Source organism: Pseudescherichia vulneris NBRC 102420 (assembly GCF_000759795.1).
Taxonomy (GTDB): domain Bacteria; phylum Pseudomonadota; class Gammaproteobacteria; order Enterobacterales; family Enterobacteriaceae; genus Pseudescherichia; species Pseudescherichia vulneris.
This window is the reverse complement of record NZ_BBMZ01000022.1, coordinates 1-57671: the sequence shown is the minus strand read 5'-3', so window position 1 is coordinate 57671 and position 57671 is coordinate 1. Positions and strand designations below refer to the sequence as shown.

Here is a 57671-nt window from a genome sequence, read left to right as displayed (position 1 = left end):
GATCGCCAGGCCCAGGCTGAGCAGACCAAAGGAAAAGGCGACCTGGCTTACCGGCTCATCGAGCTTGTCTGCCAGGGCGCTGTTAAACAGGCTCCATGTGTAGACCGATCCTAAAGCAAACTGGGTGATGATGGTGCCGACCAGGGTTAGCCAGCGGGTGCGATTTGCGGTTGATGTGTTCATGGCAGTCTTCCTGCATAAGGAAATTAAGAAACTCTCTGCCGTCAACGATAGCGAAGCGCATTTCATGCCGGGTGAAAAAAGGCATGAAATGCAGCAAGGAGGGAATGAAATGCCTTGGAGAGGGAATGAATAGCAGCGCCATTTTCAGTCGCTGCGTTTTTTAGCGCATAAGTTAGTGCGTACTATCGCGGCCAGGCGCGCCAGCCGTGTAGTTTAAATGTTAATCAGTTGTTTGAAACAGGTATTAAAAACGGGCGCTCACGCCCATGCTGTAGAGATAGTTCTGCCCAGTCACGTCGTTCTCTGACTGCGACATAGAGGCGTAGGCTGCCATATGCGGATTAAGCAGCATATCCGCACCAAAGGTGACGTCCATCCAGTTGCCATACTGGCTGGAAGCAGAGAGACGATTGAGGCCCGACTGGCTCTTCCACTGATTTTCGCCAAACTGCTGGTTATAGCTAACCTGTGCCCACGAACGGAGATCGCCAAAGTGGCTGTCTACCCGCCAGCCCACGGAGCTGACGCTGGCATGCCACAGCGGATCGCTAAACTGCAAATTGGCTGGGCTATCGCCAAACTCATTGAACATCGTTGAGGTTGAACTGTCGTAATGCCAGACCGCTACCGGCCCGGTGGTGACGCTGTGAGCCAGTGGAAAATTCCACCCCATGCTCATCGTACTTGTGGCGTCGAGTGGGTTATCATCGGGCAGGTTAAAGGCTGCACCAGGCAGGTTCTGTCCCGACCGGATACGCTCCTCCAGAATATCGTCATAGCGTGGTTGGTGATCGCTATCCCATGTATAGCGATCGGCCGTATTACTTTCCGGGTCGATCACGATATATTCCTGCTGCCAGGCATTCGCCGTGTGGCAGAAAAACACGCAAACAGACGCTAACGCCAGGCGGCGGCCACTGAATTTTTTAGTGTTCATCAATGCGACTCCAGAAGAGAGCCGAATTCGGCATTATTGTTATCGTTCTTGGTGGGCTTAAGACCCTGTATTAAATATTGTCTCTTTACCAGGCACGTCAAGCCAGCGGCAGTGATTTCTTTTGTGATTCACAGCAACAAAGGGAGCGGAATATGCAACGTTGTGGCTGGGTCAGTCAGGACCCGTTGTACATCGACTATCACGACAGGGAGTGGGGCGTTGCGCAAACCGACGACCAAAAGCTGTTTGAGATGATCTGCCTTGAAGGCCAGCAGGCCGGACTCTCATGGATCACGGTGCTGAAAAAGCGGGAAAACTACCGCCGCTGCTTCCATCATTTCGATCCGCAGCGGGTGGCGGCGATGCAGGAGGCGGACGTCGAGCGCCTGATGCAGGATGCAGGCATTATTCGGCATCGGGGGAAAATCCAGGCCATTATCGGCAATGCCCGCGCTTATCTGGCGATGGCGGAGGGCGGCGAGTCCTTTAGCGAGTTTGTCTGGTCCTTTGCCGGGCACCCACCGCGCGTGACCCAGGCGGCCACCCTCAGCGAAATCCCCACCTCTACCCCGGAATCGGATGCCCTCTCAAAGGCGCTGAAAAAACGCGGCTTTAAGTTTGTCGGCACTACCATCTGCTACTCGTTTATGCAGGCCTGCGGCCTGGTCAACGATCACATTACCGGCTGTTTCTGCCATCCAGGAGGCGAGGATGATCCACGAATGGCATCGTAAAGATAGCGCTCCGCTGCTGCGGCTGTGGCTGGAGAGCACCACCTTTGCCCACCCCTTTATCCGGAAGAGCTACTGGCAGGAGAGCATCCCCATGGTGCGGGATGTCTACCTCGCCAACGCTACTACCTGGGTATGGGAGGACAGCGCGGGGCTACAGGGGTTTGTTAGCGTGATGGATGCGCGCTTTGTCGGCGCGCTCTTTGTCCGCCCCGCCGCCATCGGCAGGGGCATTGGCCGGGGGCTGCTGGAGCATGTCATGCAGCGCCACCCCCAGCTCAGCCTGGAGGTGTACCAGAAGAACACCCGGGCGGTGCACTTCTACCATGCCTGCGGGTTCCGGATTGAGGATTGCGCATGGCAGGATGAAACGCAGCACCCGACGTGGATCATGAGCTGGCAGGCGGATCAAACGCCGTAAGCGTCAGCGCCGGACCGGTATACTTCTCTACCCATGCCAGGGCGGTATTGCCCGCGCAGCCGTTGCCCAGCCGCGAGGTGGGAAGATCCCTGGTCAGCACGTTGACCGCGCCGTTTTTACAGATGCCTCCCGCCGCCGGGTCGAGATCCGGCCAGCCACCTTCATGAATGCAGATCACCCCAGGGCGAATGCCCTCGGTCACGACCGCGCCCGCCAGCACCTGCCCGCGTCCGTTCCACACGCGCACCACGTCGCCGGCAACAATCCCGCGCGCCTGCGCATCCTGTGGATGCAGGGTGATGGGTTCACGCCCGGCCACCGCGTACCGCTCGCGCAGTTCGCTGTAGCTCAGCTGACTGTGCAGACGGTGCGCCGGATGCGCCGACAGCACCTGCAATTGCCCGTGTTCCGCGTTGCCGTGCCACTCCACCGGCGCAAGCCACATCGGGTGTGGCGGGCAGTCGGCGTAGCCGTATCCAGCAATGCGCTTCGAGTAGATCTCGATCTTACCGCTGTCGGTTTTCAACGGATTCGCCTGCGGATCGCGGCGGAAGTCGGCAAAACGGATGAAGCGCGCGTTCTGCTCGTTCTCCGGCATCTCAATCAGCTGGTTGGCTTCCCAGAACTCAGCAAACGGCGGCAGGGTCACGCCTTGGCTCGCGCCGCGTTGGCTAGCGATCTCATAGAAAGTTTCCAGCCATTGCAGATCGGTTTTGCCCTCGGTAAAGCGCGCCCGGCCCCCCTCTTCCCAGCGCTCGCTCAGGTCGGCGAAGATCGCCAGATCGTCCCGGGCTTCGTCCTGCGGGGCCACGACCTGCTTCATCGGCACCAGATGCTGGTTGCTGTAGTCGCCGGTCATGGTGAGATCGTTACGCTCAAAGGAGGTCGTCGCGGGCAGGACAATATCCGCATGTTTCGCGGCGGCGGTCCAGTAGCACTCGGAGATCACCACCAGCTCCGGCTTCTGCCAGGCGCGGATTAGCCGGTTGGTGTCCTGGTGATGGGTAAAGTTTGCCCCGCCCGCCCACCAGATAAAACGAATGTCCGGGAAGTGCCTGTCCATGCCGTTGTGCTGGTACGCCCCGCCGGGGTTCTCTAGCGCCTCGACGATGCGCGCCACCGGGATCTTGTCGACTGCATCTACGCCGCCCTGCACGCTGCCCTGCATCGAGGCCAGTACCGCCGCCCGCCGCGTCGGGTTTCCGCCGTTCGCAAAGTGGTAGGAGAGGCCAAAGCCGCCGCCAGGGGTGCCGATCTGCCCCAGCATCGCCGCGAGGGTGACCAGCATCCAGTGCTTCTGCTCGCCATACTGCTGACGCTGCATCCCCCAGCCGGACATCAGCATGGTGGTGTTTTCATGGAACAGCTGCGCGAGCTCGCGGATTTTCTCCGCCTCAATGCCGCAAATTGCTGCCGCCCACTCGGCGCTTTTCGCTACGCCGTCGCTCTCGCCGCTCAGGTAAGCGGCAAAGACCTCATAGCCCTCGGTGCAGCGCGCCAGGAAGTCGCTGTCCTGCCAGCCGTTCTCCAACAGGGTATGAGCGATGCCGAGCATCAGCGCCACGTCGGTCCCCATATGCGGGGCGATCCACTCCATGCTTTCGCCGAAGAAGTCGACCGTCTCCGATCGCATAGGATCGATGCAGATCAGCCGCTTGCCGCTGCGCCGCAGCCGATCAAAGAAGGCGATGCCCTGCTCATCCGAGGCGTTCCAGGCAATTTTAAGGGTATTGAGCGGGTTAGCGCTCCACAGCACCACTACTTCACTGTGCTCCAGCACCAGCGGCCAGCTGGTCTGCTGCTGATAGACCTCGTTGCCGCCGACGACGTAGGGCATGATCGCCTGCGCCGCGCCGGTGGAGTAATCCCCCAGGTGACCGGTATAGCCGCCAGCAAGACTCATATAACGCTGCAGCAGCGTCGCCGCCTTATGCAGCACGCCGTTGGAGCGCCAGCCGTAGGAGCCAGCAAAGATAGATGACGGACCGTAGCTGTCGCGAATGCGCTTGTGCTGGGTGTGGATCAGATCCAGCGCTTCGTCCCAGCTGACGCGCACAAACTCATCCTGGCCGCGAACGCCCTGCGGGCTGTCTGGCGAGGCGAGAAAGCCTTTGCGTACCATGGGAAAACGCACCCGGGTCTTACTGTGAACCTGGTCGCGCACCGCCGTCTGGAGCGAGTTCGGATGGGCGGTCGGCAGCGCGCCACGTGAGTTCAGAACCTGTACGCCATCGGTTTCAACCAGCATCGGCCCCCAGTGGGCCGCGGTCAAAATCGTTTTAATCGTTGTGTTTGCCAAAGCGCGTGCTCTCCGGTCATAGATGCAGGTGTGATGACCCTTTATACAGGCCATTCAATGTTATTTACAAAATTCGGATTCTTTCCGGAAATTTTCACCCTATTCAGGCGTCATAATCAACCACCACCTTGCAGTGGCTTAGAACGAAAACGTATTTAAGGATAAACAATGAAAAAACGCGTCATTATGATTGCCGCTGCGGTATGCGGTGCCATGGCAATTTCTGGCTGTACGACTAACCCCTACACCGGCGAACGTGAAGCAGGCAAATCTGGCATCGGCGCGGGCATCGGCTCGCTGGTCGGTGCAGGCGTAGGCGTCCTCTCCTCCTCGAAGAAAGATCGCGGTAAAGGTGCGCTGATTGGCGCAGCGGCAGGCGCGGCCCTCGGCGGCGGGGCAGGCTACTATATGGACGTGCAGGAAGCCAAACTGCGCGAGAAAATGCAGGGAACTGGCGTGAGCGTGACGCGAAATGGCGACAACATCGTACTTAACATGCCGAACAACGTTACCTTCGACAGCAGCAGCGCGACCCTGAAACCGGCGGGTGCTAACACCCTGACCGGCGTGGCGATGGTACTGAAAGAGTATCCGAAAACGGCGGTGAACGTGGTGGGCTACACCGACAGCACCGGTGGCAAGGATCTCAACATGCGTCTGTCACAGCAGCGCGCCGACTCAGTTGCCAGCTCGCTGATTACCCAGGGCGTAGACGCGACCCGCCTGCGTACCAGCGGCATGGGCCCGGCGAACCCGATCGCCAGCAACAGCACCGAAGAGGGCAAGGCGCAGAACCGCCGCGTCGAGATCACCCTCAGCCCAACGTCCTAACGTTTATATTTCTCTTCCATGCCCGGTAAGCGCTAGCGCCACCGGGCAAATAACTTGCTTAGGCCGATTTTCTCGCTAAGGTGTTCTCACTAAAGCCAGGGAAATCAGCGATGAGCAAATTACCACGCCCCACCATCAGCGATGTCGCAAAAGCGGCGAAAACCGGTAAAACCAGCGTGTCGCGCTATCTGAACGGCGAGCAAAACCTGCTCTCTGAGGATCTGCGCCTGCGCATAGAGCACGCCATTGCCGCCCTCGACTACCGTCCCAGCCTGATGGCGCAGGGTCTCAAACGCGGCCGCACCCGCCTGATTGGCCTGATCATCGCCGACATCACCAACCCCTACTCCGTTAACGTGCTCAGCGGCATCGAGGCCGCCTGCCGGGAGAAGGGCTTTACGCCGCTGGTCTGTAATACCAACAACGAGCTGGACCGGGAGCAGCACTACCTGGATCTGCTCCGCAGCTATCAGGTAGAGGGGATCGTGGTCAATGCCGTCGGGATGCGGGAGGAGGCACTAAACCGCCTGCAGCAGTCGGCGCTGCCGATGGTGCTTATCGATCGCAAAATCCCTGATTTCGCCTGCGATGTGGTGGGGCTGGATAATACCCAGGCCGCCACCACCGCCACCGAGCACCTGATCCAGCAGGGCTTTGAGGCGCTGCTGTTTCTCAGCGAGCCGCTGGGCACGGTCAATACCCGCCGCGAGCGCCTGAGCGCCTTCCGCGCGACGCTGGCCCGCTATCCCGGCGTGGTGGCCGAGAGCGCCGAGACGGTGCTGCACGAGGCGGCGCAGATCGATAACACCCTGCGGCAGTTCCACGCCCGCCATCGCGGGATGCGTAAAGCGGTGATCTCTGCCAACGGCGCGTTAACCCTTCAGGTGGCCCGCTCGCTCAAGCGCATCGGCCTGCACTGGGGCAGCGACATTGGTCTGCTTGGCTTTGACGAGCTGGAGTGGGCCGAGCTGGCGGGCGTCGGCATTACCACCCTCAAGCAGCCCACCTGGCAGATTGGCTACGCTGCCGTTGAGCAGGTGGTGCGCCGCATCGACGGCAGTGATAATACCGTGCGCGAGCAGCTCTTCTCAGGCGAGCTGATTGTGCGCGGCTCAACGTCTCTTTAACAACCTTCGTGACGACGATCATGCTTTAGCGACAGCGAACTTTTCTTTGGAACCGGTTCCATCTAGCGTTAAGACAAGAGTTAACGCTGGAGTGCCAGATGGAAAGAAAAATTATCGTTGTCACCGCCGCCTACGGCCATGACCGCCTGAACCAGTTGGGCGGCCAGGCGGCGGTGCTTCCCTTTATCGCTAACGGCGGTGCAGACGGAGTCGAGATCCGCCGGGAGCTGTTTAGCCCGCAGGAGCTGGAGAGCCTACCCACGCTGGCTGCAACTATTGCGAAACACGGTCTGCTGGCCTGCTACTCCGCGCCGGAGCCGCTCTGCCTGCCCGACGGCACGCTGAACCCGCTGCTGCCAGCGCTGTTGCAGGAGGCCCACGCCCTTAACGCCCTGTGGCTGAAAGTCTCCCTCGGCCATTTCCAGCGCAAATCGACCCTTGAACCGCTGCGCGCCCTGCTGGCCGAAAGCGGTATGGCGCTGGTGGTTGAGAACGATCAGACCGAGTGCGGGAAAATCGCCCCGATGCAGCGCTTCAGCGCCGCCTGCAAGGTGCTCAATCTCCCCGTGACGCTGACCTTTGATATGGGCAACTGGCTGTGGGTAGACGAGTCCCCGGAAGAGGCCGCGCGCCTGCTGGCCCCTGCCGTGAGCTATGTGCATGTGAAGGCTGCCCAGGCCCATCATTTCCACTGGCGCGCCGTGCCGCCAGACCATGACGATCCGCGCTGGCAGGCGCTGCTTGACGCCCTGCCCGCCGACGCACCGCGCGGTATTGAATTCCCTCTTGAAGGGCGCGATCTGACCGCCGTCACGCGCCGCTACGTCACCTGGTTACGCGAGGAGTTTCATCATGCATAACGCCCTGGATGTCATCACCATTGGCGAAGCGATGGCGATGTTTGTGGCCACCGAGCCGGGCGAACTGGCCGAGGCCGATGCCTTTATCAAACGCATTGCAGGCGCGGAGCTTAACGTCGCCACCGGCCTCGCCCGCCTGGGGCTTAACGTCAGCTGGGTTAGCCGCGTCGGATCCGACAGCTTTGGCCGCTTCGTGCTGAGCTCGCTAAAAAAAGAGAATATCAATAGCGAAAGCGTCACCGTGGATGCGCGCTATCCCACTGGTTTTCAGCTGAAATCGCGGGCGGAAAATGGAACCGATCCCATTGTGGAGTACTTCCGCAAAGGCTCTGCCGCCAGCCATCTCTCCTGCGATGACTTCGATGCAGCCACCTTTACTCGCGCCCGCCATCTGCATTTGAGCGGCGTGGCGGCGGCGCTGTCAGCCAGCGCTTACGATCTTCTGGATCATGCGGCAAGCACCATGAAGGCGCAGGGAAAAACGATCTCTTTCGATCCGAACCTGCGTCCGGTGCTGTGGAAAAGCGAAGCGGAGATGGTTGAAAAGCTAAACCGCCTCGCCTTCCAGGCCGACTGGGTTCTGCCAGGCTTGAAGGAGGCTGCCATCCTTACAGGTCAAAGCACGCCGGAGGCGATGGCGGACTTTTATCTGGAGCGAGGCGTTAAAGCGGTTGTGATTAAAACCGGTGCCGACGGGGCATGGTTCAAAACCGCCGCCGGTGAGCAGGGCGCGGTTGCCGCCGTCAGAGTAGATAACGTTGTCGATACCGTTGGCGCAGGAGATGGCTTCGCCGTTGGGGTGATCAGCGCCCTGCTGGAGGGAAAAAGCTTCCCGCAGGCGGTGGCACGCGGGAATAAGATTGGCTCGCTGGCGATTCAGGTTCCCGGCGACAGCGAAGGCTTACCGACGCGGGCGCAGCTCGCAGAAACGTTCTAATTACAGATCCTCTGTACCCTACAAACAGAGGCAGCATAAACCTCAACATTCGAGGCAAGCCTATGAAAAGTTCGACCAATGCAGCTAAACGCTGGCTGTACATTATGCCGATTATATTTATCACCTACAGCCTGGCCTACCTTGACCGAGCCAACTTCAGCTTCGCGTCCGCTGCGGGTATTAACGAGGATCTGGGCATTACCAAAGGCATCTCATCGCTGCTTGGTGCGCTCTTCTTCCTCGGCTACTTCTTCTTCCAGATCCCCGGTGCGCTGTATGCCGAACGCCGCAGCGTTCGTAAGCTGATCTTTATCTGCCTGATCCTGTGGGGGGCGTGCGCCTCGCTGACCGGCGTGGTCAATAATATCCCGATGCTGGCCGCCATTCGCTTTATTCTGGGCGTGGTGGAGGCGGCGGTAATGCCAGCGATGCTGATCTACATCAGCAACTGGTTTACCAAATCCGAGCGCTCGCGGGCCAACACCTTCCTGATCCTCGGCAACCCGGTTACGGTGCTGTGGATGTCGGTGGTTTCCGGCTATCTGATCCAGTCCTTCGGCTGGCGTGAAATGTTCATTATTGAAGGCGTTCCGGCCATCATCTGGGCCTTCTGCTGGTGGGTGCTGGTAAAAGACAAGCCGGAGCAGGTGAAGTGGCTGGCGGACGATGAAAAGGCCGCGTTAAAAGCACAGCTGGAGAAAGAGCAGGAGGGCATCAAGGCGGTACGTAACTATGGCGAAGCCTTCCGCTCGCGCAACGTTATCCTGCTCTGCATGCAGTACTTCGCCTGGAGCATTGGCGTGTACGGTTTCGTGCTGTGGCTGCCGTCGATTATCCGCAGCGGCGGCGCAAACTTAGGCATGGTAGAAGTGGGCTGGCTCTCCTCTGTTCCTTACCTGGCCGCAACTATCGCGATGATCCTCGCCTCGTGGGCCTCCGATAAGCTGCAAAACCGCAAGCTGTTCGTCTGGCCGCTGCTGCTGATCGCTGCCTTCGCCTTTATTGGCTCCTGGGCAGTGGGCGCAAACCACTTCTGGATCTCCTATACCCTGCTGGTGATCGCCGGTGCGGCGATGTACGCCCCCTACGGCCCGTTCTTTGCCATCATCCCAGAGATGCTGCCGCGTAACGTAGCGGGCGGCGCAATGGCGTTAATTAATAGCATGGGCGCGCTCGGCTCCTTCTTTGGCTCGTGGTTTGTGGGCTACCTCAACGGCTCCACCGGCAGCCCATCCGCATCGTACATTTTTATGGGGGTAGCACTTTTTGTTTCGGTATGGCTTACTTTAATTGTTAAGCCTGCGAATAATCAACAGGCTCCAGCCCGCATGATGCGCGCCGGACGCCCCTCAACCCATTGATTACGGAGATACGCATGAAGCCGTCCATCATCCTGTACAAAGCACTGCCTGACGATCTGCATAAGCGTCTGGAAGACCACTTTACCGTCACCCAGGTCGACAACCTCGACCCGGAGACGGTACAAAAAAACGCGGAGGCGTTTGCAAATGCAGAGGGCATGCTGGGTTCGAGTGAGAAAGTGGACGCGGCGCTGCTGGAAAAGATGCCGAAGCTGCGTGCCACCTCCACCGTATCGGTTGGCTACGATCAGTTCGACGTTGATGCCCTTAACGAACGGGGCATTTTCCTGATGCACACGCCTACCGTGCTGACGGAGACGGTTGCCGATACCATGATGGCGCTGGTTCTCAGCACCGCTCGCCGCGTAGTAGAAGTAGCGGAGCGGGTGAAAGCAGGCGAATGGAAACAGGGCATTGGCCCAGACTGGTTCGGCATTGACGTGCATCACAAAACGCTGGGCATCATTGGCATGGGCCGCATCGGCCTGGCGCTGGCGCAGCGGGCACACTTTGGTTTCGGCATGCCGATCCTCTATAACGCCCGCCGCCATCACGCTGAGGCGGAAGAGCGTTTCCAGGCCCGCTACTGCGATATCGACACCCTGTTACAGGAGTCGGACTACGTCTGCGTGGTGCTGCCGCTGACCGACGAGACGCACCATATGATTGGCGCGGAGCAGTTTAAGAAGATGAAGTCGTCAGCCATCTTTATCAACGCGGGCCGTGGTCCGGTGGTGGATGAGCAGGCATTGATTGAGGCGCTGAAAAGCGGTGAGATCCACGCCGCCGGGCTGGACGTCTTCGAGCAGGAGCCGCTGCCGGTGGATTCGCCGCTGCTGAGCCTGCCGAACGTCGTCGCCCTGCCCCATATCGGCTCGGCAACGCACGAGACGCGCTACAACATGGCCGCCTGCGCCGTCGATAACCTGATCGACGCCCTTAACGGCAAGGTAGAGAAGAACTGCGTAAATCCACAGATAGCGAAGTAAAAGGATCGGCTTACAATTATAAGCCTCATCAATATTATGATGGGGCTTTTTTACGCATTTTATACAGCAACCTTTTATTATGATTATATTTGCTGGAAGAATAATTACCGTTTAATTATTTATGCATTAAATACTGGTTAATAAATAAGCATACTTTATTACATTATATCTAATGGATTAGATGTACTGTCCTTTTAACTCCCTAACGAAAGGACAGTTCTAAATGGCGATCCCAGCTTATCTATGGCTTAAAGATGATGGTGGTGCAGATATTAAAGGTTCTGTTGATGTTAGAGACAGAGAAGGAAGTATTGAGGTTGTAGGATTTGGTCATTCGCTTCGCATTCCAACAGATGATAATACAGGAAAATTAAAAGGAACCCGCATCCATGGGACGATGAACTTTGAAAAAATCTTTGACTCATCCAGCCCATATCTTTACAAAGCTGTAGCTACAGGGCAACGCTTGCAATCAGCGGAGGTACGCTGGTACAACATAAATGATGCCGGACAAGAGCAGCAATACTTCAATATGTTACTTGAAGGCGTAAGAGTTGTATCCATATCGCCATGTATGATTAATCAAGAGAAAATCAATCATATCGAATATGTTTCCCTTCGTTATGAAAGAATCACATGGAAATACTGTGATGGCAATGTGCAGTTTACCGATGCATGGAACGAAAGAGGGACTGCGTCATGACAGATGTGACAGCTGATATTTTATGGGATGTAGCAAGGCATTATATACATAAAGAAAGTCTGTTAAATTCTCAAAAAAGAAATATGCACGCAATTGCTCCCCATTTCAATCATTGGTTTACTGTTTATGAGATAAATACTAAATTACGCATCGCCCATTTTCTCGCACAAGCTTGTGTTGAAACCGCAAACTTTTCTACAATGACAGAAGTCCCTAAGCATGGCGGTAGAGAATATGACTCAGGCACACGCGTTGGTAATAGTTTAGGTAACACACAACCGGGAGATGGCCCAAGATTTATCGGCCGTGGATTATTAGATCTTACGGGCCGGAGTAACTATGATAACTTCGGAAAAGCATTCAAAAAAGATTACGTTAGTCATCCTGAAAGCGTAGCGGGAAACCCTTACGTAGCCGTAAAGTCAGCTTGCTATTACTGGAATTTAAGAAATGTAAACGTTGCTGCTGACAAAGATGATATAAAAAAAGTCACTCTTCTCGTTAACGGTGGATATAATGGTCTCGAAGATAGAAAAACAGCGCTTCACAGAGCAAAGCTGGCTTTAGGGGTGCGCTAAATGCGCTACATACAACTCTTATCACTTATCTCCCTTTTAGTCACAAGCAGTACCTACGCCGCTATGGAAAGCTCATCGCCGATTTGCAAAACCGAGGCAGTAAAGGAGGCTCACAAACTTCTCGCTTTCTATCGCGATAATGACGATCGTATAGTCATTGATGACAAGGTTACGCCGCTAGCGAAGATAAAAAATCCTGCTAACGAAAAGCAGCTTCTTGATGTGCTGGAAACGTGGGGATACATCTACAAGGGGCGATACAGAATGCGGCTGATCTTCTCTTCCGACTGCACCCTGATGGGAGAGGAAATTTTAGAGTACGCCAACCTGTGAAAAGCAGAACAGAGCAGACAACAAAAAACCCGCCGAGGCGGGTTTTTTTAACATCGAGCTTTAAACGTTAAGCTTACAGGCTTACAACGTTACCAGCAGACGGGCCTTTAGCGCCGCTTTCGATGGTGAAGGATACTTTCTGGCCTTCATCAAGAGATTTGTAGCCATCGTTCTGGATAGCAGAGAAGTGTACGAACACGTCTTTAGAGCCATCGTCAGGAGTGATGAAGCCGAAACCTTTGTCAGCGTTAAACCATTTTACTAAACCAGTCATTTTGTTAGACATAGATATTACCTTTTTAATTAAGTTTGCCTTCCGGCGCTATGGCGTGCTTTACAGATTTTTTAAGCGATAAAGGAGAGCTCACTACGAGGAGTATCTATGATAACTCTTGAAGGGGACTGCTTTACTAAACTGCTTTAAGGTCTGTATATCAAACCGATGACGCATTAACTCATTTTACAGCCGTCATGGCAAGCACTAATTGTTTTACTTACGATTCATTACAATGCCCCCGCCCACAGACGGGGACACCAAGATGCACACGGGTTACTGCGTCGCGTTCACTGCCGCGCTCCAGGCCTGCGTAAACGCCTGATGCTGGGAGGCCAGCGGCCCAATCAGCGAATTGTACTGGCTGGCCTGCTGAGAGGTCGGGAACTGAATGCCGTTGGCAACAAAGCTCACCTGCGCCTCCTGCTGGGCAATAAAATCACCCACCTGTACCAGCTGCTGGGTAAAGACCTGCGCCGCCGGGATCAGCGGCTGTAACGCATTCGCCGGCTGGGTCACGACTTTCTCATACACTTGATCATAGACCGGTTTCAGATCATCGTTCAGTTTTAATGCAGAGCGAGAGGCATCGGCCTGCACTTTGGCATTCTGTAGCTGCTGGCTCAACACGCCCAGGGAGCCGTTAGCCTGACGCAGCGGCTCGCGCTGGGTCATATAGTCCTGTGGGACGCGGATGGCGTTCACGCTATCTACCACGGGACGCAGACCGGCATCCATCGCCTGATTAACCTGCTGGGCGTAGCCATACAGAATGGCGTAGTCCGACACGAAGGGGCCGAACTGCTTTTTCTGATCGGCAGTCAGCGTCGGGAGTCGCTCACCGCTACGCATCGCTGTATTTTGCAGAAAATCGATAAACGCCTTGCGCTGATCGCCCTCTTTATCAAAACACCCACTCAGGCTAACTACCATTAATAACGCCGCAAGAGGCGCGAACCAGCGAGAGCAGGACTTTCCTGTCGCCATTTTATTACTCCTTTCACCCAAAAAAAGCGCACACCGGCACACGTGTGCCTGACGCTGACAAGGATAGTCCAGGTGGGCCGCGCAAGATACCCCTTTCGTTGCAATCTTGTGGGGAAAATCAGCGTCGAAAGAAAAGACGCGGCGGGGCGGTTAGCGTTTTTTTTGCAAAGCATTGACGAAAATTTTCGTCTGGAAATGCAGGCAGAGAAATCAATCTGTTAGGTCGCGAAAAGTGACATAACTATGCACGTCAGGTGCGTAAAATTGATTTGTATGGCAAATAATTATCTCATCCAACCACCGGGTTATTTTTTAGCGACTATTCTTAAATCTCTCTGTGCTGTTCACGGCCTCGCGGTGTGTTTTATGAGGAGTATTCGATGGAATACAAAGATCCAATGATTGAGCTGCTTAGCAGCCTGGAACAAATTGTTTTTAAAGATGAATCTCGGAAAGTAAGTCAGATCCAAAAACCGAATCCGTTTAGCGAATTCGAGAAACTGCGTAAGGGCACGGGCCTGAAAATTGATGATTTTGCCCGGGTGATGGGCGTTAGCGTAGCAATGGTGCATGAGTGGGAATCTAAACGAGTAAAACCCTCCTCCACCGAGTTAAAACTGATGCGATTGATTCAGGCAAACCCACGTCTCAGCCGTCAGCTGATGGAGTGATTTTTTGCCCGCTTTACCTGTTTGATAAAAAAATAAACCCGCCAGAGGCGGGTTTTTGGTTTCTATGGCCAGGCGAAACTACTGCAGCAGCGAAATATCCGCTACCTGCAGGAACAGCTCCCGCAGCTTCGACAGCAGCGTCAGGCGGTTGATACGTACGTCTTTATCATCCGCGTTAACCATCACCTGCTCGAAGAACTCATCCACCGGCTCACGCAGTGACGCCAGCTCGATCAGCGCTTCCTGATAGCGCCCTTCCGCGAAGAACGGCTGAAGCCTATCGCGCAGCACCACCAGATGGCCTGCCAGACGGATCTCCGCCGCCTCTTTCAGAACCGACGCGTGAACAATGTCGTTCAGCGGCTCGCTGGACTTGGCCAGGATATTGGAGACGCGCTTGTTCGCCGCCGCCAGCGCCGCAGCTTCTGGCAGGGAGCGGAAGTGCGAGACCGCCTTCATGCGGGCGTCAAAGTCTGCCGGACGGGTCGGACGACGTGCCAGCACCGCCTGGATAGTATCCACGGTGTAGCCTTCGTCCTGATACCAGGCGCGGAAGCGGCCCAGCATAAAGTCGATGACGTCATCCACGACCCTGGCGTTGGTCAGCTTGTCGCCATACAGGCGCACCGCTTCCTCGGTGAGGGTTTGCAGATCGAGGTTGAGGTTCTTCTCAACAATGATACGCAGCACGCCCAGCGCGGCACGACGCAGCGCAAACGGATCTTTGTCGCCTTTCGGATGCTGGCCGATGCCAAAGATGCCCGCCAGGGTATCCATCTTATCGGCGATGGCGACAGCACAGGCCACCAGATTAGAAGGCAGCGCGTCACCGGCAAAGCGCGGCTGGTACTGCTCGTTCAGCGCAACGGCCACCTCTTCGGCTTCGCCGTCGTGACGGGCATAGTGCATCCCCATCACGCCCTGGGTGTCGGTAAACTCAAACACCATGTTAGTCATCAGGTCGCACTTGGAGAGCAGGCCCGCACGCTCGGCGTGAGTCACGTCGGCACCAATCTGGGCAGCAATCCAGCCGGAGAGGGCCATGATGCGATCGGTCTTGTCGCGCAGGGTACCCAGCTGCTGCTGGAACAGCACGGTTTGCAGGCGCGGCAGATGGTCTTCAAGACGTTTCTTGCGGTCGGTATTGAAGAAGAACTCGGCGTCAGCCAGACGCGGGCGCACCACCTTCTCGTTACCGGAGATGATCTGCTGCGGATCTTTCGACTCAATGTTGGAGACGAAGATAAAGTTCGGCAGCAGCTTGCCGTCGTTGGCGTAGACCGGGAAGTACTTCTGGTCGCCCTTCATGGTGTAGACCAGCGCCTCAGCCGGCACGGCGAGGAACTTCTCTTCGAAGGTCGCGGTCAGCACCACCGGCCACTCTACCAGTGAGGCAACCTCTTCCAGCAGGCTTTCGCTCAGGTCAGCGTTGCCGCCAATCTGGCGCGCCGCCGCTTCGGCATCCGCTTTAATTTTGGCTTTGCGCTGCTCGTAGTCAGCCATCACCTTGCCGCGCTCCAGCAGGATCTGCGGATACTGGTCGGCATTGTCGATGGTGAACTCCGGCTCGCCCATAAAGCGATGGCCGCGGATCACGCGATCGGAGTCGATGCCCAGAATAGTGGCCGGAATAACGTCGCTGCCCAGCAGCAGGGTCACAGTGTGCACCGGACGGACAAACTGCACGTCGCTTGCGCCCCAGCGCATCAGTTTTGGGATCGGCAGCTTGGTCAGTGCGGTGGCGATCATGTTGGGCAGCAGCGCCTGCGCGCTTTCGCCTTTCACATGGGCGCGATAGAGCAGCCACTCGCCTTTATCCGTGGTCAGACGCTCGGCCTGGTCTACGGTGATACCGCAGCCACGCGCCCAGCCCTCTGCCGCTTTGCTCGGTTTACCCTCGGCGTCAAACGCCTGGGAGATCGCCGGGCCGCGTTTTTCAACTTCGCGATCCGGCTGAGCCGCCGCAAGGCTAGCTACTTTCAACGCCAGACGACGCGGAGCGGCAAACCACTCTACGCTGCCGTGGGTGAGACCGGCTGCATCCAGCTCGGCAGTAACGTTTGCAGCAAAGGACTCTGCCAGGCTGCGCAGGGCTTTTGGTGGCAGCTCTTCAGTGCCAATCTCCACCAGAAAAGTTTTCTCAGACATGGCCGCCTCTTATTTGTTTCGGTTGCACATCGGGAAGCCAAGGGCTTCACGGGACGCGTAGTAAGCCTCGGCAACGGCCTTGGTCAGCGTGCGAATGCGCAGAATATAGCGCTGACGCTCCGTCACGGAGATGGCCTTACGCGCGTCCAGCAGGTTGAAGCTGTGGGCGGCCTTCAGAATACGTTCGTAAGCAGGCAGCGGGAGCGGATTTTCCAGCGCCAGCAGCTGCTGAGCTTCTTTCTCATACTGCTCGAAGCAGGTGAAGAGGAAGTCGACGTCGGCGTGTTCGAAGTTATAGGTGGACTGCTCCACTTCGTTCTGGTGGAACACGTCGCCGTAGGTGGTTTTCCCCAGCGGGCCGTCGCTCCACACCAGGTCGTAAACGCTATCTACGCCCTGAATGTACATCGCCAGGCGCTCAAGACCGTAGGTGATCTCACCGGTTACCGGCTTACACTCCAGGCCGCCAACCTGCTGGAAGTAGGTGAACTGCGTCACTTCCATGCCGTTCAGCCACACTTCCCAGCCGAGACCCCAGGCACCCAGGGTCGGGTTTTCCCAGTTATCTTCGACGAAGCGAATGTCATGAATGGTCGGATCCATACCCAGCTCTTTCAGCGATCCGAGGTACAGCTCCTGAATGTTGTCCGGCGACGGCTTGATAACCACCTGGAACTGATAGTAGTGCTGTAAGCGGTTCGGGTTTTCACCATAGCGGCCATCGGTCGGACGGCGTGACGGCTGCACGTAGGCAGCGGCCATCGGCTCCGGGCCGAGCGCACGCAGGCAGGTCATAGGATGGGAGGTGCCTGCGCCAACTTCCATGTCCAACGGTTGAACAATGGTGCAGCCCTGGCGAGCCCAGTAATCCTGTAAGGTCAGGATCAGGCCCTGGAAGGTCCGGGTATCAAACTTTTGCATATTATTTCGTGCTGGATACGTGTGGATTTAAAGGAAGCAGCCAGTATACCCATTGACCGCAAGATATACAGTACGAAACGGGGTTGTTTGGGAAAATTGGCCTGCTAACGCATGGAAAGGTGTAAAAATTGCCCATCAGGATCGAACGCGCAGACGAAACGCTCTTCCCGCGGCGTCAGGCCGCGCATCTCGTAGCTAGCCTGAAACTGCACCATTCCGGTGACCGCAATGCTCTGCTCGCGGGTATTATAACGCTGCGCCGCGGTCTCCCGGCAGAGCTGCTCCATGCTCAGGGTGGTGGCCGGGCTCACCTTCGACTGATGAACAGGTTGCACGGCAGCCTGCTGCGTCGAGCCGCAGCCAACAAGCAGAAAAATCAGCGCCGTTATGCAACACTTTGTCATCATTTTAATCCCCGTCGGATGAGCTGGCTGTTATGTTATCTATTAGATAACACATGGTTATCGCTCTGTCATTGCTAGCAGGAGAAAGAGAGTCGGATGGCGTCAAAAATTAGCTGGATTGATAACCTACGCGGGATCGCCTGCTTAATGGTGGTGATGATCCACACCACCAGCGGATACATTACGGATGCGCAGAGCATTAGCCTGCTCAACTGGGATATCGCCAACGTCCTCAATTCGGCCTCGCGGGTCAGCGTCCCGCTCTTCTTTATGATCTCCGGCTACCTCTTCTTTGGTGAACGCAGCGCCCAGCCGCGCCATTTTCTGCGTATCGCGCTCTGCCTGCTCTTCTACAGCGCCGTCGCCCTGCTCTACATCACGCTGTTTACCTCGATCAACGTCGAACTGAGCCTGCGCAATGTGCTGCAGAAGCCGGTGTTCTACCACCTGTGGTTTTTCTTCGCCATCGTGGTGATCTACCTGGTTTCGCCACTGATTCAGGTCAAAACCGTCAGCGGCAAGATGCTGCTGGCGCTGATGGTGGTGCTGGGGATTGTGGCGAACCCCAATACCGTGCCGCTGAAAGCGGGCGGCGTGGAGTGGCTGCCGGTTAATCTCTATATCGCCGGGGATACCTTCTACTACGTGCTCTACGGCCTGCTCGGCCGCGCGATCGGCATGATGGACACCGATAAAAAGTATCTTAGCTGGATCTGCGGGGCGCTGTTTGTCATCGCGGTGGCGATCATCTCGCGCGGCACTCTCTATGAGCTACAGTGGCGCGGCGACTTCGCCGATACCTGGTACGTCTACTGCGGCCCGATGGTGTTTATCTGCGCGGTCTCGCTGCTGACGCTGGTGAAAAACAGGCTCAACACGCGCCCGCTGCCGGGGCTGGGACTGATTTCCCGCCATTCGCTGGGGATCTACGGCTTTCACGCGCTGGTGATCCACGCCCTGCGCACCCGTGGCGTCGAGCTGCCCTGGCCAGTGCCGGATATCATGTGGATTTTCAGCGTGACGGTGGTAATTAGCCTGCTGCTGTCGATGGCCTTACAACGCGTTGATACGCGTCGGTTTGTGAGTTAATAACGCCCGGCAGCGCGTGCGCTTGCCGGGCCTACGGATCACGACATCAACGGTAACAACTGCTGATAAATTTTGCGGAAGGTCTCGCGCCGGAGGGCATACGCCTGATGGCGCTCTGCGTCCGGACGATGGGCCTGCTCCAGCGGCAGCTGCGGGAGGAGATCCGCCAGCGGCGTCTCGGGGTTAACGGCAATCTGCGCCAGCCGCGCTGCGCCTAACGCTGGACCGACGTCGCCGCCGGTGCGGTAGTCGAGCTGCTGACCGCTGATATCCGCCAGCATCTGCCGCCAGTATGCGCTGCGCGCCCCGCCGCCGATCAGGGTAATACTCTTCGGCGTGACGCCGCAGGCGTGTACCGCATCCATCCCGTCAGCCAGCGCGTAACCGACGCCTTCCAGCACCGCCCGAGCCAGCTCGCGCTGTCCGTGCTGATGCGTCAGGCCAAAGAACACGCCCTTCGCCTGCGGGTTGTTGTGCGGAGTACGTTCCCCGGAGAGATAGGGCAAGAACCAAAGGTCGCCCGCCTGCTCGTCCGCCTGCTCCGCCGCGGCAATCAGCTCAGAGACCGAACCCAGCCCGGTGAGCGAAGCCGCCCAGTCGAGACAGGAGGCAGCGCTGAGCATCACTGACATCAGGTGCCAGCGGTTGGGTAGCGCATGGCAGAAGCTGTGCACGGCGCTTTCGGGCCGGCTAAGAAAGCCGTTGCTGACCGCGAAGTAGACCCCTGAGGTGCCCAGGGAGAGCATCGCCTGCCCGGCGTCCGCCATGCCAACGCCGACCGCACCCGCTGCGTTATCTCCGCCTCCGGCCACCACCGGCACGGCAGGCATTCCCCATCCGGCAGCGACCTCCGGCAGCAGGGTGCCGGTGATCTCACTGCCCTCAAACAGGGCGGGCATGTTATCCCGAGAGAGGTCGCAGGCGGCCAGCATCTCATCGCTCCAGTCGCGTTTGGCAACGTCCAGCCATAGGGTTCCCGCCGCGTCGGACATATCGCTGGCGTACTCCCCGGTCATGCGCAGACGCAGATAATCTTTCGGCAGCAGCACCTTCGCGACCTGGGCAAACACCTCTGGCTCGTGGCGCTTGACCCACAGCAGCTTGGGGGCGGTAAAGCCGGGCATCATCAGGTTGCCAGTAATCTGCCGCGAGTCAGGCACCGCCGCTTCCAGCAGGGCGCACTCCTCTGCACAGCGACCGTCGTTCCACAGAATGGCCGGACGCAGAATGCGGTCGTCGCGGTCCAGCAGCGTTGCGCCGTGCATCTGCCCGGCAATGCCGATAGCCTTGACGCCGGACAGCGGCTGCTGCTGTGCCAGCGCCGTTAACGCGCGATCCGTCGCCAGCCACCACTGCTCGGGATCCTGTTCTGACCAGAGCGGATGCGGACGTGAGACAGAAAGCTTCTCGGTGTGCGAAGCCAGCATCTCGCCCTGCTCGTTCAGCAGGATGGCTTTTACACCCGACGTGCCCAGATCGATGCCGATATACATAGCCGTGACTCCCTTAAAAACGCCGGGCGGCACTGCGTTTGCCCGGCCTACAGGATCGTAGGCCCGGTAAGCGCAGCGCCACCGGGCATTGCAGACTATTTATCAAAAATATAGTGGTTAACCAGGTTCTCCAGCAGCTCCTGATGACCGCTCTGGTGCTGCGGAGCCAGGTTTTGCTGTTCAGCGTACTTCGCCAGCTCGGTCAGCGTAAGCTGCCCTTTCAGGATCTGCTGGCCTAGCTCACCATTCCAGCCCGCATAGCGCTTCGCCACGCGCTTATCCAGCTCGCCATCTTCAATCATGCGGGCCGCCACCTTCAGCGCCAGCGCCATGGTGTCCATCGCGCCAATGTGGCCATAGAACAGATCGTATTTGTCGGTGCTCTGGCGACGTACTTTGGCATCAAAGTTGAGGCCACCGGTGATAAAGCCCCCCGCTTTCACGATCTCATACATCACCAGGGCGTTCTCTTCGACGCTGTTCGGGAACTGGTCCGTATCCCAGCCCAGCTGCATGTCGCCGCGGTTGGCATCGACAGAGCCGAAAATGCCCAGCGCAATGGCGGAGGCGATCTCATGATGGAAGGAGTGCCCGGCCAGCGTGGCGTGGTTGGCCTCGATATTGACCTTGATCTCTTTCTCAAGGCCAAACTGCTTGAGGAAGCCGTAAACCGTAGCCACGTCGTAGTCGTACTGGTGTTTGGTCGGCTCCTGCGGCTTCGGCTCGATCAGCAGCGTGCCCTGGAAACCGATTTTGTGTTTGTGCTCGACCACCATCTGCATAAAGCGGCCGATCTGTTCACGCTCCTGGCGCAGATCGGTATTGAGCAGCGTTTCGTACCCTTCCCGGCCGCCCCACAGCACGTAGTTCTCGCCGCCCAGCTTATGGGTGGCGTTCATGGCAGTAACCACCTGGGTTGCTGCCCAGCTAAAGACCTCTGGGTCCGGGTTGGTCGCAGCGCCCGCGCCGTAGCGTGGGTGGGTGAAGCAGTTCGCCGTGCCCCACAGCAGCTTCACGCCGCTCTGCTGCTGCTTCTCGGCCAGAATGTCGGTCATGGTGGCAAAGTTATTAAGATACTCCTTCAGCGATGCGCCCTCCGGAGAGACATCGACATCATGGAAGCAGTAGTAGGGAACGTTAAGCTTGTGGAAAAATTCAAAGGCCACGTCGGCTTTGCGTTTTGCCAACGCCAGCGCATCGCCAGCCTGCTGCCACGGGCGCTCGAACGCGCCGACGCCAAACATATCCGCCCCGGTCCAGCAGAAGGTGTGCCAGTAGCAGGCGGCAAAACGCAGATGATCTTCCATGCGCTTGCCCAGCACGAGTTCGTCCGGGTTGTAGTGGCGAAAGGCCAACGGATTGGCAGTTTTCGGGCCTTCATAGCGAACGCGGTCAAGTTGGTCGAAATAGGCTTGCATATTCAGCTCCATAATCAATGTCTGCGGCAGGGGGTATCAGTGGCATTAATAGTGGATATTCGCCGGGCGTTGCTCAATTACGTTATTTCACACTGCTATTGAGAGAATGCACAAACGTGCGCTGGCTCTCAAATATTGATTTAGCGGCTTAAAATAAGATCGCGGTCATAAATTAGAAAATAAACCAAAAAACGTAATCGGAAGATAAAAATCAGTAATTGCCAGCCCGCAATAAGATGTTAAAAATTTGCTACGTCTGTCGCTGTGCATGTTTCTTTTATCTCAAGCCCGATAACCCTACAAAAGGTATTAATATTATGAAGATAAAGAACCTTTGCCTTACGCTTTGCGCCTCGCTGCTGCTTGCCAGCGTCGCGAGCCATGCTAAAGAGGTCAAGATTGGGATGGCCATTGACGATCTGCGTCTCGAACGCTGGCAAAAAGATCGCGATATCTTTGTTAAAAAGGCCGAATCGCTGGGGGCAGAGGTGTTTGTCCAGTCGGCCAACGGTAACGAAGAGACCCAGATGTCGCAAATTGAAAATATGATCAACCGTGGCGTTGACGTGCTGGTGATTATTCCCTACAACGGCCAGGTTTTAAGTAATGTCGTAAAAGAGGCCAAGCAAGAGGGTATTAAAGTATTAGCCTACGATCGCATGATCAATAATGCTGATATCGATTTTTATATCTCTTTCGATAATGAAAAAGTAGGAGAAATGCAGGCGCAGAGCCTGGTGAAAAAGGTGCCTGAAGGCAACTATTTCCTGATGGGTGGCTCACCGGTGGATAATAACGCCAAGCTGTTCCGGGCGGGTCAGATGAAAGTCTTAAAACCCTATATCGACAGCGGCAAAATTAAAGTAGTAGGCGACCAGTGGGCCGACGGCTGGCTGCCGGAAAACGCGTTGAAAATTATGGAAAACGCCCTGACCGCCAACAATAACAAAATCGATGCGGTTGTCGCCTCGAACGACGCCACCGCAGGCGGCGCAATCCAGGCTCTCAGCGCCCAGGGGCTGGCGGGCAAAGTCGCGATCTCCGGTCAGGATGCCGACCTTGCCGGTATCAAACGAATTATGAATGGTAGCCAGACCATGACCGTCTATAAGCCCATCACCGAGCTGGCGAATACCGCCGCTGAAATCGCCGTCGAGCTGGGAAATGGCCAGCAGCCAAAAGCCGACACCTCGTTAAATAACGGCCTGAAGGATGTCCCTGCCCGCCTGCTGACGCCTATCGAAGTAAATAAAGAGAATATCGACGCCACCGTAGTGAAAGACGGATTCCACAAGAAAAGCGAGCTGTAAGCATCACATCCTCCCCCGGCACACCGGGGGAGCGCCCTCAGGCACTGTTATTCCAACGATCCACGCGGAGCAGGTATGCCTTATTTACTGGAAATGAAAAACATCACCAAAGCGTTCGGAACGGTAAAAGCCGTCGATAACGTGAGCCTGGCGCTCAACGCCGGCGAGGTGCTGGCCCTGTGCGGTGAAAACGGCTCGGGCAAATCTACCTTAATGAAGGTGCTGTGCGGCATCTACCCGCACGGCAGCTACGATGGCGAGATCCTCTTTGCCGGTGAGCCGCTCATCGCCAGCCATATCCGCGATACCGAACGCCGGGGTATTGCCATCATTCACCAGGAGCTGGCGCTGGTTAAGCACCTGACGGTGCTAGAGAACATCTTTCTTGGCGCAGAGCTGACCCACCACGGGGTGATGGACTACGACGCCATGACGCTGCGCTGCGACAAGCTGCTCAAGCAGGTCAGCCTCGCCATCTCGCCAGATACCCGGGTAGGCGATCTGGGCTTAGGCCAGCAGCAGCTGGTTGAGATCGCCAAGGCGCTCAACAAGCAGGTACGGCTGCTGATCCTCGACGAGCCTACCGCCTCCCTGACCGAGCAGGAGACGGCGGTGCTGCTGGATATCATCCGCGACCTACAAAATCACGACATCGCCTGTATCTACATTTCACACAAGCTGAACGAGGTGAAGGCCATTGCCGACGTTATCTGCGTGATCCGCGACGGCAAGCCGGTAGGAATGCGCGACGCCGCAGGCATGAACGAAGATGCCATTATCACCATGATGGTGGGCCGCGAGCTGACCGCGCTCTATCCAAGCGAGCCGCATACGGCGGGAGATGAGATCCTGCGCGTGGAGCACCTCACCGCCTGGCATCCGGTTAACCGCCACATCAAGCGGGTCAACGACGTCTCCTTCTCCCTGCGGCGCGGGGAGATTTTAGGCATTGCCGGATTAGTCGGCGCCGGGCGCACCGAGGCCGTGCAGTGTCTGTTTGGCGTCTGGCCAGGCCGCTATGAGGGCAGCGTGTTTATCGACGGCCAGCCGGTGAAGATAAGCAACTGTCAGCAGGCCATCGCCCATGGGATCGCCATGGTGCCAGAGGATCGGAAAAAAGATGGCATCGTGCCGGTGATGGCCGTCGGCAAGAACATTACCCTCGCGGCGCTGGATCAGTTTTCCGGCACGCTCAGCACCCTTGACGATGCCGCCGAGCAGCAGTGCATTCTCAATTCACTGCAACGGTTAAAAGTCAAAACCTCCTCGCCGGAGCTGGCGATTGGCCGTCTTAGCGGCGGCAACCAGCAGAAGGCGATTCTGGCCCGCTGCCTGCTGCTCAATCCGCGCATTCTGATCCTCGACGAACCTACGCGCGGGATCGATATCGGCGCGAAGTATGAAATCTACAAGCTAATTAACCAGCTGGTACAGCAGGGCATTGCCGTCATCGTGATCTCATCCGAGCTGCCGGAGGTGCTGGGGCTGAGCGATCGGGTGCTGGTGATGCATGAAGGCCGGCTCAAGGCCAATCTCATCAATCACCATCTGACCCAGGAACAGGTTATGGAAGCGGCGCTGAGGAGCGAACATCATGTCGAAAAGCAATCCGTCTGAACTTAAGCTCGCCTCCCCGGCTCCCGGGGCCTTTAGCGGGTTAAAATCTCTCAATCTCCAGGTCTTTGTCATGATTGCCGCCATCGTGGCAATCATGCTCTTCTTTACCTGGATGACCGACGGCTCGTACCTGAGCGCGCGTAACATCTCTAACCTGCTGCGCCAGACCGCCATCACCGGCATCCTGGCCGTGGGGATGGTGTTTGTCATCATCTCCGCCGAGATTGACCTCTCCGTGGGTTCAATGATGGGCCTGCTGGGCGGTGCGGCGGCGATCTTTGACGTCTGGCTCGGCTGGCCGCTGCCGCTGACCATCGCGGTAACGCTGGTGCTGGGGCTGCTGCTGGGCACCTGGAACGGCTGGTGGGTAGCGTACCGCAAAGTACCGTCGTTTATCGTTACCCTCGCGGGGATGCTGGCGTTTCGCGGCGTGCTGATTGGCATTACCAACGGCACCACCGTCTCGCCCACCAGCGCGGCAATGTCGCAGATTGGTCAGAGCTACCTGCCGGATGGGTTTGGCTTTGGCGTCGGTGCGCTGGGGCTGGTGCTGTTTGTGCTCTGGCAGTGGCGCGGGCGGCTGCGCCGTCAGTCGCTGGGGCTGGCAACGTCGGCCTCCACGATGGTGGTTGGCAGGCAGGCGCTGACAGCGGTGGTGGTACTGGGTGCGATCTGGCTGCTCAACGACTACCGTGGCGTACCGACGCCGGTGCTGCTGCTGGTCTTCCTGTTGCTGGCGGGGATGTTTATGGCAACGCGTACTGCCTTCGGGCGACGGATCTACGCCATCGGCGGCAACATTGAGGCGGCGCGCCTGTCAGGTATTAACGTTGAGCGCACCAAGCTGGCGGTATTTGCTATCAACGGCCTGATGGTGGCCATCGCCGGGCTGATCCTCAGCTCGCGCCTCGGCGCAGGCTCTCCGTCGGCGGGGAACATTGCCGAGCTGGACGCCATCGCCGCCTGCGTGATCGGCGGTACCAGCCTCGCGGGCGGGGTCGGCAGCGTGGCGGGCGCGGTGATGGGGGCCTTTATTATGGCCTCGCTGGATAACGGCATGAGCATGATGGACGTCCCCACATTCTGGCAGTACATCGTCAAGGGAGCCATTCTGCTGCTGGCGGTGTGGATGGACTCTGCCACAAAACGCCGCACATAGCGGACAAATTCCATGGATGATCACACTGCCGGGGAAAATCTCTCCGGCTTTGTGCTGAATGTGATAATCAGAAACGGTGATTTATCAGGAAGAGATCAACATGTTTGCCAAGCGCCATCGTATCACCCTGCTGTTTAACGCCAATAAAGCCTACGATCGCCAGGTCGTTGAAGGCGTGGGCGAATATCTTCAGGCTTCCCAGTCGGAGTGGGACATCTTCATTGAGGAGGATTTCCGCATCCGCCTCGACAATATCAAAGAGTGGCTAGGGGACGGGGTCATCGCCGACTTCGACGACGGCGAGATCGAACGCGTGCTGGCCGACGTAGACGTTCCCATCGTCGGCGTGGGCGGCTCCTACCATCGCCCGGAGGACTACCCGGCGGTGCACTACATCGCCACCGATAACTACGCCCTGGTCGAGAGCGCCTTTCTGCATTTGAAAGAGAAAGGAGTGCACCGCTTCGCCTTCTATGGCCTGCCTAACTCCAGCGGCAAAGGCTGGGCGGCGGAACGGGAGTACGCTTTTTGCCAGCTGGTCGCGCAGGAGAAGTATCGCGGCGTAGTCTATCAGGGTCTGGAGACGGCCCCAGAGAACTGGCAGCACGCCCAGAACCGTCTCGCTGACTGGCTGCAAACCCTGCCGCCGCAGACCGGAATTATTGCCGTGACCGACGCCCGTGCTCGCCACGTGCTGCAGGTGTGCGAGCATCTGCATATTCCGGTCCCGGAGAAGCTGTGCGTCATTGGCATCGATAACGAGGAGCTCACTCGCTACCTGTCGCGGGTGGCGCTCTCGTCGGTGGCACAAGGCACGCGGCAGATGGGCTACCAGGCGGCGAAGCTGCTGCACCGCCTGCTGGATAACGAAGCGATGCCGCTCCAGCGGCTGCTGGTACCGCCGCTGCGGGTGGTGGCCCGGCGCTCGACAGACTATCGATCGCTCAACGATCCGGCGGTGATCCAGGCCATGCACTACATTCGCAATCACGCCTGCAAAGGGATTAAGGTCGATCAGGTGCTGGATGCGGTAGGGATCTCCCGCTCGAACCTGGAGAAGCGTTTTAAGGAGGAGGTAGGAGAGACCATTCATGCGATGATCCACGCAGAGAAGCTGGAGAAGGCCCGCAGCCTGCTGATCTCAACCTCGCTGTCGATTAACGAGATTTCGCAGATGTGCGGCTACCCATCGCTGCAATACTTCTACTCGGTGTTTAAGAAGGAGTACGGCAGCACGCCGAAGGATTACCGGGATCGCTATAGCGAGATAGTAATGTAGAGAAGGTAAGTCACGTAGGCCGGGTAAGCAAAGCGCCACCCGGCATAACGAAGACAAAATTACATATGCGCCGCGATCAACCGCTGGTTGTCCTGGTACATAGCAAACAGATAGTTGTTATAGCGCTGGCCCTGCGTCGAATAGCCGCTGAGCTTGTGGATCATGGTGCTGGCAGTCACTTCCTGATCCGCTTTGCGCAGCTGCGCACGGGATTTACGGAACGACGCGTACGCCGGGTTGGTGTTGAGATTAGCCGCGTAGGCGCTCACTGACTCTTTAACCGAGTCAAACTGAGAGTACCCTTTCACCGTGCCCGGGCCGTTGTTACAGCGGCCTTTCGCACACTTCATGCCGAACAGGTTGTTGTTACTGCGCGCCAGCTTCGACGTACCCCAGCCGCTTTCGGCTGCCGCCATGGTGGCAACCATGCTGTCAGGGATAATGTCGACGCGATCCAGCAGCGTATTCCATGGGATGCGGCGGGTATTACCCGACCAGCTCACCTTGTAACGCTTAGCGATGTCTTTCAGACGCGCACGCTCGGTCGGCGACCAGCGATTGTCGTACTGTTTAGACACCAGCCAGTTGCGCTCAGCGGTAATCGCAGCATTTTGGCTAGTGATGTAGGGCATAACCGTCCGGAGAAACGCCTTTTTCCTTGGTGTTCCGGAAGGGTATTTTCGCAAATCAGGAAGTGAACTGCTCTTTGCACTATTGCGAGAATACTCTTGTTTACTGCTTGCCAGCGTACTACTAACTTTTTTACTGCTAACCTTTTTACTGCTAATCGTTTTACTGCTAACCTTTTTACTACTGCTTAACGTTTTACTGTGCTTATGGCTGCTTGTGTGGGCTGTATAACTCGTTGTCTGTGCGTGCGTTTTCGCAATCACCTCACCTGAAAATGCCGTGGTGAGTAACATGAGTATCGCAGCCCCATATCGTCGAATGGGAGTCGATATCATTAGGTCTCCTGGTCGGATTGATGCATTCCAACACCTTATTTTTACAAGATTTTGAGAGCGGAATCTCAAATTGTATCAAAAATACCCCTCGGGAGCACTCTAAGAAATAGTCCATTTCCTAATTGGTGTCATCAACCGAATGGATCTACAGCATGCAAAATAGTCAAAAATTGCGTGGCCTATCACAAACTTCCCTCTAAATGTGGCGCAGATCGCTCAGCCTTTGACCTCCACCCTGGCAAACGCCCGGCAGGGATGAGTTTACCCGGCGCAACGGGTGGCACACTGATGGAAACTCTGGAGAGGATGCCATCATGCAACGCTGTGCCCTTGCGCTTTTACTGCTTCCCATCACCGCCTGGTCCGAATGGACTGCGCCCGGCTTTCCCGCGTTCAGCGCGACCGGCAGCGGGGTTTACCACAGTGAGGCTACGTTCAAAAAGGGTACCACTCCTCTTACCTTAAAAAGTGACAATGCGTGCTGGCAGCCTGCCACTGCCCCTAAGCTCAACCAGATGCTATCGCTTCAGCCCTGCACCGGTGACGCGCCGCAGTGGCGTATCTTTCGCGACGGCGACTACGCGCTACAGATAGATACCCGCTCGGGTACGCCAACGCTGATGCTGACGGTAGCCGCCCCGCCTGCAGCGGAGGCCAACACCGCCGCCCTGCGCCAGTGTCCGGTATGGGATGGCAAGCCGCTAACGGTCGATGTAAGTAAAACCTTTGCCGAAGGTAGTCAGGTACGTGACTTCTATAGCCAGCAGGTTGCCACGGTGAGCGGAGGGAAAATCACGCTCCAGCCCGATGCTAACAGCGGTGGCCTGCTGCTGCTTGAGCAGGCCGATGCGCCTGCGGTTGCGCCCTTTAGCTGGCACAACGCCACCGTCTACTTCGTCCTTACCGACCGCTTCGTCAACGGCGACCCAGCCAACGACAATAGCTATGGCCGTCATAAAGACGGTATGCAGGAGATTGCCACCTTTCACGGCGGCGACCTGAAGGGGCTCACCAGCAAGCTGGACTATCTCGCTGGGCTGGGGGTTAACGCGCTGTGGGTTAGCGCGCCCTTTGAGCAGATCCACGGCTGGGTAGGCGGCGGCACCAAAGGCGACTTCCCGCACTATGCCTACCACGGCTACTACACTCTGGACTGGACGAAATTGGATGCCAACATGGGCAGCGAGGCGGATCTCCGCGCGCTGGTCGACGGCGCGCACCAGCGCGGCATTCGCGTGCTGCTGGACGTGGTAATGAACCACACCGGTTACGCCACGCTGGCGGATATGCAGACCTACCAGTTCGGCGCGCTCTATTTGCAGGGCGAGGAGCGACAGAAGCTCCTCGGCGAAAGGTGGACGGACTGGAAACCCGCTGCCGGACAAAACTGGCACAGCTTTAATGACTACATCAACTTTAGCGATAAAGCGGCGTGGGAGCAGTGGTGGGGCAAAAACTGGATCCGCACCGACATCGGCGACTACGACAGCCCCGGCTTTGACGATCTCACTATGTCCCTCGCGTTCCTGCCGGATATCAAAACCGAATCCACTACCCCGTCTGGCCTGCCGGTTTTCTATCAGCATAAGCCCGACACGCGGGCCAAAGAGATCTCCGGCTATACGCCGCGTGACTACCTGACCCACTGGCTCAGCCAGTGGGTGGGCGAATACGGCATCGACGGTTTCCGGGTGGATACCGCTAAGCATGTGGAGATGGCCGCGTGGCAGCAGCTCAAGACCCAGGCAACGGCGGCCCTGACAGAGTGGAAGCAGGCGAACCCGGATAAAAAACGCGACGATAACCCGTTCTGGATGACCGGCGAGGCCTGGGGCCACGGCGTGATGCAGAGCGAATACTATCGCCATGGTTTCGATGCGATGATCAACTTTGATTACCAGGAGCAGGCGGCCAAAGCCACTGACTGTCTCGCAAATATGGTACCGATCTGGCAGCAGATGGCGGACAAGCTGCAGGATTTTAACGTCCTGAGCTACCTCTCCTCTCACGATACCCGCCTGTTCCGCGAAGGTGGTCAGCGGGCCGCCGAGCTGCTGCTGCTGGCTCCTGGTGCGGTGCAGATCTTCTATGGCGATGAGTCGGCGAGACCTTTCGGCCCTACCGGCTCCGATCCGTTGCAGGGCACGCGCTCGGACATGAACTGGCAGGATGTGAGCGGTCAGTCAGCGGCTACTGTGGCGCACTGGCAGAAGCTCGGGCAGTTCCGCGCTCGTCACCCCGCCGTGGGGGCAGGTAAACAGTCAACGCTGGAGCTGGCCCAGGGCAGCGGATTTATGCGTGAAAACGGCACAGATAAAATTATGGTAGTGTGGGCAGGGAAACAGAATTAACGTCTGACGGTAAGACTGTCTTTAGCATAAAAACACGAAGCGCAGGCAGGCCAGCGATTTGCACCGCGCCTGCGCTAGCGTTAAGGTGTGCCAATTTTAAAATCAGACCGACAGAACACCTGCTATGACATTTTCACTTTTCGGCGACAAATTCACCCGCCACTCAGGCATCACGCGCCTGATGGAGGATCTCAACGACGGCCTGCGCACGCCCGGCGCGATTATGTTAGGCGGCGGTAACCCGGCGCAGATCCCGGAGATGACCGACTACTTCCAGAAGCTGCTGGCGGAGATGCTTGCCTCCGGCAAAGCCACTGATGCGCTGTGCAATTATGACGGTCCACAGGGGAAATCCGAGCTGCTGGTCGCGCTGGCGGATATGCTGCGCACCACGCTAGGTTGGGATATTGCGCCACAGAATATTGCACTGACTAACGGCAGCCAGAGCGCGTTTTTCTACTTGTTCAATCTGTTTGCTGGTCGCCGTGCCGATGGAACCACCAGAAAGGTGCTGTTCCCGCTGGCTCCGGAGTATATCGGCTATGCGGATTCCGGGCTGGAGGAGGATCTCTTCGTCTCTGCGCGTCCGAATATTGAGCTGCTGCCGGGCGGCCAGTTTAAGTATCACGTCGACTTTGAGCATCTGCACATTGGCGAAGAGACGGGCATGATCTGCGTCTCCCGGCCAACCAATCCGACCGGCAACGTCATTACCGACGAGGAGCTGATCAAGCTGGACGCCCTGGCGAACCAGCACGGCATCCCACTGGTGATCGATAACGCCTACGGCGTGCCCTTCCCGGGCATCATCTTCAGCGAGGCGCGCCCGCTGTGGAACCCGAACACCATTCTCTGCATGAGCCTCTCCAAGCTCGGCCTGCCCGGCAGCCGCTGCGGCATTATCATCGCCAATGAGCAGACTATTTCGGCGATCCGCAACATGAACGGCATCATCAGCCTTGCCCCCGGCGGCATTGGCCCGGCGATGATGTGCGAGATGATCAAACGCAACGACCTGCTGCGCCTGTCGGAAACGGTGATCAAACCGTTCTACTACCAGCGCGTGCAGGAGACGATGGCCACGCTGCGCCGCTATCTGCCGGAAGAGCGCTGTCTTATTCACAAGCCTGAGGGAGCCATCTTCCTCTGGCTGTGGTTTAAAGACCTGCCGATCACCACCGAACTGCTCTATCAGCGCCTGAAGAAACGCGGCGTGCTGATGGTGCCCGGCGACTACTTCTTCCCAGGCCTCGACAAGCCCTGGCCGCACACCCACCAGTGCATGCGCATGAACTACGTGCCGGATCCGGAGAAGATCGAAGCTGGGGTGAAAATTCTCGCCGAAGAGGTGGAGATTGCCTGGCAGGAACGAGCTAATTAACACTGTTGTAGGCCGGGTAAGCGCAGCGCCACCCGGCGTCTTAGCGTTCAGGAGTTAATATGCTCCTTACAGTATCGCCGCTTCCAGATGGCGGGCGTCAGGCCAGTATGCTTGCGGAAGATTTGCCGGAAATAACCTACGTCGCTAAAGCCGCACAGGCCAGCCACCTCTCTAAGAGAGCGCGCATCGCTAATAAGGAGCTTCTCTGCTGCCCGCACGCGCTGGCGATGAATGGCTTCGGTGAGCGTCAGGTGAAAAACGCGGCGATAGATCCGTCCCAGGTAATCTGCGTTGCAGTGAAGCTCTCTGGCGAGCATGCTGGTGGAGAGGGGGAGATGAAAGCGGGTACGGATAAGCTGCTGTGCTTTCCACGCGAGAGCAGCACCGCTGTCGTTGCTCTCCTCTCTGATCTGTTCGCCTGGGGTCATCTGCTGCAAAATCATCAGCAGGATAAATTCAAGCGCTGCCGTTCGCTCTAGCTTCTCCTGCTCGCTTAGAAACTGCCGAAAAAGAGAGATCATATATTGTGGATCGCGGATCCGCATATGCTGCGGAATGGAGAGCATACTCACCCACGGTGACCGACCTACCTCTGCTTCTACCTCAAAATGCAGCCAATAAAATTTTAGATCCGCCGGGAAATCATCAACGCCAACGTGTCTGCGTCGCGGCCAAAGCAGCAGGCTCTCTCCGGCATTAACCTGAAACAGCATCTCCTCTTCACGGATCGCCAGCGTCCCCTTTTCGACAAAAATAATCTCCCAGGAGTCAAGCCTGCGTGAAGGGTGCCTGCCAACGCCCCGAGAGATAAATAGCCCGCCGTTTTGCACCTTGACCGGAAGTGCTATGGATAATTCGAGCATAAATATATCAATTCTCGCTTTTCAGACCGATCATTAACATCTTTGCTATTGATTATTAATAAATTAATACGAATTTGCCCGATCGGCTTCACATTTTCAAAATCAAGTCGGAATCGTCATCTTTTTATACTTTTTTATTGCCTTGTTGCCCGATATTTAAAAGGCAGAATTAATCAGGTCATTTCCAATAACAGCGCTGCCCTTGCGGGCGGATAGCTAATAAAAGAGATCTCCACCCTACGAGGAGTTATCTATGACCTCTACACCGATTACCCATACAGGCATTGCTCAGGGTGCGGTTGACGATAAACTGTCAATTCGCGAAAAGATAGGCTACGGCCTGGGCGACGCAGGCGGCACGGTTATTACCTGCCTGATCATGAATTTTCTTACCTTTTTCTATACCGACGTTTTTGGCCTCACCCCGGCGCTGGTGGGCACGCTTTTTATTGCCCTGCGCGTTTTTGACGCCATTTCCGATCCGATCATGGGTGTCATCGCTGACCGCACGCAGAGCCGCTGGGGACGCTTTCGTCCCTGGCAGTTGTGGGTGGCGATCCCCATCGGCATCATTGGTGTACTGACCTTTACCGTGCCGGACGCTGGCATGGGGGTAAAAATCGCTTGGGCGTTTGGTACTTATTTGCTGCTCTCTGTCGGCTACACCGCGATTAACGTCCCCTACTGCGCGCTAATTAATACCATGACCACACGCCATAGCGAGGTAATCTCCTGTCAGTCATGGCGCTTCGTGCTGTGCGGCGTAGCGGGTTTTCTGGTTTCGGTCGGCCTGCCGTGGATGGTCGATCTCTTCGGCCAGGGGAGAGTCGCCAAAGGCTACCAGCTGGGCGTCGGCGTGCTGTGTGCAATTGCGGTTGTGATGTTCCTGTGCTGCTTCTTCTGGGTCCGCGAGCGGGTGCCGCTGGCGCTGATGGGCAGATTTACCCTGCGTGAACACCTGGCCGGGCTGCGTAAAAACGATCAGTTGCTTTTAATGCTGGTGATGTCCTTCCTGTTGATTAACGTCTTCAACATTCGCGGCGGGGGCTATATGTACTTCATCACCTATGTGCTGGAGGGCAGTACGGCCTACACCTCGCTGTTCTTTACGATGGTGACCTTCGCCTCGATCCTCGGTTCCGTTATCGTCAACCCGCTCACCCGCCGTATCGATGCCGTTAAGCTCTACTACTATACCAACCTGGTGCTGGCCGCGCTGGCCGTCGGCATGTGGTTTTTGCCGGGCGGCCCGCAGTATCAGACGCTGTGGCTGGCAATCATCCTGGGTAACGGCATTATCCTTGGCTTTACGTTACCGCTGCACTTCTCGCTGATGGCTTTCTCCGATGACTACGGCGAGTGGAAAACTGGCGTACGCTCGTCAGGCATGAACTTCGCGTTCAACCTGTTCTTTATCAAGCTCGCCTGGGCCTCAAGCGCGGGAATTATCAGCCTGGTATTTATTGTCGTGGCCTACCAGCCCGGCACTGGCAATCAGACCACCGCCTCGCTACAGGGGATCACCGCGATGGAAACCCTGCTGCCTGCCCTGTTCCACTTACTGCTGGCACTAGCCGTTCGCGTCTGCAAGCTCAATAACCCAATGATGGCGCGTATTTCAACCGACCTGCGCCAGCGTCATGCCCAGTCCTGAGGAGAAGATGATGACTATCATGGAAACCGACCTGCATAAGCTTAACGTCACCGATCCGTTTTTAGGCCAGTACCAGCGACTGGTGCGCGAAGTGGTGATCCCCTATCAGTGGGATGCACTGAACGACCGTATTCCCGAAGCCGATCCCAGCCATGCAATTGAAAACTTCCGCATTGCCGCTGGTCTCTCTGAGGGTGAGTTCTATGGCATGGTTTTTCAGGACAGCGACGTCGCGAAGTGGCTGGAAGCTGTGGCCTGGTCGCTGTGCCAGAAACCCGATGCCGAACTTGAGAAAACGGCTGATGAAGTAATTGCGCTCGTTGCGGCAGCACAGTGTGACGATGGCTACCTGAACACCTACTTTACGATAAAAGCGCCTGCCGAACGCTGGACTAACCTCGCCGAATGCCATGAGCTATACAGCGCCGGACACATGATCGAGGCTGCGGTGGCGTACTTTCAAGCCACCGGCAAGCGCAGCCTGCTGGAGGTAGCCTGCCGTCTGGCGGACTACATCGACAACGTGTTTGGTCCTGGCGTTAATCAACTTCAGGGTTATGACGGCCATCCGGAAATTGAGCTAGCCCTGATGCGCCTGTTTGAGGTGACCCAGGAGACCCGCTATCGCGATCTGGTGAATTTCTTCGTTGAGCAGCGTGGCACGCAGCCGCACTTTTACGATAAGGAGTTTGCACAGCGCGGCGGCACTTGGTTCTGGCCTAACCATGGCACGGCGTGGATGGTGAACGATAAAGCATATAGCCAGGCGCACCTGCCGCTTTCAGAGCAGCAGAGCGCAATTGGCCATGCGGTGCGTTTTGTCTATCTGATGACCGGCGTTGCCCACCTGGCGCGGCTCTCCGGCAATGAGCGCCTGCGCCAGGACTGCCTGCGGCTGTGGCAAAACATGGCCCAGCGCCAGCTCTATATCACTGGCGGCATTGGCTCACAAAGCCGGGGAGAGGCGTTCAGCAGCGATTACGACCTGCCGAACGATACCGTCTATGCCGAGAGCTGCGCCTCGATCGGGCTAATGATGTTTGCCCGCCGGATGCTGGAGCTGGAAGGCGACAGCCAGTATGCCGACGTGATGGAGCGTGCGCTCTATAACACCGTGCTGGGCGGTATGGCGCTCGACGGTAAACATTTTTTCTATGTAAATCCGCTGGAGATCACCCCGAAATACTTGAAGTTTAATCACATTTACGACCATATCCAGCCGGTTCGCCAGCGTTGGTTTGGCTGCGCCTGCTGTCCGCCCAATATTGCTCGCCTGCTGACCTCTATCGGCCATTACATCTATACCCCGCGCCCCGATGCGCTGTTTATCAATCTCTATATAGGCAATAACGTAGAGATCCCGGTGGGGGATAAGCCGCTGCGGGTGCGTATTAGCGGCAACTATCCGTGGCAGGAGAGCGTTGAGGTTCGCATCGACTCACCCCAGCCAGTGCAGCATACGCTGGCCCTGCGCCTGCCTGAGTGGTGCTGCGATCCGCAAATTTTGCTCAACGGCGAAGCGGTACAGGGTGAGGTACGCAAGGGCTATATGCATCTCAGTCGGCTCTGGCGTGAAGGCGACACGCTATCGCTAACGCTGCCCATGCCGGTCCATCGCGTCTATGGCAACCCGCTGGTGCGCAGCGTCGCTGGCAAGGTAGCGATTCAGCGCGGCCCGCTGGTCTACTGCCTTGAAGAGGCTGATAACGGCGAGGCGCTGCATAACGTCTGGCTACCGAAAGAGAGTGAATTCAGGCTTGTGGAAGGGAAAGGGCTCTTTGCCCATAAGGTGCTTATCCAGGCCGAAGGCGCGAAGCAGATCGCTGCGCAGCCGGAGCAGCAGCAGCTGTGGCACTTCGATACTGCCCCCGTCACACCAGAGCCACACACGCTGACCTTTATTCCGTGGTTTAGCTGGGCCAATCGCGGCGAGGGTGAAATGCGAATTTGGGTGAATGAGGGATAATGTTCAGCCATGGTAATGCCCGGCGGCGCTACGCTTGCCGGGCCTACACTGTGCACGGACCGTAGGCCGGGCAAGCTTGCGCCGCCCGGCGATAGGGACTCAGAACAGACCGAGCGGTTTATCCGAATAGCTCACCAGCAGGCACTTGGTCTGCTGGTAGTGATCCAGCATCATCTTATGGGTTTCGCGCCCGATGCCGGACTGCTTGTAGCCGCCGAATGCCGCATGGGCGGGATAGGCGTGGTAGCAGTTGGTCCAGACGCGTCCGGCCTGAATACCGCGCCCCATCTTATAGGCCAGGCTGCCGTTGCGGCTCCAGACGCCCGCGCCCAATCCGTACTGGGTATCGTTGGCTAGCTCCAGCGCCTCTTCCACGGTTTTAAAGGTGGTGACGGCGAGCACCGGGCCAAAGATCTCCTCCTGGAAAACGCGCATGTTGTTCTGCCCAAAAAGAATGGTCGGCTCCAGGTAATAGCCCTCTTTCAGCTCGCCCTCCAGCAGCTTGCGCCGCCCGCCGGTGAGTACGTCCGCCCCCTCGTTTTTACCGATGTCGATGTAGTTCAGGATGGTCTCCATCTGCCCCTGTGAGACCTGCGCGCCCATCTGGGTGACGCTATCCAGCGGGTTGCCGCTGCGGATGCTCTCTACCCGGCGGATAGCGCGCTCCATAAAGCGCTCGTAGATCGACTCCTGCACCAGCGCCCGGCTTGGACAGGTACAGACTTCGCCTTGGTTAAAGGCGAACAGGGCAAAGCCCTCCAGCGCCTTATCGAAGAAGGCATCCTCCTCGTCCATCACGTCGGCGAAGAAGATGTTCGGCGACTTGCCGCCCAGCTCCAGAGTGACCGGAATAATGTTCTGGGTCGCATACTGCATGATCTGCTGGCCCACTTCGGTGGAGCCGGTAAAGGCCACCTTGCTGATGCGTTTCGAGGTAGCAAGGTACTCACCAATCTCGCCTCCCGCGCCGTTGACCACGTTCACCACGCCCGGCGGCAGTAGATCGCCCACAATCTCCATCAGTAGCAGCACGGAGAGCGGCGTCAGGCGCGCGGGTTTTAAGACGATGCAGTTCCCGGCGGCAAGCGCAGGTGCCATCTTCCAGCTTGCCATCAGCAGCGGGAAGTTCCACGGGATGATCTGCCCAACTACGCCCAGCGGCTCGCGGAAGTGGTAGGCCACCGTCTCGCTGTCTACCTCGCTGATGCCGCCCTCCTGGGCGCGAATACAGGAGGCAAAATAGCGGAAATGGTCAATCGCCAGCGGCACGTCGGCTCCGCTGGTTTCACGGATCGGCTTGCCGTTATCCCAGGTTTCAGCGGTCGCCAGCAGCTCCAGGTTCTGCTCCATGCGATCGGCTATCTTCAGCAAAATGGCTGCCCGATCCTGCACGGAGGTATGCGCCCACTTATCTTTCGCCTTGTGGGCCGCGTCCAGCGCCAGATCGATATCACGCTTGCCTGAGCTGGCAATTTCACACAGCGGCTGGCCGGTGACCGGGGTCAGGTTCTGGTAGTACTCGCCGTCGGCCGGGGGAACCCAGTCGCCGCCGATAAAGTTTTCATAACGCGCTTTTAAGGTAAGAGGATAACCGTATTCGCCAGGCTGGATGCGGTTGGCGGGAGGATTGTTTGTCATGGCCGTCTCCTTGCAGGGGTGTCCTTCAAGGGTAGCCGGGGTGGATAAAAAAGAAGCAATCAGATTGCCGCTTTTCGACGCTGTTCACGTATTACCTTACTTTACATTCTCCCGTCTGGCCTGAGCCATAATTAAGCGTAAGGAACCGGAAAAGGGAAATACCTATGCACTACTTTATTGGTTTTGATGTCGGGGGAACCCACATCAAGCATGGCCTGATTGACGAGCATGGCGAAGAGCTCTCTTCGGATGAGTTTGATACGCCTGAAGATGAAGCGTCGTTTAAAAAAGCGTGGAAAGAAGTCGTTGAAACTTACCAAAAAGATCATGAAATCGCTGGCATCGGCGTCAGCTTTCCTGGCCATATCAACGTGCATACCGGCAAAGCGGCAAAAGCGGGCGCACTGGACTTTATGGATGGCGCAAACCTGCACGATCTCTTCTCGACCCTCACCGATCTGCCGGTAGTGGTGGAGAACGATGCCAACTGTGCGGCGCTCGGCGAGCGCTGGCGCGGGGCCGGACAGGAGTTTGAGAACTTTGTCTGCATCACCGTAGGAACGGGCATTGGCGGCGGAATTATCGTCAACGGTGAGCTGTTCCGGGGCGTGCACTTCCACGCTGGTGAGTTTGGCGTGATCCCCGTAGGCAACAACGGTGAGTGCATGCACGAGGTCGCCTCCGGCAGCGGCCTGATGAAAGCCTGCCGCCAGGCGCTGGCGGTCTCCGCCGACGAGCTGCCGCACGGTAAAGAGCTCTTCGAGCGTATGGACAGCGACGTCCATCTGCGCGAAGCCATTAATGAGTGGGCGCTGTTCCTGGCGCGCGGAGTCTATAGCGTGATCTCCATGTTCGACCCTGAGGCGGTGCTGATTGGCGGCGGGCTGAGCGAACAGGAGAAAGTTTACCAGCTGCTCGATCGTCACCTGGAAACCTTTGAGATGTGGGAGGCGTTGCGCGTGCCAATCCACCCCTGCAAGCTGGGTAACCAGGCGGGCAGACTGGGGGCGGTGTGGCTGGCGAAGCAGAAGATCGCGCCCGGTGAATAGGGCGCGACAAAGTTACGCCTGCGGATTGGCCGGGAACAGCAGAGCGTCGCGCAGCAGGTGATCGTTGCCGCGTCGGCGGGTAAAGCCGATGCGGTCGAAATATTCGAGGATCTGAATGGCCAGCTTGCGTCCGACGTTGAGCTGGTCGCGGAAGTCGGCGGCACAGGTTGATCCACGCTCACCGTCCAGGGCGCGGATCAGGTTCGCAAAGGCCACAATGCGATCGTTGCGGTAGTAGCGATCTTTTACGATCGCCGTGATCAGCCCCTGCTGTGCCGCCTGGTGCAGAACGCTGCGCATGATCTGCTCGTCTGCCCCCACCTCACGCGCCAGGTCGCGCACCCACCAGGGTTCATCCGCAAACAGCATGGCGACTTTCTGCCAGATCGTGTCCTGCTCGGCAGTAAAGCCTGCTTTATGATCCGGCAGATGTAACCAGCCGTGATGGCTGTGGATATCTCCGCTCTCCCGCATCCGCTCGATGAGCGTCAGCACCAGCGCCTCGTTCTCCATCGGCAGGGCCATGCGGCGCAGACGCTCGCGCCCTGGCCCTGGCTCATCCCGATGCTGGGCATGGTAGGTAGCGAGGGTATCAAGGATCTTGCGCTGCCAGCGGGCGGCGACCGCGGCGCTAATCAGGCTGTCTCCGGCCTGGATCAGCGCCGGGCTCTCGGTCAACGCCGCCAGCCCCTGAGCGTTAAGCTGTCTCTCCCACGCGAACGATGGCAGATGTACCGCGCCGCGCGTCAGGTGTACCGCCAGCGCGCCAGCATCGTCACTCGCTTCAGTCAGCGCAGCGATCCACGCCAGGTACTCTGGCTTACGTTTGCCCCGGCGCGGCGGATTAAGCGTGACTACCCTCGCTCCGGCCAGCGTGGTACGGGCAGCGATATCGCGCAGCACCAGCCGATCGTTATCCGCCAGCCACAGCGGCGTATCCAATACCAGCTCGGCCAGATTATCTTCGAGCAGCGAGACGCGGCCCGTCACGTGGCTGGCGGCATGGTGAATGTGCAGCGGCTGCCACTGACCCAGCGGCGCGTGGGTGTGCAGCGCCACGATCAACCGTGTCACAGGCTCAGGCGGCGCCTCGGCCAGCAGCCAGTCGCCGCGACTGATAGCCTCTTTTTCCGCGTCGCCCGCAATGTTCAGGGCAATACGCTGCCCGGCGTGGGCTTGCTCTACCGGCTGGTTTTGCGCATGCAGGCCGCGCACGCGCATCGGCCTGTTCACGCCGGTAAGCCACAGGGTATCGCCCACCTTTACGCTGCCGGAGAGCGCCGTGCCGGTCACCACCAGCCCCGCGCCCTTGACGCTAAACGCGCGATCGATGGCAAGGCGGAAGCGGCGCTCGTCGGTCTGCTCGCGTTCGGGCAGCGCCAACAGATGCGCGCGCAACGCCTCAATGCCCATCCCCTGCGTCGCAGCGGTAGTAAACAGCGTTGCCTGCGGGTAGCCATACTCTGCCAGCACGCTACGCACCTCGGCCTCGACCTCGGCTATCCGCGCCTCGTCCACGCGATCGGCCTTGGTCAACGCCACGGTCAGCGCCGGGTTGCCGGTGAGCTGTAAAATCGCCAGGTGCTCCCGGGTTTGCGCCATCACGCCGTCGTCGCAGGCCACCACCAGCAGTGCGCCGTCGATACCGCCAACGCCCGCCAGCATATTGGCAAGAAACTTCTCATGGCCCGGCACATCAATAAACCCTGGCACGCGGCCATCCGGCTGGGGCCAGTAGGCGTAGCCGAGATCGATAGTCATGCCACGCTTCTTCTCTTCCGGCAGCCTGTCGGCATTGATACCGGTAAGCGCCTCCAGCAGCGTTGTTTTGCCATGGTCAACGTGCCCGGCCGTTGCAATAATCATTTCAGTAACCTGTTCAAAAAGCGGGATTCATCGTCAAGGCAGCGCAGATCGAGCCATAGACGACCGTCGGAGATGCGGCCAATCACCGGCTGCGGCAGTGCGCGCCACTGCGCCGCCAGTGCTTCAAGGCGGCTACCGCGTCCGTCGCGAGGAGTAAAGGTCAGCGCCGCGCTGGGCAGCCTGTCCACCGGCAGCGATCCGCTGCCGATTTGCGACTGGCAGTCTTCAACCTGCATCAAAAACTCAGCGTAGCGGCTCTCCAATGCGGGCAGAAGCCGCTCGGCCTGCTGGCGAATGTCGTCCGCGCTGCGGGTCAGCAGGCGCAGCGTCGGCAGCCGTTCGGCCAGCTTCTCCGGATGCAGATAGAGCCTGAGCGTTGCCTCCAGCGCGGCGAGGGTCATCTTATCCACCCGCAGAGCGCGCTTAAGCGGGTGCTGCTGGAGCCTGGCAATCAGCTCACGCTTGCCGATGATGATCCCCGCCTGCGGACCGCCGGGCAGCTTATCGCCAGAGAAGCTCACGAGGCTGACGCCTGCGGCAATCATCTCCTGCGGCATCGGCTCTTTCGGCAGACCGTACTGGCTGAGATCGATCAGCGAGCCGCTGCCTAAGTCGGCCACCACCGGCACGTTCAGCGGCAGGCCAATTTGCACCAGCTCCGCCTCCTCCACCGCCTTGGTGAAGCCGGTGACGGCATAGTTGCTGGTGTGGACCTTCATCAGCAGCGCCGTATTCTCGTTCACTGCCTCACGATAGTCTTTGGCATGGGTGCGGTTGGTGGTGCCCACCTCGTGCAGCACGCAGCCCGCCTGGCGCATCACGTCCGGAATGCGAAACGCGCCGCCAATCTCTACCAGCTCGCCGCGCGACACCACCACCTCTTTACCGTTCGCCAGCGCGGCCAGCATCAGCAGCACCGCCGCCGCGTTGTTATTCACAATGCAGGCATCCTCTGCGCCGGTCAGGCGGCAGAGCAGATCCGCCACGCCGCGATCGCGATGACCGCGTCCGGCCTCGTCGAGGGCGTACTCCAGCGTCACCGGCGTGCGCATCGCCTCGGCAACCGCCTCGATGGCGGCCTCCGCCTGTAGCGCGCGTCCGAGGTTGGTGTGCAGCACCGTGCCGGTGAGGTTAAATACCGGCCGCAGGGCGCGGGTTTCATGCTGCGTCAGCCGGCTCTCGGTTGCCGCCGCCCAGTCCGCGCACCAGGCGGGCAGCGCCTGGGTTTCGCGCACCGCAAGACGGGCCTCGTCCTGAAGCTGGCGCAGGGTATCCACGACGCGGCGGTGACCGAAGGTATCGACTAAAACAGCAAAGGCGTCGGCGTGCAGCAGACGATCGGTTGCCGGGATCTGGCTGAAAAGCGAACGTGATTCAAGGGTCATGACAAAGCCTGCAGTAGATTACCCCTCCCGCCGGAGGGGATTCGACGTGAAGGGAGATTGTACAGCGTACCGGCGCAGGCTGTCAGTATGCTGGGGCTAGGACTTTGGCGGTTCGGTACGGGCAAAGCTCTCCCGCTGGAACAGCGTTTCCACCAGCTTCACCAGCTGCGGCCTGTCCACGCACCAGCCGGGCGAGACGCGGCGGAAGTTGATGTAGCCGATGGCGCAGGCCACGGCGATAGTAGCAACGTTGAGGCTATCCGGCTGAATATCGCCCTCGCTGACGTGCTTTTCCAACATGTCCAACGCCCGGCTGATTTTCTCCCGCTGGCGCAGCAGCTCGGTCTCCGACTGCTGGGCCGCCGGTCGGGCCTGCTCGCGCACCGAGACCAGTCCGGCATCCATCACCCCATCGGCCAGGGCTTCTATCTGGCGCAGCTTCAGCGCCGCCTTTGGATCCTGCGGCAGCATCGCGGGCGCGATGTCCAGCAGCTCCAGGTAGGCAGCAATGATAGGCGAGTCGTACCAGATGTCGCCCTCATCGGTAACCAGCGCTGGAACTTTGCCCAGCGGATTGTAGTGCGCAACGCCGTTTTCGCCGTTGTAAGGGAACTCATTTACAAACTCAAAGGTGATCCCCTTCTCCAGCAGGATAACGGAGATTTTACGTACAAACGGGCTGGTATAGCTGCCGATAAGTTTCATTGCCTGATCCTGTCTACCCCGAAAAAAGTAATTATGGATCAGCGATGAAAAAAAGGCAGGTGATGCCCATCGCATTCCTGCCTTTTGAGATTAATGGTCAAGATAGAGGTAGTGCATCCAGCTGGTCATTCGCAGCAGCACCTTGCGCATCACCGAGACGTGGTGGAAGTGATCGGAGTAGACCGCGACCTGGGCATAGATGCCGTCCGGCAGGGCATCCACCTCGGCGTTCGGCTCCAGCTCAATGGTTCCCAGCACGCCATCAGTGCCGGGCACCACCGTCAGCGACTGTAAGGCACCCTGCGCCTGATAGGAGCCGCCCGGCACTACCGGCAGAATAGTGGTCAGCTTGCCCTTAAACACCTGTCCAGGTAGGGCGTTGAACACCACTTCTGCTTCATCGCCAGGCTCAAGTCGCAGCAGGGAGTTCTGCCGGAACTGGGCCACGATCTGCCGCTTCTGCTGGGGAATAAAGACCATCACCGGACGCAGGGGCAGCGCGGCGGCGTAGGTCCCTGGGCGGATCAGCACCTGGGTCACGTAGCCATCACTCGGGGCACGGATCACCGTCTGCTCAAGGTTATATTTTGCCTCCGTCAGCTGTGCCCGCAGGCTAACGATCTGCGACTGTTCGCCGTTGACCATGCTGTCCAGCTGGCTCTGGATCTGCACCTGGTCGGCCACGGAGGTCTTTACCATCGCATCCTGAGCGAGATAGTTCTGCCGGGCGTTGTCGATATCGCTTTCAGAGAACGGATTCACCCTCGCCCGGCTGCCGCGCACGTAGCGCTGGTAGTCTTTATAGAGGCGGTCGCGTTCGGCCGAGACACGCAGGGTATTGGCCTGGGCACCCGCCAGCTGCGCCTTGAGCACGTGGATGTTGTGGGTGGCCGTCACCAGGTCGGCGTTAAGCCTGTCGACCCTGGCCTGATACCGCACCGGATCGAGTTTAAAGAGCACGTCGCCCTTTTTAATCAGCTGGTTTGATTTGTCCGTTACCTCACTCACAACGCCAGTAACCTGCGGCGTAATCGGAATCGAGATCACCGCCTTCTGCGCCGTGAAGGTATAGGGGTGGTTGTAGTTCATGAGCAGGATCAGGGCGCTGACGAGAAATATGCCCCCCAGCGCCGCCGTGGAGAGCGTCCACTGGTTAACCGGAATGCGGAATATTTTAAAGATGGCCCAGGCCAGAGCGACGTAGGTTAAGACGATCAGCAGATCCATACGCTACTCCCCCGCTCGGGTTTGCATTCGCTTCAGCTCTCTTTCAAGGGCCTCAACGCGCTGTTGCAGCTGTAGCTCGCCGCCGCCGCTGTTGAAGTGGGACTGCATCCCCCACCCGCGTTCCGGGCGATAGAGCGTGGCCCAGATCCAGAGAAACGGCCACAGCACGTGTAGGGTAAAGAGGCTCACCCAGCCTGCAATATGAATTGCATCGGCATGGGGATGGTTACGGGCTTTGGCAATCCGGTAGGGAATGTCATGAATAATGATGATGCCGTAGAACAGCACCAGGAAGACGAAAATCAGGATGCCGAGCGCAAAGTAATTCAGGAACATAATGTTGACCTCGAATTTACGCTGAGAAGATGTTGCTGACTTACAGTATTGCCGAGTCCCGTAATAAGAAGTTGCTGCCGCTCACGTTAAGAAAAGTCCAGGTGAAAATTTCTTGTGATCTAAATCACAAACCGCAAACAAAGTAACGAGATAGAAATGTGATTAACATCACATTAACAGTCCCATACCGTCTTTTTTTTACCCGCTGTTCTTTTTTTACACCTATGATTTGTGACCGCCATCACACCTAAACCGGGCGTGATCCCTATATTAGTGTGATCTGAATCACACTAAATCGTGCCATCTGGACAGTTTCTCGATTCGGTGCCAGATTCGCCACACAGAACATGGGTTCGGCTACCTCTGCCGCCTCGTTAACAAAAAAAGTTGGGCTTCCGCCCTGCGCGACAGCAAACATTAGAAGGGGTGTTTTATGTCATCCGATATCAAGATCAAGGTGCAAAGCTTTGGTCGTTTTCTCAGCAATATGGTAATGCCCAACATCGGCGCATTTATCGCCTGGGGTATTATCACCGCGTTGTTTATTCCAACAGGGTGGTTGCCTAACGAAACGCTGGCAAAACTTGTCGGCCCAATGATTACCTATTTGCTGCCGCTGCTGATCGGTTATACCGGTGGTCGCCTGGTGGGCGGCGATCGTGGCGGCGTGGTCGGTGCGATCACCACCATGGGCGTGATCGTCGGTGCGGATATGCCGATGTTCCTCGGCGCAATGATTGCCGGTCCGCTGGGCGGCTGGGCGATCAAACGCTTTGACGTCTGGGTTGATGGCAAGATCAAATCCGGCTTCGAAATGCTGGTGAACAACTTCTCCGCGGGCATCATCGGTATGATCCTCGCGATTCTGGCGTTCCTCGGCATTGGCCCGGCGGTAGAGGTGCTCTCTAAAGCCCTGGCCGCTGGCGTTAACTTCATGGTTGTCCATGACATGCTGCCGCTGGCCTCTATCTTTGTTGAACCGGCGAAAATCCTGTTCCTCAATAACGCCATCAACCACGGTATTTTCTCACCGCTGGGTATTCAGCAGTCCCATGATATCGGCAAGTCTATCTTCTTCCTGATCGAAGCGAACCCGGGTCCGGGGATGGGCGTCCTGCTGGCGTACATGTTCTTCGGTCGCGGCAGTGCGAAACAGTCTGCGGGCGGTGCGGCTATCATCCACTTCCTGGGCGGTATCCACGAAATTTACTTCCCGTACGTGCTGATGAACCCGCGTCTGCTGATCGCCGTTATCCTCGGCGGGATGACCGGCGTGTTTACCCTGAGCGTGCTGAACGGCGGCCTGGTCTCCCCGGCTTCCCCTGGCTCTATCCTTGCCGTGCTGGCGATGACGCCGAAAGGTGCCTACTTCGCTAACATCGCTGCTATCGTCGCTGCGATGGCGGTTTCGTTCGTGATCTCCGCCATCCTGCTGAAGACCAGCAAGGTGAAAGAAGAGGACGATATCGAAGCGGCAACCCGCCGTATGCATGACATGAAAGCGGAATCCAAAGGCGTAACCACTGCCGCTGCTGGCACGCCGCTGGCGGCAGGCGCGGTCTCTAACGACCTGAGCCACGTTCGCAAAATCATCGTAGCCTGCGACGCCGGGATGGGTTCAAGCGCCATGGGTGCAGGCGTGCTGCGTAAAAAAGTACAGGATGCTGGCCTGACCAACATCTCCGTGACCAACAGCGCGATCAACAACCTGCCGGCAGACGTGGACGTGGTTATTACCCACCGCGACCTGACCGAGCGTGCGATGCGCCAGGTGCCACAGGCGCAGCACATTTCGCTGACTAACTTCCTCGACAGCGGCCTCTATACCAACCTGACCGAGCGTCTGGTTGCGGCCCAGCGCCATACGGACAACGAAGCGAAAGTGCGCACCAGCCTGCAGGACAGCATTGACCAGAGCAACAGCCATCTGTTCAAGCTGGGTGCGGAGAACATCTTCCTGGGCCGCACCGCGAGCCATAAAGAAGAGGCGATTCGCTTTGCCGGTGAGCAGCTGGTGAAAGGCGGCTACGTGCAGCCAGAGTATATCGACGCCATGCTGGAGCGTGAAAAACTGACCCCGACCTACCTGGGTGAGTCCATCGCGGTTCCGCACGGTACGGTTGAAGCGAAAGATCGCGTGCTGAAAACCGGCGTCGTGTTCTGCCAGTACCCGCAGGGCGTGCGCTTTGGCGAAGAGGAAGATGACATTGCCCGTCTGGTCATCGGTATCGCTGCACGTAATAATGAGCACATTCAGGTGATTACCAGCCTGACCAATGCCCTGGACGATGAGTCCATTATCGAGCGCCTGGCGCATACCGATAGCGTTGAAGAAGTGCTGGCGCTGCTGAACAAGTAAGCCCTCCTCCCCTCTCCCTTTGCGGAGAGGGTTTGGGTGAGGTCAGAGCCTCACCCCAGCCCTCTCGGGTAAAAACATTAATGAAGGTTAATACTATGAAAGCATTACATTTTGGCGCAGGTAATATCGGACGTGGCTTCATCGGCAAACTGCTGGCGGACGCTGGGATTACGCTGACGTTCGCCGATGTGAATGAGACGGTGCTCGACGCCCTGAATGCCCGTCATAGCTATCAGGTTCATGTGGTGGGTGAAAACGAGCAGGTTGATACCGTCTCCGGCGTCAACGCGGTGAGCAGCATCGGTGATGAGGTGGTCGATCTGATCGCCGACGTGGATCTGGTGACCACGGCGGTCGGCCCGGTGGTGCTGGAGCGCATTGCACCCGCGATTGCCAAAGGGCTGACGAAGCGTAAAGCGCAGGGCGTAGAGACCCCGCTGAACATCATCGCCTGTGAGAACATGGTGCGCGGTACGACTCAGTTAAAAGGCCACGTTCTCAATGCGCTGGCAGATGAGGACAAAGCCTGGGTTGAAGCGCACGTTGGCTTTGTCGACTCGGCCGTAGACCGCATCGTTCCGCCGTCGGCCTCTGCCACCCACGATCCGCTGGAAGTGACCGTTGAGACCTTTAGCGAGTGGATTGTCGACAAGACCCAGTTCAAAGGCGCGCTGCCGAACATTGCGGGCATGGAACCGACCGACAATTTAATGGCCTTTGTGGAGCGTAAGCTCTTCACCCTGAACACCGGCCATGCTATAACCGCGTACCTTGGCCGCCAGGCGGGCCATCAGACCATTCGCGACGCCATTCTCGATGAGAAGATCCGCGCGGTGGTGAAAGGGGCGATGGAGGAGAGCGGCGCGGTGCTGATCAAGCGCTACGGCTTTGATGAAGCGAAGCATGCTGCCTATATCGAGAAGATCCTCGGCCGCTTTGAGAACCCGTACCTGAAGGATGACGTTGAGCGCGTAGGCCGTCAGCCGCTGCGTAAGCTGAGCATCGGTGACCGTCTGATCAAGCCGCTGCTCGGCACCCTGGAGTATCGCCTGCCGCACGAGAACCTGGTCAAAGGGATCGCTGCTGCCATGCACTACCGCAGCGAGCAGGATCCGCAGGCGCTTGAGCTGGCGGCGCTGATTGACGAGAAAGGCCCGCAGGCTGCGCTGGCGCAGATCTCCGGTCTGGAAAGCACAAGCGACGTTGTCGCCGAGGCGGTTAACGTTTATAACGCTCAGGCATGATGCCCTACCCGGCGCGGAGCGATCCTCCGCGCCCGAATATAAGATTGTCGGATATGCAGGCAATAATGGAAGAAACCCAGGCCTTTGAAAACCGTGTGCTTGAGCGTCTGAATGCTGGCAAAACCGTCCGAAGTTTCCTCATCGCCGCCGTTGAGCTACTCACGGAAGCGGTGAATATTCTGGTACTTCAGGTGTTCCGCAAAGACGACTATGCGGTGAAATACGCTGTGGAGCCGCTGCTGGAGGGCGATGGCCCGCTGGGCGATCTCTCCGTGCGCTTAAAGCTGATCTACGGCCTCGGCGTGATTAGTCGTCACGAGTATGAGGACGCGGAGCTGCTGATGGCCCTGCGCGAAGAGCTGAACCACGACGGCAACGAGTACGGGTTTACCGATGATGAGATCCTCGGCCCCTTTGGCGAGCTGCACTGCGTCTCTGCCCTGCCCCCCGAGCCCCAGTTTGATACCAGCGACGCCGACCTCTACGCCATGCAGAGACAGCGTTACCAGCAGGTGGTGCGCTCGACCATGGTTCTCTCCCTGACCGGGCTGATCTCACGCATCAGCCTGAAAAAAGCCTTTCAGAAGTAACGTTGCGCACATTAGTGTATCCTTTGCAGTAATTCCCCTGTTTTTAGAGTCATCCGTTATGAAAGAAATCGAAAAGAACGAAATTAAACGCCTGAGCGACCGCCTTGATGCTATCCGCCACCAGCAGGCTGCCCTGTCACTGGTTGAGTCTGCCGACAAGTACGCCGAGCTGGAAAAAGAGAAAGAGACGCTGGAAGCGGAGATTACTCGCCTGCGCGAAGTGCATGGTCAGAAGCTGAGCAAAGAGGCGCAGAAGCTGATGGATCTGCCTTTCCGTCGAGCGATTACTAAAAAAGAGCAGGCCGATATGGGCAAGCTGAAGAAGAGCGCACGCGGGCTGGTGGTAGTGCACCCGATGACCGCCCTGGGCCGCGAGATGGGCCTGAAAGAGATGACCGGCTTCGCGAAGACCGAGTTCTGATTTTTTGCCGGGTGGCGCTACGCCTGCCCGGCAATACCGCTTTTCGCAACACCAATGCGTGCTTATTTTTGCGAGAATAAGCATATTTCCCCTTATTCAGACCGTGTTTTTAATATTCAGAAATACATTACTAATTATGATTGATTAAAGTATAAATCATTTCTGCCAGCAATAATAAATAGTCAGCTTTGCGGTTTCGCCGCACATCTATCCTTTTAACAGGTGCTCATTTCACGTCATAACGCATCGCAAAACACAAAAAACCAATTCACTATTAAATTTTATTACACTTTATTGTGTTGATCTTTTTTTAAACAAGCATAAGCTCTCACGGAAATTATGCTTCCACATAATGAGCTATTAATACAGAGAACATGTAAAAAGAACCCGGCGAAAGAATTAATCATATTTCCTGCACCTGTTAATGCCAGACCAAGGTTTTTCAGGAAATACAACCCGGTGGGTTATCGGCCATGACATGTATACCTATAATAAAACTGCAGCAAGGAAACGCAGATGAATACATCCCCTCTGGGGCCGAAACCCTGTCCGCACTGCCAGATATCCGGCCCGGCAATACTGCCGGTGCGTTATGCCGTAGTGCCTGCCGGGCTGTCGGCCAGCGTGCCGGCCTGGGCGAAACCGGACACGCCGTTTCCGGAAGGGGACGGCTATGACTACCTGCTGCGCGCCCTGCGTCAGGGCTTTGTGTATGTGTATTACGAAAGTAACCGTCAGTGGGAAGGCTGGTCGGTGGCGGAGGACGGCAGCCTGTGGAAACAGCCCACAGCGGCGTATGCGCAGCCGCAGAAAAAATCAGACTGCACCATGCCGTGCCATAACCCGACCAGTCTGGAAATGCTCATCCTCAGCACGGCAGCGCTGAAAGGCAACTGCTGGATTGCATTCACCCCGGCCAAATGGCGGACCGGTACGCTGGATCGCTACGCTTCTGATGCGAACGCCCGCAGGAAACGGATGCAGTGCGTGGAGTACTGGCAGTGGACCACCCCCGCTAACGAACAGCGTGTTGCACAGGCGAGCGTTGAGGTACTGAATGACATAGCCGACTACATGATGCCCGGCCCTGCCTGTCCGGTGCTGACGCTGCCGTATAACCCGCCGGTGCGGCGCATCAGTCGTACAGAGAGTTGTGCCCCGTGGTTTTATTTTGACGAGGGCGCGGTACGGGTGCAGGGGACCCTGACCCCGTGGAGCCGACGCCGCTGTGAGCAGGCGGAGCGGACAATAGACGCGATGCAGAAACAGGGCACCGGAGTTAACCGCTACGACAAACCGATTACCCAGCTGGTGGTGGCGCTGGAGGATGCATCGGGTATAGCCCATGAACTGGCGGGATTCAGTGATGATATGACCGCCCTGCACGCGGGCTGGCTGGATGAGCTGTCGATTGAGTTTATGAGCATGCAGTTACTGGCTGGTGCCCGTAATCAAATCCGGCAGATGGAAAAAGCACTGGCAGAAAAGCACACGCTGGATGCCTTCAGCAGCACTGTAAATTACGGCATGGATAAGGTCTCCGGCGCAGACGTCGTTCCGGGAGCCGACGCGCAGCGTCAGCTGGTACTGAATGACCTGCTGCGACGGGCACAATTGTCATCAGAACAGGCGGGTAATGAGACACTGGCGACCAGCTGGGCAAAATATGATGCAGGACTGAATCACGACAAGATAAATGCCTTCAACGCCTGCTATGAACAGTTTTGTCAGGTCATTGCCACCCGGATGGAAGCCCTGCACAGCCTGCGTATAGCCTGGCTTGAGTCTGCTTCGTTTATCACCTGCAGCCAGGATTTTTACTCCACGAGTGTGGAAGACAACCTGAGCTATCGCGAAACTGTGGATTACGCGCTGGCCTCGCTGAACCTGACCGATACCGGTGCACAGTGGCTGGACAGCCTGATAAACCAGTACTCCGCGAAATCCGAGAGCAACCTGGTCTGGCGCTCGCTGCTGCTCAATAACCCCGATGTGATAGCTGAGATGACTGTTTATCTGGAAAGTCTGGCGAAGAGCCACGGCAAAACAGAGAAAGCAGATGAAGCGTCATTTCTGGCGGCAGTTGCGCCGCTGGCAGGAAAACTGACGGAAGCCTACGACAAGGCTAATGAACTGCTGGAAAGACCTGCCACGCCGTCCTCCTCGTTTTCGCGGATGATGCTGTACTGCGACCGTCGCCTGAGCACGTTTGGCGACCGCTTCTTTAATTTCACCCGCCTGAGTAAAAGCCTGGACGGGATGAACGAGCTGCTGACGAAATCATTGTTTCAGGTGGTGTCCGGTGTGTCGTTTGACAATGCGGTGCAGCTTTCTGTCGGGCAGATACAGGATGGCGATGCGTTCAGAAGACAGCTCCTGGAGGATATGAAGTATTCGGGAGCGGCTGAACGGCGGAAACTTAGAAGCCGCTATCAGAGTGATTTTGACAAATTTGCCCAGGGTGCTGAAGGCGAAAGTGCCCTGAAAGGGGCACGAATCAAGTTGCTGGCATTGTTCTTTAACGGGCTGGAATTCAAAAATCAGCTACAGGAGAGCAAAGGGGATTCGAAAAGCCATGCGCAGATAGCGTCTGCTTTCCTTGGGACACTCAGCACAGCCACGGAGATTATTGAACCGGCAGTTAAAAACGGAATTCGGAATGGAGCCGGACCCACAAGCGTGAAGTTTGTGGGGACAAGTGCCGGGACGGCTGCAGCGGTGGTTAATCTGGTTCTGGATTCGGGAGATCTTTCCTCTGAATGGAATTCCGACCATAGACGATGGGTTTTTGTTGGACTTAACGTTGGGAAAGTTGGAGTTGATGCTGGTGTTGCACTGAAGTCGTTAGGAGGGCTTCTGGAAGTTTTGGCGAAGATTCCATCACTGAATGGTGCCGTTTTGGGAGCTATGACTGATGCTCTTGCCGAGGCTACAGTTGCAAGAATCGTTGGTTTCCTTGCCAGTTGGGAAGTCATGATTGGAATGTTCCTAATCGAACAACTCATCACTTACTACTTTGGCAACGATTTGCAGAAATGGTGTCGGGAAGGCGTATTCGGACTGGAGCCTGATGACAAACTGAAGAGCACCTGGCAACTGGGCCCCAAAAAGCCTCGTGACAAGGAGTATGACAACCAGCAAGAAGAATATCAAAAAGCACTGGGGGCTGTGTTATGACAAAGGACAGGAAATTTTCGGGAGAGTTTATTGCGTTTGATGAAATCAGGCGTAAGAAAAGCCATTGCGAAACAATCATTGAAGTTAACAACAAATGGGCGGTTGAGCATCCTGACGAATGTGATCCTCTAAAACTTGAACGGGAGAACGAGCAAGCGCTTGCTGAGATAACTCAGTTGAACGCAATTCTGGCAACGGAACCACCACCGCCAGAGCTACCACCTCGCCAGCCATTGTTCAAGGTCAGTGGAATGCTGGAAGAGTTTAGCGTGCAGAAAGTGATTGGCTATTTCACCGATCGCGAATATGACCCTCAAGGATTTGCTAAACAGGAAGCAAGTGAGCAGGTGGGTAGCCTCTTACTTGCGGTAACAGGAAATGCTGCTGGTTCAGTTGTCACGGGGCAAAGCAAAATTCGGAAGGATGATGCCTGTGATTTTGTTCGTGGCAAGATTAACGGCATTCCTTTTCATGGGTGGCTGGGAAAAACAAATGCTCAACCTGGTGATTTCATTGAAATGGCTGTAATGGGACAAGGTGATCACTATGTGGTGTACGCCATCATGCTGCCGGAGCTACGGACCTTATCTATGACCCCTCGTTGTTGTCGTGGGCGAAAAGCCGATATTCGGTTTGCTTTGATATATGGAATGCCGATGATCTCAAGCATATTTTTGATCATTCTAATCGTATTTGCCTTTAAAGGCATGGACCCAGAGTTTATCGCTTTTTGTGCCGCGATTTGGGCCGGGATGTTATTTTTGGCTTTTTGTCGTGCTGCATGGAAAACAATAAAGCAACCAGGGGCTGTAATTCTCCTTGCTGAAAATATTTTTACCACATTAGGGTTTGCTGATCCGCAACGTATTGATCTCAGAAAACTGACCAAAGATCGCTTAAAAAAGCAAAAAGGGAATCCCCCAGCAACTAATGTTCGGGAAATGCCCTCTCGACGAAAAACCTGGACTGATTACTTCTATTACTACTGAAAGGGATTTCCTATGAGCAAGGGCATTATTCGTCTGCATAACAAACTCAGCAGCAATAGGGCAGCAGGTTAATCAACCCGGCCTCAGCTCTCCAAATTGGTCCTACCAATCCTTAGACCAACCGCCCTACACTTCACATTTCCACGATTTCCACTTACAAACTCATTGCTGAAACATAACATCTGGTTAACCATTTGTTGTCATAAACCCTACACAACCCAATTGGCTGGACCACTTTTACACTGACCGTGACGCAGAGATGAGCGCAGACTCACCGCCGATCGGCCAGCTAGGTCCCCAGGAGACCTGCAATGAGCCTGTGGCAACAAAACTACGATCCGGCCGGCAATATCTGGCTGTCGAGCCTAATCGCATCTCTGCCGATCCTGTTCTTCTTCTTCGCGCTGATTAAGCTCAAGCTAAAGGGCTACCTTGCCGCGACATACACTGTCGCCATCGCCCTGCTGGTAGCGCTCTTCTTCTACAAAATGCCGGTTGATCGCGCCATGGCATCGGTGGTGTACGGCTTCTTCTACGGCCTATGGCCGATTGCGTGGATCATTATTGCCGCGGTGTTCGTCTACAAAATCTCGGTCAAGACCGGGCAGTTCGACATTATCCGCTCGTCCATTCTCTCTATTACGCCGGACCAGCGCCTACAGATGCTGATTGTTGGATTCTCCTTTGGCGCGTTTCTTGAAGGGGCGGCGGGCTTTGGCGCGCCGGTGGCGATCACCGCTGCGCTGCTGGTGGGGCTGGGCTTTAATCCGCTGTATGCCGCCGGGCTGTGCCTAATCGTCAATACCGCACCGGTCGCTTTCGGCGCGATGGGCATTCCGATTCTGGTGGCTGGACAGGTCACGGGCCTGGACAGCTTCGAGATCGGCCAGATGGTGGGTCGTCAGCTGCCGTTTTTAACCATCATCGTGCTGTTCTGGATCATGGCGATTATGGACGGCTGGCGCGGCATTAAAGAGACCTGGCCGGCGGTGATGGTGGCGGGTGGCTCCTTCGCCATCGCCCAGTACCTGAGCTCTAACTTTATCGGTCCTGAGCTGCCAGATATCATCTCTTCGCTGGTGTCGCTGGTCTGTCTGACGCTGTTCCTGAAACGCTGGCAGCCGGTGCGCATCTTCCGCTTCGGTGATATAGGTGCTTCTCAGGTCGATGAGAGCCTGGCGCGCACCCGCTACAGCGCGGGCCAGATTATCAAGGCGTGGTCGCCCTTCCTGTTCCTTACCGCCACGGTAACGCTGTGGAGCGTACCGCCGTTCAAAGCCCTGTTTGCACCAGGCGGGGCGCTGTACGATATGGTGATCAACATTTCGGTCCCGTACCTGGATAAGCTGGTGGCCCGCATGCCGCCGGTGGTTAACGCGGCAACGCCCTATGCGGCGGTCTATAAGTTCGACTGGTTCTCGGCCACCGGTACAGCGATCCTGTTTGCCGCCCTGCTCTCGATTGTCTGGCTGCGTATGAAGCCCGCGGCGGCGGTGCAGACCTTCGCCCTCACGCTGAAGGAGCTGGCCCTGCCTATCTACTCTATCGGCATGGTGCTGGCCTTCGCCTTTATCTCTAACTACTCCGGCCTCTCCTCGACGCTGGCGCTGGCGTTAGCCCATACCGGACACGCCTTTACCTTCTTCTCGCCGTTCCTCGGCTGGCTGGGCGTGTTCCTTACCGGCTCCGATACCTCATCGAACGCCCTGTTCGCTGCCCTGCAGGCGACCGCCGCGCAGCAGATTGGCGTCTCGGACGTGCTGCTGGTTGCGGCCAACACCACCGGTGGCGTGACCGGGAAAATGATCTCTCCGCAGTCCATCGCCATTGCCTGTGCGGCGGTGGGGCTGGTGGGTAAAGAGTCGGATCTGTTCCGCTTTACCGTGAAGCACAGCCTGATTTTCACCTGCATGGTGGGGATTATTACCACCCTACAGGCCTACGTCTTAACCTGGATGATCCCGTGATCGTTATGCCTAAACGCCTCCCCGACGAGATCGCCTCTCGCGTGCGGGCGCTGATAAAAGAGCAGCAGCTGGAGGCGGGCATGAAGCTGCCCGCCGAGCGTCAGCTGGCCGCGCAGCTTGGCGTATCGCGCAACTCGCTGCGCGAAGCGCTGGCTACGCTGGTCAACGAAGGGGTGCTGCTGAGTCGTCGCGGCGGCGGCACCTTTGTGCGCTGGCAGCACGACGACTGGTCTGAGCAAAATATTGTCCAGCCGCTGAAAACGCTGCTGGAGCACGACCCCGACTACAGCTTCGATATTCTAGAGGCCCGCCACGCTATTGAGGCCAGCACCGCCTGGCACGCGGCGATGCACGCCACCGATGCCGATAAAGAGAAACTCCGTGTTTGCTACGAAGCGACCCAGAGCACAGATCCGGACATCGCCTCGCAGGCCGACGTGCGCTTTCATCTGGCGATCGCCGAAGCGTCACATAACGTGGTGCTGTTACAGACCATGCGCGGCTTCTTCGATCTGCTGCAGTCGTCGGTTAAGCAGAGCCGCCAGCGCATGTATCAGGTTCCACCGGTGTTTGCCCAGCTTACTGAACAGCACCAAGCGGTGCTCGACGCTATTCTGGTCGGCGACGCCGAGGCCGCGCGCAAGGCGATGATGGCGCATCTGGGGTTTGTCCATACCACCATTAAACAATTCGATGAAGATCAGGCTCGTCAGGCGCGCATCACCCGCCTGCCGGGCGATCCCGACCCTACCAGGGAGAACAACGCATGATTATTTCTGCAGCCAGTGATTACCGCGCAGCGGCTCAGCGCATCCTGCCCCCTTTCCTGTTCCACTACATCGATGGCGGCGCGTACGCGGAATATACCCTGCGCCGCAACGTAGAGGATCTCGCCCAGGTGGCCCTGCGCCAGCGTGTGCTGAAGAACATGGCCGATTTGAGCCTGGAGACCACGCTGTTTAACGAAAAGCTCTCCATGCCGGTGGCCCTTGCGCCGGTAGGGCTGTGCGGCATGTACGCCCGCCGGGGCGAGGTGCAGGCCGCCGCCGCCGCCGATGCGAAGGGTATTCCGTTTACCCTCTCCACCGTCTCGGTATGCCCGATTGAAGAGGTGGCTCCTACCCTGAAGCGTCCGATGTGGTTCCAGCTCTACGTTCTGCGCGATCGCGGCTTTATGCGCAACGCCCTGGAGCGGGCGAAAGCGGCGGGCTGCTCGACGCTGGTGTTTACCGTTGATATGCCGACGCCGGGCGCGCGCTACCGGGATGCGCACTCTGGCATGAGCGGTGCTAACGCGGCCATGCGCCGCTACTGGCAGTCGGTAACCCATCCCCGCTGGGCATGGGACGTGGGCCTGCATGGTCGTCCGCACGATCTGGGGAATATCTCGACCTATCTCGGTAAGCCGACCGGGCTTGAAGATTACATTGGCTGGCTGGCAAACAACTTCGATCCCTCTATCTCATGGAAGGACCTGGAGTGGATCCGCGAATTCTGGGACGGCCCGATGGTGATCAAAGGGATCCTTGATGCCGAAGATGCCCGCGACGCGGTGCGCTTTGGTGCGGACGGGATTGTGGTGTCGAACCACGGCGGACGCCAGCTGGATGGCGTACTCTCCTCCGCCCGGGCGCTGCCAGCGATTGCCGATGCGGTGAAGGGCGACATCGCTATTCTGGCCGACAGCGGGATCCGTAACGGTCTCGACGTGGTGCGAATGATTGCTCTTGGGGCGGACACCGTACTGCTGGGCAGGGCCTACCTCTACGCGCTGGCGACCCACGGCCAGGCAGGCGTCGCCAACCTGCTGAACCTGATCGAGAAAGAGATGCGCGTGGCGATGACCCTGACCGGGGCGAAATCCATTAAGGAGATCACCCGCGACCTGCTGGTGCAGAACGTTGAGCACGAGTCGGTATTTGAACCGGTGAAGACCGGCGACGCGGCGTAATTTACGCGTAAGTCTGCTATGCTGCCCCGCGTTATTGAGGGGGCACCATGCTGAACATCGTCTTATTTGAACCGGAGATCCCGCCGAATACCGGGAATATCATTCGTCTTTGCGCCAATACCGGCTTCCGCCTGCATATTATCGAACCGATGGGCTTTACCTGGGACGATAAGCGTCTGCGCCGGGCGGGCCTGGATTACCATGAGTTCACCGCCGTGCAGCGTCACGCTGACTACGCGGCGTTTATGGCAGCGGAAAATCCGCAGCGCCTGTTTGCGCTCACCACCAAGGGCACACCGGCACACAGCGCGGTGAGCTATCAGGCGGGAGACTATCTGATGTTTGGGCCCGAGACGCGCGGCCTGCCCGCGACAATCCTCGATGCGCTGCCGCCAGAGCAGAAGATACGCATCCCGATGATGCCGGACAGCCGCAGCATGAACCTGTCTAACGCAGTGTCGGTGGTGGTGTATGAGGCGTGGCGGCAGTTAGGGTATGCGGGCGCGGTATTACGCAGTTAGGTATTT

50 protein-coding genes (1 of these 50 running past the window's edge) are annotated in these 57671 nt (G+C 57.4%); 32 read left to right on the top strand and 18 right to left on the bottom strand.

The features are described 5' to 3' along the window. Together EV102420_RS16720 and EV102420_RS16715 are read right to left on the bottom strand one after the other, a co-directional pair. Positions 1-183, bottom strand: the 5' end (the start) of a protein-coding gene (locus EV102420_RS16720; protein ID WP_042394033.1) for an L-lactate MFS transporter. The gene continues 1020 nt to the left of window position 1, outside the view; only the first 183 of its 1203 coding nucleotides appear in the window; it begins with the start codon at positions 181-183; the stop codon falls past the left edge of the window. Between the two features lie 244 nt (positions 184-427). Then, positions 428-1120: an autotransporter domain-containing protein gene (locus tag EV102420_RS16715; RefSeq protein WP_042394030.1), complete on the bottom strand. Its 693-nt coding sequence runs from the start codon at positions 1118-1120 to the stop codon at positions 428-430. 152 nt (positions 1121-1272) lie between these two features. Here EV102420_RS16715 and tag point away from each other — a divergent pair, with 152 nt between their 5' ends. Both tag and EV102420_RS16705 read left to right on the top strand, forming a co-directional pair. Continuing rightward, complete coding sequence (gene tag, locus EV102420_RS16710; protein WP_042394027.1) at positions 1273-1854, top strand: DNA-3-methyladenine glycosylase I; 582 nt, start codon at positions 1273-1275, stop codon at positions 1852-1854. Next, positions 1832-2272, top strand: a complete 441-nt coding sequence (locus tag EV102420_RS16705) for an N-acetyltransferase (protein WP_042394023.1) — start codon at positions 1832-1834, stop codon at positions 2270-2272. Before tag ends, EV102420_RS16705 begins: the two co-directional genes overlap by 23 nt. Here the strand turns inward: EV102420_RS16705 and EV102420_RS16700 are convergent. Continuing rightward, complete coding sequence (locus tag EV102420_RS16700) at positions 2241-4625, bottom strand: molybdopterin guanine dinucleotide-containing S/N-oxide reductase (RefSeq protein WP_042394021.1); 2385 nt, start codon at positions 4623-4625, stop codon at positions 2241-2243. The two genes, EV102420_RS16705 and EV102420_RS16700, sit on opposite strands and share 32 nt — an antisense overlap. Before the next feature lie 114 nt (positions 4626-4739). Here EV102420_RS16700 and EV102420_RS16695 point away from each other — a divergent pair, with 114 nt between their 5' ends. The 9 genes from EV102420_RS16695 to EV102420_RS16655 all read left to right on the top strand — a co-directional run bounded on the left by EV102420_RS16695 (position 4740) and on the right by EV102420_RS16655 (position 12290). After that, positions 4740-5402, top strand: coding sequence for an OmpA family lipoprotein (locus EV102420_RS16695; RefSeq protein WP_042394018.1), 663 nt, complete (start codon positions 4740-4742; stop codon positions 5400-5402). Between the two features lie 110 nt (positions 5403-5512). Then, positions 5513-6529, top strand: coding sequence for a LacI family DNA-binding transcriptional regulator (locus EV102420_RS16690; protein ID WP_042394016.1), 1017 nt, complete (start codon positions 5513-5515; stop codon positions 6527-6529). A gap of 98 nt (positions 6530-6627) precedes the next feature. Next, complete coding sequence (locus tag EV102420_RS16685) at positions 6628-7389, top strand: sugar phosphate isomerase/epimerase family protein (RefSeq protein ID WP_042394014.1); 762 nt, start codon at positions 6628-6630, stop codon at positions 7387-7389. Continuing rightward, a complete protein-coding gene (locus tag EV102420_RS16680) occupies positions 7382-8326 on the top strand; it encodes a sugar kinase (protein ID WP_042394011.1) in 945 nt (314 codons plus the stop codon). Before EV102420_RS16685 ends, EV102420_RS16680 begins: the two co-directional genes overlap by 8 nt. 62 nt (positions 8327-8388) lie before the next feature. Further along, entirely contained in the window at positions 8389-9687 is a 1299-nt protein-coding gene (locus EV102420_RS16675; RefSeq protein WP_042394009.1) for an MFS transporter, read from the top strand. Between the two features lie 14 nt (positions 9688-9701). Beyond that, positions 9702-10676, top strand: coding sequence for a glyoxylate/hydroxypyruvate reductase GhrB (gene ghrB / locus EV102420_RS16670; RefSeq protein ID WP_042394006.1), 975 nt, complete (start codon positions 9702-9704; stop codon positions 10674-10676). Positions 10677-10899: 223 nt separating this feature from the next. After that, the gene (locus tag EV102420_RS16665; RefSeq protein WP_042394004.1) at positions 10900-11379 is read left to right on the top strand and encodes an Hcp family type VI secretion system effector; all 480 of its coding nucleotides are present in this window, start codon (positions 10900-10902) and stop codon (positions 11377-11379) included. After that, a complete protein-coding gene (locus EV102420_RS21585; protein ID WP_042394001.1) occupies positions 11376-11957 on the top strand; it encodes a glycoside hydrolase family 19 protein in 582 nt (193 codons plus the stop codon). Before EV102420_RS16665 ends, EV102420_RS21585 begins: the two co-directional genes overlap by 4 nt. Next, entirely contained in the window at positions 11958-12290 is a 333-nt protein-coding gene (locus EV102420_RS16655) for a hypothetical protein (RefSeq protein ID WP_042393998.1), read from the top strand. Positions 12291-12363: 73 nt separating this feature from the next. On the opposite strand, the gene cspE is transcribed toward EV102420_RS16655, so the two are convergent. Together cspE and EV102420_RS16645 are read right to left on the bottom strand one after the other, a co-directional pair. Continuing rightward, complete coding sequence (gene cspE, locus EV102420_RS16650) at positions 12364-12576, bottom strand: transcription antiterminator/RNA stability regulator CspE (RefSeq protein WP_042393997.1); 213 nt, start codon at positions 12574-12576, stop codon at positions 12364-12366. A 264-nt stretch (positions 12577-12840) separates the two neighbouring features. Beyond that, on the bottom strand, positions 12841-13551 hold the full coding sequence (locus tag EV102420_RS16645) for a DUF3053 domain-containing protein (protein WP_042393995.1): 711 nt from the start codon (positions 13549-13551) through the stop codon (positions 12841-12843). Positions 13552-13931: 380 nt separating this feature from the next. On the opposite strand from EV102420_RS16645, the gene EV102420_RS16640 reads away from it, so the two are divergent. After that, positions 13932-14222 (top strand): HTH-type transcriptional regulator, encoded by a 291-nt coding sequence (locus EV102420_RS16640; protein ID WP_042393993.1) that lies wholly within the window; start codon positions 13932-13934, stop codon positions 14220-14222. Positions 14223-14300: 78 nt separating this feature from the next. On the opposite strand, the gene glyS is transcribed toward EV102420_RS16640, so the two are convergent. The 3 genes from glyS to EV102420_RS16625 all read right to left on the bottom strand — a co-directional run bounded on the left by glyS (position 14301) and on the right by EV102420_RS16625 (position 17698). Then, a complete protein-coding gene (gene glyS, locus EV102420_RS16635; RefSeq protein ID WP_042393989.1) occupies positions 14301-16370 on the bottom strand; it encodes a glycine--tRNA ligase subunit beta in 2070 nt (689 codons plus the stop codon). Positions 16371-16379: 9 nt separating this feature from the next. Further along, positions 16380-17291, bottom strand: a complete 912-nt coding sequence (glyQ, locus tag EV102420_RS16630; RefSeq protein ID WP_042393986.1) for a glycine--tRNA ligase subunit alpha — start codon at positions 17289-17291, stop codon at positions 16380-16382. Positions 17292-17395: 104 nt separating this feature from the next. Beyond that, positions 17396-17698 (bottom strand): YsaB family lipoprotein, encoded by a 303-nt coding sequence (locus EV102420_RS16625; RefSeq protein WP_106403948.1) that lies wholly within the window; start codon positions 17696-17698, stop codon positions 17396-17398. A 93-nt stretch (positions 17699-17791) separates the two neighbouring features. Here EV102420_RS16625 and EV102420_RS16620 point away from each other — a divergent pair, with 93 nt between their 5' ends. Continuing rightward, entirely contained in the window at positions 17792-18784 is a 993-nt protein-coding gene (locus tag EV102420_RS16620) for an acyltransferase (protein WP_042393985.1), read from the top strand. 38 nt (positions 18785-18822) lie between these two features. Here the strand turns inward: EV102420_RS16620 and xylB are convergent, their stop codons facing one another. Then, on the bottom strand, positions 18823-20277 hold the full coding sequence (xylB, locus tag EV102420_RS16615) for a xylulokinase (RefSeq protein ID WP_042393982.1): 1455 nt from the start codon (positions 20275-20277) through the stop codon (positions 18823-18825). 95 nt (positions 20278-20372) lie between these two features. Beyond that, positions 20373-21695 (bottom strand): xylose isomerase, encoded by a 1323-nt coding sequence (gene xylA / locus EV102420_RS16610; protein WP_042394153.1) that lies wholly within the window; start codon positions 21693-21695, stop codon positions 20373-20375. A 317-nt stretch (positions 21696-22012) separates the two neighbouring features. On the opposite strand from xylA, the gene xylF reads away from it, so the two are divergent. The 4 genes from xylF (at position 22013) to xylR (ending at position 27060) form a co-directional block, all read left to right on the top strand. Beyond that, entirely contained in the window at positions 22013-23005 is a 993-nt protein-coding gene (gene xylF / locus EV102420_RS16605) for a D-xylose ABC transporter substrate-binding protein (protein ID WP_042393979.1), read from the top strand. Between the two features lie 75 nt (positions 23006-23080). Beyond that, positions 23081-24622: a xylose ABC transporter ATP-binding protein gene (locus tag EV102420_RS16600; RefSeq protein WP_042393975.1), complete on the top strand. Its 1542-nt coding sequence runs from the start codon at positions 23081-23083 to the stop codon at positions 24620-24622. Further along, the gene (xylH, locus tag EV102420_RS16595; RefSeq protein WP_042393971.1) at positions 24600-25781 is read left to right on the top strand and encodes a xylose ABC transporter permease XylH; all 1182 of its coding nucleotides are present in this window, start codon (positions 24600-24602) and stop codon (positions 25779-25781) included. Before EV102420_RS16600 ends, xylH begins: the two co-directional genes overlap by 23 nt. A 100-nt stretch (positions 25782-25881) precedes the next feature. After that, on the top strand, positions 25882-27060 hold the full coding sequence (xylR, locus tag EV102420_RS16590; protein WP_042393970.1) for a D-xylose utilization transcriptional activator XylR: 1179 nt from the start codon (positions 25882-25884) through the stop codon (positions 27058-27060). 59 nt (positions 27061-27119) lie between these two features. Here xylR and EV102420_RS16585 read toward each other — a convergent pair whose 3' ends face one another. Continuing rightward, positions 27120-28025, bottom strand: coding sequence for a protein bax (locus EV102420_RS16585; protein ID WP_042393967.1), 906 nt, complete (start codon positions 28023-28025; stop codon positions 27120-27122). Positions 28026-28339: 314 nt separating this feature from the next. Between EV102420_RS16585 and EV102420_RS16580 the strand changes: the two genes are divergently transcribed. Beyond that, a complete protein-coding gene (locus tag EV102420_RS16580) occupies positions 28340-30376 on the top strand; it encodes an alpha-amylase (RefSeq protein ID WP_042393966.1) in 2037 nt (678 codons plus the stop codon). A gap of 124 nt (positions 30377-30500) precedes the next feature. Continuing rightward, the gene (gene avtA, locus EV102420_RS16575; RefSeq protein ID WP_042393963.1) at positions 30501-31757 is read left to right on the top strand and encodes a valine--pyruvate transaminase; all 1257 of its coding nucleotides are present in this window, start codon (positions 30501-30503) and stop codon (positions 31755-31757) included. 47 nt (positions 31758-31804) lie between these two features. Here the strand turns inward: avtA and EV102420_RS16570 are convergent, their stop codons facing one another. Further along, positions 31805-32620, bottom strand: a complete 816-nt coding sequence (locus EV102420_RS16570) for an AraC family transcriptional regulator (RefSeq protein ID WP_042393960.1) — start codon at positions 32618-32620, stop codon at positions 31805-31807. Positions 32621-32873: 253 nt separating this feature from the next. On the opposite strand from EV102420_RS16570, the gene EV102420_RS16565 reads away from it, so the two are divergent. Together EV102420_RS16565 and EV102420_RS16560 are read left to right on the top strand one after the other, a co-directional pair. Further along, a complete protein-coding gene (locus EV102420_RS16565; protein ID WP_042393957.1) occupies positions 32874-34274 on the top strand; it encodes an MFS transporter in 1401 nt (466 codons plus the stop codon). A 10-nt stretch (positions 34275-34284) separates the two neighbouring features. Beyond that, positions 34285-36240 carry a glycoside hydrolase family 127 protein gene (locus tag EV102420_RS16560; protein WP_042393955.1) on the top strand — a complete coding sequence of 652 codons (1956 nt, stop codon included), beginning with the start codon at positions 34285-34287 and terminating at the stop codon, positions 36238-36240. 99 nt (positions 36241-36339) lie between these two features. On the opposite strand, the gene aldB is transcribed toward EV102420_RS16560, so the two are convergent. Continuing rightward, complete coding sequence (gene aldB, locus EV102420_RS16555; protein WP_042393954.1) at positions 36340-37878, bottom strand: aldehyde dehydrogenase AldB; 1539 nt, start codon at positions 37876-37878, stop codon at positions 36340-36342. Positions 37879-38042: 164 nt separating this feature from the next. On the opposite strand from aldB, the gene EV102420_RS16550 reads away from it, so the two are divergent. Further along, positions 38043-38927 (top strand): ROK family protein, encoded by an 885-nt coding sequence (locus EV102420_RS16550; protein ID WP_042393951.1) that lies wholly within the window; start codon positions 38043-38045, stop codon positions 38925-38927. 12 nt (positions 38928-38939) lie between these two features. On the opposite strand, the gene selB is transcribed toward EV102420_RS16550, so the two are convergent. From selB to EV102420_RS16525, 5 genes are all read right to left on the bottom strand, one after another. Then, entirely contained in the window at positions 38940-40793 is a 1854-nt protein-coding gene (selB, locus tag EV102420_RS16545; RefSeq protein WP_042393949.1) for a selenocysteine-specific translation elongation factor, read from the bottom strand. Continuing rightward, positions 40790-42178 (bottom strand): L-seryl-tRNA(Sec) selenium transferase, encoded by a 1389-nt coding sequence (gene selA, locus EV102420_RS16540; RefSeq protein ID WP_042393948.1) that lies wholly within the window; start codon positions 42176-42178, stop codon positions 40790-40792. Before selA ends, selB begins: the two co-directional genes overlap by 4 nt. Positions 42179-42274: 96 nt before the next feature. Then, positions 42275-42883, bottom strand: a complete 609-nt coding sequence (locus EV102420_RS16535) for a glutathione S-transferase (RefSeq protein WP_042393944.1) — start codon at positions 42881-42883, stop codon at positions 42275-42277. A 90-nt stretch (positions 42884-42973) separates the two neighbouring features. Beyond that, complete coding sequence (locus EV102420_RS16530) at positions 42974-44110, bottom strand: HlyD family secretion protein (RefSeq protein ID WP_042393942.1); 1137 nt, start codon at positions 44108-44110, stop codon at positions 42974-42976. A 3-nt stretch (positions 44111-44113) separates the two neighbouring features. Further along, positions 44114-44446: a DUF3302 domain-containing protein gene (locus EV102420_RS16525; protein ID WP_042393939.1), complete on the bottom strand. Its 333-nt coding sequence runs from the start codon at positions 44444-44446 to the stop codon at positions 44114-44116. Positions 44447-44879: 433 nt separating this feature from the next. Between EV102420_RS16525 and EV102420_RS16520 the strand changes: the two genes are divergently transcribed. From EV102420_RS16520 to trmL, 10 genes are all read left to right on the top strand, one after another. Beyond that, positions 44880-46805, top strand: a complete 1926-nt coding sequence (locus EV102420_RS16520; RefSeq protein ID WP_042393936.1) for a PTS mannitol transporter subunit IICBA — start codon at positions 44880-44882, stop codon at positions 46803-46805. Between the two features lie 95 nt (positions 46806-46900). Beyond that, positions 46901-48049, top strand: coding sequence for a mannitol-1-phosphate 5-dehydrogenase (gene mtlD / locus EV102420_RS16515; protein ID WP_042393933.1), 1149 nt, complete (start codon positions 46901-46903; stop codon positions 48047-48049). After that, positions 48049-48639, top strand: a complete 591-nt coding sequence (gene mtlR, locus EV102420_RS16510) for a mannitol operon repressor MtlR (RefSeq protein WP_106403947.1) — start codon at positions 48049-48051, stop codon at positions 48637-48639. Before mtlD ends, mtlR begins: the two co-directional genes overlap by 1 nt. Positions 48640-48697: 58 nt before the next feature. Continuing rightward, complete coding sequence (locus EV102420_RS16505) at positions 48698-49060, top strand: YibL family ribosome-associated protein (RefSeq protein WP_042393927.1); 363 nt, start codon at positions 48698-48700, stop codon at positions 49058-49060. A 516-nt stretch (positions 49061-49576) separates the two neighbouring features. Continuing rightward, positions 49577-52237 carry a T6SS effector BTH_I2691 family protein gene (locus tag EV102420_RS16500; RefSeq protein WP_042393924.1) on the top strand — a complete coding sequence of 887 codons (2661 nt, stop codon included), beginning with the start codon at positions 49577-49579 and terminating at the stop codon, positions 52235-52237. Then, entirely contained in the window at positions 52234-53226 is a 993-nt protein-coding gene (locus tag EV102420_RS16495) for a putative type VI secretion system effector (RefSeq protein ID WP_042393920.1), read from the top strand. Before EV102420_RS16500 ends, EV102420_RS16495 begins: the two co-directional genes overlap by 4 nt. 311 nt (positions 53227-53537) lie before the next feature. Next, a complete protein-coding gene (lldP, locus tag EV102420_RS16490; protein ID WP_042393917.1) occupies positions 53538-55193 on the top strand; it encodes an L-lactate permease in 1656 nt (551 codons plus the stop codon). Continuing rightward, positions 55190-55963 (top strand): transcriptional regulator LldR, encoded by a 774-nt coding sequence (lldR, locus tag EV102420_RS16485; RefSeq protein ID WP_042393915.1) that lies wholly within the window; start codon positions 55190-55192, stop codon positions 55961-55963. The genes lldP and lldR overlap by 4 nt, the downstream gene beginning before the upstream one ends. Beyond that, positions 55960-57144, top strand: coding sequence for an FMN-dependent L-lactate dehydrogenase LldD (gene lldD / locus EV102420_RS16480; RefSeq protein ID WP_042393913.1), 1185 nt, complete (start codon positions 55960-55962; stop codon positions 57142-57144). The genes lldR and lldD overlap by 4 nt, the downstream gene beginning before the upstream one ends. A 47-nt stretch (positions 57145-57191) precedes the next feature. Beyond that, complete coding sequence (gene trmL / locus EV102420_RS16475; protein WP_042393910.1) at positions 57192-57665, top strand: tRNA (uridine(34)/cytosine(34)/5-carboxymethylaminomethyluridine(34)-2'-O)-methyltransferase TrmL; 474 nt, start codon at positions 57192-57194, stop codon at positions 57663-57665. Positions 57666-57671 lie beyond the last annotated feature (6 nt).

Coding starts and splice junctions, on each gene's coding strand:
- EV102420_RS16715 (WP_042394030.1), bottom strand. CDS start 1,120: ATGAACACTAAAAAATTCAGTGGCCGCCGCCTGGCGTTAGCGTCTGTT.
- tag (WP_042394027.1), top strand. CDS start 1,273: ATGCAACGTTGTGGCTGGGTCAGTCAGGACCCGTTGTACATCGACTAT.
- EV102420_RS16705 (WP_042394023.1), top strand. CDS start 1,832: ATGATCCACGAATGGCATCGTAAAGATAGCGCTCCGCTGCTGCGGCTG.
- EV102420_RS16700 (WP_042394021.1), bottom strand. CDS start 4,625: ATGGCCTGTATAAAGGGTCATCACACCTGCATCTATGACCGGAGAGCA.
- EV102420_RS16695 (WP_042394018.1), top strand. CDS start 4,740: ATGAAAAAACGCGTCATTATGATTGCCGCTGCGGTATGCGGTGCCATG.
- EV102420_RS16690 (WP_042394016.1), top strand. CDS start 5,513: ATGAGCAAATTACCACGCCCCACCATCAGCGATGTCGCAAAAGCGGCG.
- EV102420_RS16685 (WP_042394014.1), top strand. CDS start 6,628: ATGGAAAGAAAAATTATCGTTGTCACCGCCGCCTACGGCCATGACCGC.
- EV102420_RS16680 (WP_042394011.1), top strand. CDS start 7,382: ATGCATAACGCCCTGGATGTCATCACCATTGGCGAAGCGATGGCGATG.
- EV102420_RS16675 (WP_042394009.1), top strand. CDS start 8,389: ATGAAAAGTTCGACCAATGCAGCTAAACGCTGGCTGTACATTATGCCG.
- ghrB (WP_042394006.1), top strand. CDS start 9,702: ATGAAGCCGTCCATCATCCTGTACAAAGCACTGCCTGACGATCTGCAT.
- EV102420_RS16665 (WP_042394004.1), top strand. CDS start 10,900: ATGGCGATCCCAGCTTATCTATGGCTTAAAGATGATGGTGGTGCAGAT.
- EV102420_RS21585 (WP_042394001.1), top strand. CDS start 11,376: ATGACAGATGTGACAGCTGATATTTTATGGGATGTAGCAAGGCATTAT.
- EV102420_RS16655 (WP_042393998.1), top strand. CDS start 11,958: ATGCGCTACATACAACTCTTATCACTTATCTCCCTTTTAGTCACAAGC.
- cspE (WP_042393997.1), bottom strand. CDS start 12,576: ATGTCTAACAAAATGACTGGTTTAGTAAAATGGTTTAACGCTGACAAA.
- EV102420_RS16645 (WP_042393995.1), bottom strand. CDS start 13,551: ATGGCGACAGGAAAGTCCTGCTCTCGCTGGTTCGCGCCTCTTGCGGCG.
- EV102420_RS16640 (WP_042393993.1), top strand. CDS start 13,932: ATGGAATACAAAGATCCAATGATTGAGCTGCTTAGCAGCCTGGAACAA.
- glyS (WP_042393989.1), bottom strand. CDS start 16,370: ATGTCTGAGAAAACTTTTCTGGTGGAGATTGGCACTGAAGAGCTGCCA.
- glyQ (WP_042393986.1), bottom strand. CDS start 17,291: ATGCAAAAGTTTGATACCCGGACCTTCCAGGGCCTGATCCTGACCTTA.
- EV102420_RS16625 (WP_106403948.1), bottom strand. CDS start 17,698: ATGATGACAAAGTGTTGCATAACGGCGCTGATTTTTCTGCTTGTTGGC.
- EV102420_RS16620 (WP_042393985.1), top strand. CDS start 17,792: ATGGCGTCAAAAATTAGCTGGATTGATAACCTACGCGGGATCGCCTGC.
- xylB (WP_042393982.1), bottom strand. CDS start 20,277: ATGTATATCGGCATCGATCTGGGCACGTCGGGTGTAAAAGCCATCCTG.
- xylA (WP_042394153.1), bottom strand. CDS start 21,695: ATGCAAGCCTATTTCGACCAACTTGACCGCGTTCGCTATGAAGGCCCG.
- xylF (WP_042393979.1), top strand. CDS start 22,013: ATGAAGATAAAGAACCTTTGCCTTACGCTTTGCGCCTCGCTGCTGCTT.
- EV102420_RS16600 (WP_042393975.1), top strand. CDS start 23,081: ATGCCTTATTTACTGGAAATGAAAAACATCACCAAAGCGTTCGGAACG.
- xylH (WP_042393971.1), top strand. CDS start 24,600: ATGTCGAAAAGCAATCCGTCTGAACTTAAGCTCGCCTCCCCGGCTCCC.
- xylR (WP_042393970.1), top strand. CDS start 25,882: ATGTTTGCCAAGCGCCATCGTATCACCCTGCTGTTTAACGCCAATAAA.
- EV102420_RS16585 (WP_042393967.1), bottom strand. CDS start 28,025: ATGATATCGACTCCCATTCGACGATATGGGGCTGCGATACTCATGTTA.
- EV102420_RS16580 (WP_042393966.1), top strand. CDS start 28,340: ATGCAACGCTGTGCCCTTGCGCTTTTACTGCTTCCCATCACCGCCTGG.
- avtA (WP_042393963.1), top strand. CDS start 30,501: ATGACATTTTCACTTTTCGGCGACAAATTCACCCGCCACTCAGGCATC.
- EV102420_RS16570 (WP_042393960.1), bottom strand. CDS start 32,620: ATGCTCGAATTATCCATAGCACTTCCGGTCAAGGTGCAAAACGGCGGG.
- EV102420_RS16565 (WP_042393957.1), top strand. CDS start 32,874: ATGACCTCTACACCGATTACCCATACAGGCATTGCTCAGGGTGCGGTT.
- EV102420_RS16560 (WP_042393955.1), top strand. CDS start 34,285: ATGACTATCATGGAAACCGACCTGCATAAGCTTAACGTCACCGATCCG.
- aldB (WP_042393954.1), bottom strand. CDS start 37,878: ATGACAAACAATCCTCCCGCCAACCGCATCCAGCCTGGCGAATACGGT.
- EV102420_RS16550 (WP_042393951.1), top strand. CDS start 38,043: ATGCACTACTTTATTGGTTTTGATGTCGGGGGAACCCACATCAAGCAT.
- selB (WP_042393949.1), bottom strand. CDS start 40,793: ATGATTATTGCAACGGCCGGGCACGTTGACCATGGCAAAACAACGCTG.
- selA (WP_042393948.1), bottom strand. CDS start 42,178: ATGACCCTTGAATCACGTTCGCTTTTCAGCCAGATCCCGGCAACCGAT.
- EV102420_RS16535 (WP_042393944.1), bottom strand. CDS start 42,883: ATGAAACTTATCGGCAGCTATACCAGCCCGTTTGTACGTAAAATCTCC.
- EV102420_RS16530 (WP_042393942.1), bottom strand. CDS start 44,110: ATGGATCTGCTGATCGTCTTAACCTACGTCGCTCTGGCCTGGGCCATC.
- EV102420_RS16525 (WP_042393939.1), bottom strand. CDS start 44,446: ATGTTCCTGAATTACTTTGCGCTCGGCATCCTGATTTTCGTCTTCCTG.
- EV102420_RS16520 (WP_042393936.1), top strand. CDS start 44,880: ATGTCATCCGATATCAAGATCAAGGTGCAAAGCTTTGGTCGTTTTCTC.
- mtlD (WP_042393933.1), top strand. CDS start 46,901: ATGAAAGCATTACATTTTGGCGCAGGTAATATCGGACGTGGCTTCATC.
- mtlR (WP_106403947.1), top strand. CDS start 48,049: ATGCCCTACCCGGCGCGGAGCGATCCTCCGCGCCCGAATATAAGATTG.
- EV102420_RS16505 (WP_042393927.1), top strand. CDS start 48,698: ATGAAAGAAATCGAAAAGAACGAAATTAAACGCCTGAGCGACCGCCTT.
- EV102420_RS16500 (WP_042393924.1), top strand. CDS start 49,577: ATGAATACATCCCCTCTGGGGCCGAAACCCTGTCCGCACTGCCAGATA.
- EV102420_RS16495 (WP_042393920.1), top strand. CDS start 52,234: ATGACAAAGGACAGGAAATTTTCGGGAGAGTTTATTGCGTTTGATGAA.
- lldP (WP_042393917.1), top strand. CDS start 53,538: ATGAGCCTGTGGCAACAAAACTACGATCCGGCCGGCAATATCTGGCTG.
- lldD (WP_042393913.1), top strand. CDS start 55,960: ATGATTATTTCTGCAGCCAGTGATTACCGCGCAGCGGCTCAGCGCATC.
- trmL (WP_042393910.1), top strand. CDS start 57,192: ATGCTGAACATCGTCTTATTTGAACCGGAGATCCCGCCGAATACCGGG.